Here is a 57,671-nt window from a genome sequence, read left to right as displayed (position 1 = left end):
ATATCGAGATCATCGATATTAAAAATATCACCGAATCGTATAAGCGTATGCTTAAAGGCGATGTACGTTACCGGTTTGTGATAGATATGTCAACCCTGTAGGTATTTCTGTAATTGATAAAAGCCGGCTAACCTACAGGTTAGCCGCCTTTTATATCATAAAAGCGGCGGATATCCCCAGAGCTATCCGCTTTCATATACACGAGTAGGGAGTGCATTCTCCATTTACGGCAGCGTGGTGAAGTCGTAAAAGGGTAGTGCTTCGTAATCGTCTATAAAGGCCATATGGTCCTTAAGTACTTCAAAAGCATTCGGGTACTTCTTATCGTCGATGGTAACAATTACCAATCCATCCATAGTATATTTACCATATTTGGCTTTAGCTACATCCAGGTCAGGAAATTCAACAGCGGCCATCCAATGCGGATCGAGGTATTTGATGGCACTTAAGGTATCCATCTGAAACTCCTTATCGTTTGAGACAATGATCCAATAAGGCGACTTACCATCAGCTGCCGGTTTCGCCAACTCAAGTGCAGGTTGTTTATCCGCACTAACCATTGCCCAGGCCCGCTTTTGCGCCAGGCCGGTAAAAGGTATGCTTAACAAAGCAAATATCGCGAGTATTAATGTGTTCTTTTTCATAGTGTTACGTTGCAAGTGTATTAGCTAATACAAATTACAAGCCAATAGTTCTGATACAACGGTACCTTATAGTAAATAGTGCCCCCGGATAACGTTAAGCCACGTTTATTACATTTAAATGTTGTATCGTTAACAGTACGCATTTTGCCTGCTACCTGTTACATTCTGGCAGGTATTGTTCAATATGTATTAATAGTCACAAATCTGTTACACTGTTACTAAATATGCCTTATGATATTTAACTCAAAGGTTATTTTCTTAATATTATATTTTGCTGGGGTATTTAATATCAGCTATCGTGAATAACTATTGACCAAACATTAACAAAATGAACAAGACTTTTAAATGTGCATTATTAGCGCAATCTGTGCTGGTAATGGCCCTTACGGCTAACGCGCAAACGGCTGCGCAGCCTAAACTGGTTGAGAAGGTAACCAGGAAGGGGACCGAACTGGTTATACCTTACGAGAAGTATGTGCTTCCGAACGGGTTAACCGTAATTTTGGCCGAAGATCACTCAGACCCCCTGGTACATGTTGATGTAACTTACCATGTTGGGTCGGCCCGCGAGGAGATCGGTAAATCGGGCTTCGCCCACTTTTTTGAACACATGATGTTCCAGGGAAGCGACCATGTTGCAAATGGCGACCACTTTAAGATCATCACCGAATCCGGTGGTACGCTTAACGGGTCGACCAACCGCGATCGTACCAACTATTACGAAACCGTACCGGCAAATCAGCTGGAAAAAATGCTTTGGCTGGAAAGCGACCGTATGGGCTTTTTGCTTGATGCCGTTACCCAGCAAAAATTTGAAGTGCAGCGTGCTACCGTAAAGAACGAGCGCGGCCAGAACTATGATAACCGCCCTTATGGCCTTGCCGGCGAGTATACATCAAAAAACCTGTATCCTTATGGTCATCCGTACTCGTGGTTAACAATTGGCTATATCGAAGAACTAAACAAAGTAGGGGTAAACGATCTGAAAAATTTCTTTTTAAGATGGTATGGCCCCAATAATGCTACCATCACCATTGGCGGCGACCTGAACCCTAAACAAACCCTGGCATTGGTAAGCAAGTATTTTGGCAGCATTCCACGTGGCCCGGTGGTAAAAAACGCATCGTTCCCGGCGCCGGTTTTAACTGCCGACAGGTATGTATCGTACACCGATAATTACGCCAAACTTCCGCTGTTGTCTATTACTTACCCGGGTGTTAAGATATATGATAAGGACATGTCGGCTTTAGATGCTTTGTCAGAGATCATTGGCCAGGGTCGTAATTCTATCTTCTACAAAAACTTTGTAAAAACCCGCAAGGCGGCGCAGGCATCCATGAACTCATCTAACACAGAACTGGCGGGCGAGATAAGCATGCGCGTTATCCCATTCCCGGGGCAAACTTTAGCCGATGCTAAGAAACTGATAGACGAGTCGTTAGCCGAGTTTGAAAAAACCGGTGTAACCGATGATGCCCTTGTACGCTTTAAGGCAAGCGCCGAAGCAAATGCCATTAATGGTTTATCAAGTGTTAGCGGTAAGGTATCTGAACTGGCGCAGGCACAGTATTTAACGGGCAACCCTAACCAGATAGGCCGCGAACTGGCGGATATACAGGCCGTTACCAAAGAAGATGTAATGCGCGTTTACAACAAGTATATTAAAGGTAAACCGGCAGTTATATTAAGCGTATTGCCAAAGGGTGGCACTGTTGCTCCTGTAGCACCTGATAATTATACCGTAAGCACGGCAGGCTATAAGGCGCCCGATTATGGCTACAATGGGCTAACCTACAAAAAGCCTGCTGATAACTTTGACCGCGCCGCTAAACCGGGCATTGGGGCAAATCCGGCTATTAAAGTTCCGGCTATTTGGATGGCTACCACGCCAAACGGTATTAAAATGATTGGCACTCAAAATAAAGAGATACCAACCGTTTCCATATCTATGTCTGTCAAAGGTGGTGGTTTGTATGCTATAAACAATCCCGAAAAGGCAGGTTTGGCAGGTATTGTAGCCCGTATGATGAACGAGGAAACCAAAAATTACACCGCCGAACAATTCAATTCGGAATTAGATAAACTGGGCAGCAACATCAGCGTGTTTGCGGGCAGCGAAGCCATGTATATTAACGTTTCTTCGCTGACAAAAAATTTGCCTAAAACAATGACCCTGCTGCAGGAGAGATTGTTTAACCCTAAATTTACACAAGACGCTTTAGACCGGATAAAAAAGCAAACCATTGAGGGGCTTAAACAAGCCAAAACACAGCCTGCGGGTGTGGCATCAACTGTTTACAGTAAAATACTTTACGGAACAGATAATGTACGCACCTACTCAACAACCGGTAACGAAGAAACAGTGGCGGGCATTACCCTGCAGGATGTTCAGGATTATTACGATAAGTATTTCACGCCGTCGCAAACGGAAATTGTTGTTGTGGGCGACGTTAACCAAGGCACCGCAAGAGGTAACCTGGCGTTCCTGAACGCATGGGCAGATAAGAAAGTAACGATACCTACCCCGGCCGAAGGAAAATCGTTTGATAAAACAACGCTTTACCTGGTTGATATACCGGGCGCGGCGCAATCAGAGATCCGGATTGGTTACCTTGACAAGCTGAACTATGACGCTATCGGCGATTATTATAAATTGGGGATAGCTAACTATATTTTAGGCGGCGCGTTCAACAGCCACATTAATCTTAACCTGCGCGAGAAAAAAGGCTGGACCTACGGCGCCCGTTCGGGCTTTAGCTCCGGCAGGTACGGCGGCGATTTCACTGCTTCGGCAGGCGTGCTGGCAACCGCCACCGATAGTTCGGTGTATGAATTTATCAAAGAGATACGCGACTATCAAAAAACAGGTATCACACCTGATGAGTTGAAATTTACGCAAACATCAATAGGCCAGAGTGACGCACGCAAGTACGAAACCAACGGGCAAAAAGCGGCGTTCCTGTCGCGCATACAGGAGTACGACCTGAAGCCTACTTATGTTGATGAGCAAAATAAAATTTTATCAACCATTACCCCGGCCGAGCTTAACGCGCTATCGGCTAAATACCTGAATACCGATAACATGGTTATTTTGGTTGTGGGCGATAAAGCAAGAATATTGCCGGGATTACAAAAACTGGGCTATCCAATTGTTGAACTGGACAGTGATGGTAAACCGAAAATGTAATTGTGTAATATCATAAAGTAAAAGCCCTCTCAAATTAAATGAGAGGGCTTTTTATTTTTTTACTGTATTGAATATTGTTTAGTAATTTTTAATGAACAGTACATGCGCGTTTTTATACGCAGGTTTATTTAGCTGGAGTTTTAATTTTTTAAAGCTTTGCGTTGGCCCTTCGGATGCAAACATATTTACCAACCAAGCAGGGATGCTTCCGCCTGGATCGAGCTGGATGGTGTATTCTACTTTTACCTCATTCTTATTCAACGGAAAGATCAGCCATTTACTTATAGAGCTTTTTACCCGTACTATGCCATCTTTTACAGGCAACATGGCCGGTTCAACGGGGCCATCCATGGTTACTACTTTTGTGTCAGGGTTTTGGGTGGTGATGAGGTGCGCAATAAAATCGCGGTTTTGAGCAGGCCATGGCAAGCTTATTTCCGAGTAATAATAGAGGTCGGCAGGCGATACCTGTTTAACCAGGTGGATAGATTTAGTATGATATACCCATTCGGTACGTGTCTTCAAGTCCATCAAGGCAGCCACCATTTGCATTAAGGTGGATTGAAAGTTACATTCTATCCGCAATGCCTTTATCTTGGAGTTTGGAACCGGGCTTGTATATATCTTGATGCCATCATTTTCGCTCTTAAGCGTCCAGTTGGATTGGGCAAAAGATCTGGTGAACGCGAAGCACAGCAGCAGTACAATAAACAATAACCGTTTCAGCATAAAAAATCAGGGGATATACCCGCCAAAAATAATAAGCAGATAAATATTATGTGTCATACATTCAACACAAAACTAAATTATGCGCTGGCTACCAGTTTGCTAAGGCTACGGTAAACATATTCGTTATAAATATGCCGGCGTGCAAACCTCCCTGGCGAATCGGCATTTACCAGTTTAATATAAACTGCGCGCGGCACGTCAAAATATTCGTAAGCGTTACCGTCTGCAAACTCTACCCGCAACACCTGCGATTTGTACTCAAAATCGGTAATGGCTGATGTAGTGGTAGTAAGCGTATATTCGGCGAACGATTGGTTACGGGTTTCGGGGGCTATACTTACCAAAAAATGGTAGGCTTCAATAATGGTCTTGCTTTTTTCTTCGGCGTTAAGTTTGCTTTCTTCGCTATCCTGAAATTTATCAGGGTGCCATGCTTTCATCAGGCTTCGGTAAGTACTTTTTAATTCCTGCAACTCGGCAGCTTCGGTAACACCTAAAAGTTTTCGGTAATCGACAATTTTTTTCATTCTGTTTATCCTATTGTTATTGTCTCAGAAAACCTGTTCAAAGAAAATAATTTTGCAAAGGTAAGTTTAATTACCAACGTGTAGGCCCATTATAATAAATAAAACGCTATAGCGGCGCCATTGGCCGCTGTAAAGCTGCAGTTATCCACCGTCAAACACGGCGGTTAACCGGGCAAAGGTGGATTATATATAGCCGGGTTAGCTATCAATCCGGTTAACATCGCGTTCTTTAAAATCCGGCGCATGAATGCTTAGTTATCAGCTAACAGGAAGCGTAAACCAAAAAGTACTGCCCTTGCCTGCTTCGCTGTTAACGCCAATTTTACCATTGTGACGTTCTATTATTTCGGCAGATATGTACAGCCCCAGGCCCAGCCCGGAGTATTGCAGCCCGGTAGAGTCTACCCGGTAATAGCGCTCGAACAGGTGCGGGATTTTATCATAGGCGATACCTTCACCAAAATCCTGCACGGATATCTTAACCGACCGGCGTTGCCTTCTTACATCGATAATTATTTTGTAAGAAAGGGGTGCATACTTAATGGCGTTGTTCACCAGGTTAATAACAACCTGCTCTATTTTGCTCCTGTCAGCAAAAAGCTCAACGTCAGTGTCGCCCGTCAGTTCAAGCGAATGGTCGCCGTTTAAGAGTATGTGGTCGCAGCTTTCGCTGATCATTTCATCTGCTTTAAAGTGGGTTTTATTAAGCGCCAGCTGGCCCGCTGTTATTTTTGATACATTCAGCAGGCTTTCTATAAGATGGTGCATCTTTGTTAAACTGGTGTTGGCCTTTTCAATAAAAACCGACACTTTTTCGGGGTTGCTGTTGTTTTTGATAAGCTTATCCAGTATCTGTATAGATGCCTTTAACGATGTCATGGGGGTTTTAAGTTCGTGGCTCGCCACACTTATAAAATCGTCTTTTTGTTGCTGCAGGCGTTTAAATTCAGTAATATCCAGTACCGTGCCCAGCATGCGTTTGGGTTTATCGTCGTTATCGTAATAAACCTTGGCTTGCGATCGTATCCAGTGCACTGAGTCGTCAGGATGTATAACTCTTGCTTCATAAAACAGGTAGCCACTTTTCAGCGCTGCCTCATGGGCCCGTATGCGCAGTTCCTGGTCTTCAACATGAAAGGTGCCGGCCAGTTTTTTTCTTGATACAGCGGTGGTAAATCCAAATATGCTGTTAAACCTGTCTGACGTTACCAGCGTATCGGTATTCATATCCAGGTCAAAGGTGCCAATTTCGGCAGCCTCAATAGCCAGTCTGCCGCGTTCTTCAACATCTTCAATGTTTCGGCGTGCCACTACCTTATCGGTAACCTCAATAGCAATAATCATAATGGTATTTATAGTGCCGTCGAAGTGCAGCACGGGCTCGTAAACAAAATCGATAAATACTATTTCCGGCTCACCGTTGCGTATCAGGAACACCTCATGCTCCCGTGCCGAAAACGCCACGCCCGAACTAATAACATTGTTCATGATTGGGGCATACAACTGGGCGGCTTCGGGTATGGCTTCCCAAATAGAGTGGTTTTCCATGTCTTTCCGGCGTTTACCCACCAGTTTCAGGTACGAATCGTTCACCACCTCTATCATTAAATCTTCAGCCCGGATAATGCATATCCCAACGGGTGCCTGCCTTACCAGGTTATAAAGGGTCATTTCGCTTTCTTCCACAGCTTGCCTGGCCCGCTCTAATTCCGTTACATCTGTGTTAAAGGCTGCAACACCATAAACCTTGCCCTCGGCATCAAACATGGGCTGGTAGGTAAACTTATAATAGAAGGTTTGCATCTTGCCGCCTACTAAAAGATCTGCCCGTTCAGCATCGCTATGAAACGGCTTGCCGGTACGATACACACCTTGCAGGTAACCCAAAAATGGTTGGTCTTCAAGTTCGGGTAACGCTTCAAAAAAAGGTTTCCCAATTACCGAGGCATCCCTGTCCCACGCCTTTAAAGTTGCATTGTTAGCTACCGAGATGATCATGTTGTTACCCGTGCACACATATACCGGAAAGGGCGATATTTCAACAATGTCTCTAAATAGGCTTTCTGTTGGCTCCAAGTGATTAAAGTGTTGTACTAATTAAATAATTTACCTTCGTCAAAAATAAAAAACTTTACCACAGGTAAACTATAACAGGTGCGTTAAAATTCTTCTATTATTAGATATTAGATTTATTGTTTAAGGAAGCGCATAAACATAAATAATATTATTTTTTAAAACATTTTTCAGCGAAACGCTTTATAGTTAAATGTTATTTTGCAGCACTTGCTGATGATAACTAAAACCTTTATCAAAGCATAATACATTGAAATTTTTGCCGCGCCTTTTTATAGTAGTATTTTTAATGTTCTGGTTTGCGGCGCCTGCCAGCCTGTTTGCCCAAACCGCCCAGGATGCCGAGAGGCTAATTGTAGATACCGTGCCCAAGCCTAAGCCCAGGCGGGCAAAAGTGCCTTTTTTTGGTACTGTGCCACCAGAGACCAAACGTTTTGGGCGCGCTGCGGCCGAGTGGGGGCTGGCACAGGCAATCCCTTTTAGTTATGGTAAGTTTATAGCCCACGCCCCGTACTCAAATGTTACCGGCGCTACTATCTGGCGTAACTTAAACCCCGGCAGCTGGCAATGGGATAAGGATATTTTTCGTACTAACCAGTTTGGGCATCCGTACCAGGGCAGTTTATATTTCAGCGCGTTTCGCAGTAACGGGTATAGCTTCTGGCAATCGGCGCCGGCTGCTGTCGCGGGCAGTTACTTTTGGGAAACCTTTGGCGAAAATGAACACCCGTCGCCTAACGATTTTGTAAACACCAGCTTTGGCGGAATTGTGCTGGGCGAGATGAGTTACCGCCTCTCTAACAAAATAGTGAATAACCGCCACCGCGGTTTCGGACGCCAAATGGAAGAGATAGCAGCGTTTTTAACCAACCCTATGAACGGTCTTAACCGCTTGCTTGATGGTAAATGGGGCAAGGTTTACGGTAACCCGCGCGATAGGGATTCCACCCAGGTATCAGGGGAATTTGACCTGGGCGCACGTACGTTTAACAGCATCACCGGTACGGTTGGCGGCCATGCTAAGATCGGTATATTCGGCCGGGCTAAATTGATATATGGTAACCGTTATAAAGATTACAGCACCCCGTTCAGTAATATCTATATCAATATTGAAGCAGGTAAAGATGATAGCTCGGTGGTAAACCTGGTTAGTGTGTACGGATCTTTGGCGGGGTGGGAAATACGATCTAACCGTGACCTTAAACATTTAGCGATACTAAGTGCCAACTATGATTATATCAGTAACGAAGCTTTTTTTTACGGCGCGCAGAGCGTAAAGCTAAACCTGTTTTCGCGCTACGACGCGGCAAAAAAAATAAAATTTAATACTAATGTGGGCACAGGCCCGGTGTTATTGGCTGCTGTGCCTAACACCTACAACTCTAATGGCCGTAATTACGACTATACATCGGGCTTTAGCGTAAACGGCGGCGCGGGAATAAATGTAAATGAAAAGTTTTTTGCGGGTTTTGATTACCGCGGGGGGTGGCTTTTTACCGTTAATGGTAATAAATCGCACTATTTTCTGCATACCGCCACCACAGAGCTGCGCTATGCCTGGTCAAAAAAACTATCGCTGGCGGCCGAGTCGGGGTATTTCTTCCTGCGGGGGAAATATGATGAACATCCTGATGTGAACAAACGCTATCCTTATGTGCGTGTATCCACCCGATACAGCGTAGACTTTTAAGTTTACAGCGGTATAGTTATAAGCAATTTGTAGCTTAGTGATTCTAATTGAATCGTTATGAAAAGGATGTTAGTGCTTGCCTTAGTATGTGTTTTTGCTTATGGGGTAAATGCCCAAAACGCTCAATATAACAAAGCGCTGGCCGATTCGCTTGGCGCTGATGAGTACGGCATGAAGATGTATGTACTGGTAATACTTAAAACCGGCGAGAACAAGACCACCGATAAAATCATCATTGATAGCTTATTTAAAGGGCACATGGCTAATATTGGCCGCCTGGCTGCGAACGGTAAATTGGTAGTTGCCGGGCCAATTGGTAAAAACGATAAAAACTACCGGGGCATATTTATTTTTAACGCCAAAACCGTTGATGAAGCCAAACAACTGGTAGCGACAGATCCTGCCGTTAACAGCAAGCTACTTGATGCCGAATTTTATCCCTGGTATGGATCGGCAGCCTTACCGGTTTACCTGGAAACTCATAAAAGGGTAGAGAAGAATAGTCATTAAGCCGCATAGCGCCAGGCGGCGGGTTATATCGTGTAATGTTCAATAACGTCATCCGGCACTTTAACGCCGCGTCCGGTAGCCATATCTATCATCACATAATCAAAATAGCCATCGCAGCAAACCTTTTTGGTAGCTTTGTTGGTTAGGGTGAAAGCAACCCGGCAGCCTTTATCGTTTATAGTTTCGATGCCTGTTTTTACAATGAAGTGATCGCCCATGGTAAGCGCGCGTTTATAATCAACATGCGCGGTGCGTACCACCCAGCCAAAACCGCGCTCCATAAATTTTTCCATAGCCATACCGTAGCAGCGTTCCATCTGGTCGTAACGGGCGGCAAGCACATAATCAAAATACTTGCTGTTGTGTACATGCTGAAACATGTCTATATCATCGGGGCGTACACGCAGTTCGGTCTCGAAAGTTGAGTAGGGCATGGTTTGAAGTTAGAAGTCAAAAGTAAAAAGTTAAAATCGGAATTGTTGTTTTAATACTCTTTTTACTTTTATGATGAGATGCCGAAACAAGTTCAGCATGACACGAGTTCATTTTATCTGCACATCTGCACATCTGCACATCTGCACATCTGCACATCTGCACATCTGCACATCTGCACATTCCTATACCATCGTTTTCTTCCATTTACCTTTCTTAAACAGTATATAGGCTGCTATAGTTAACCCAATTTCGGCAATTGGGATTGCAATAAATACACCGGTTGGGCCCATTTCAAAATATTTTGCCAATAAATAAGCAAACGGTATCTGAAACAGCCAAAAGGTGAAGAAATTTATTTTGGTGGGTGTCCAGGTATCGCCGGCACCGTTAAAAGCACTTGTTAAAACCATGCCCATACCAAAAATAATAAAGCCCCCGCTTAAAATTTGCAGCGACCGGGTAGCCACCTTCTTTACCACATCATCATTTGTGAAGAACGAAGAAAAGAATTGCCCGCATGTTAAAAACAACACGCTAACGATTCCCAGAAAAACTACCGTGTATTTTATGGTTTGGAACACCGATTGTTCGGCCCTGTCTACCCGGCCTGCGCCAAGGTTTTGGCCAACCAGCGTGGCGGCCGCGTTGCTAAGCCCCCAGGCAGGCAGCAAAAAGAACATCATTAACCGTAACGACGTTTGGTAGCCCGCCGAGCCCTGGTCGCCGCCGGTGGTGGCAACCAGCTGCGCCAAAAATATCCAGCTGCAGCTCGCGATAACAAATTGTAAAATACCCGGGGCGGCCACTTTTACAATAGCTTTAATTTGGTGCCAGTCGGGGATAAAATAATTCAGGCGTACCCTTAAAGCATTTTTATTATTGAACAAGTTATAAACCTGGTACAATACACCCAGGCTGCGGCCAATAGTGGTGGCAATAGCCGCACCGGTTAAGCCAAACGCGGGAATAGGGCCAAGGCCCCTGATAAACACAGGGCACAATATGATGTTGGCTATATTGGCTATCCACAGGCTGCGCATGGCAATGGCCGCGTTACCGGCGCCCCTGAAAATGCCGTTTATTAAAAATAATAATACGATAATGATACTGCCGGCCATCATGATACGCACGAACGGCGTGCCATGATCGGCTGTTTCGGCTGACGCGCCCATCAAAAGCAGCAGATCGCGGGCGTGTAACCATCCAAAAATACTGATCACTAAATTTGCAGCTACCGCTATAACAATAGTTTGCATCCCCGCTTTTGACGCCGCCTCGGGGTTTTTTTCGCCAATGCGTCGGGCTACAACAGCTGTGGCAGCCATGCTTAACCCTATTGCTAACGAGTATATTACGGTCAGCACAGATTCGGTCAACCCAACGGTTTGGATAGCGTGGCTGCTGTTTTTAAGATGCCCCACAAAATACAGATCGACCAAAGCGAATACCGACTCCATAGCCATTTCAAGCATCATGGGTATGGCTAACAACACTATGGCCCTTTTTATGCTGATAGTGGTAAGGTCCACCTGCTCGCCTTTTAATGATTGTTTTAAAACGCTTAAAAATGATATTACTTTGCCCCGGGGCTTTACGGTTTGCGACATGTTATAGGTTAAATTAACTGGTGCTTTGCTAAATATACACTCTTTACGGTTTTATATGATAAAATGTAACTTTACAAATCTATACTGAAATATATCTACCTGTGCTGTGCATAAATGACATAATAAGGGGTATATTGCGACAAATAACAGTTAAAGTCAAAAATCCGAAGTAGAAGCGTTTGAAATCTTTGACCAAAGACTTTAAACTACCGACTTTAATACTTACCTTTGCACACAATTAATTAAGTATTCACGCTTTAGTATTATTCACGTAATGTATTTAAGTAAAGAAGCAAAGGCAGAGATCTTTGCAAAACACGGTAAAAGCGCAACCGACACAGGTTCGACCGAAGCACAGGTAGCATTATTTACCACACGTATCGCACACTTAACCGGGCACCTGAAAAAGAACAAACACGATTTTTCGACCCAGTTATCACTGCAAAAATTAGTAGGTAAACGCCGCGGATTGCTGGCATACCTATACAAAAAAGACATTGAAAGATATCGTGCTATTATCAAAGCTTTACAGCTTAGGGATATTATCAAATAACTTTTCTTATTTTTTTAAAAAAAGCCGTCCGCATATGCAGGGTGGCTTTTTTACTTTTGAAACAATATACACACACATAAAAAACCGGTGCGCTCCCAAAAGATGAAAAGCGCACTACAACACAAAAAAGATGAGTTTAAATGTAATTAAAAAGGTTATTGATTTAGGTGACGGCCGCACCATTGAGATCGAAACCGGTAAACTGGCCAAACAAGCCGATGGCTCGGTAGTAATTAAAATGGGCGACACCATGTTATTGGCTACAGTGGTGTCATCGCCCGAAGCAAAAGAAGGAGTTGATTTTTTACCACTTTCTGTTGACTATCAGGAAAAATATGCTGCTACCGGCCGTATTCCCGGTGGATTTTTACGTCGCGAGGCGCGTTTGTCAGACTACGAGGTATTGATCTCGCGTTTGGTTGACCGTGCACTGCGCCCGATGTTCCCTGAAGACTATCATGCTGATACACAAGTGATGATATCATTGATATCTGCTGATAAAGATATCATGCCTGATTGCCTTGCTGGTTTAGCTGCATCAGCGGCTTTATCGGTTTCTGATATCCCTTTTAACGGGCCGATATCTGAAGTGCGTGTCGCTAAAATTGACGGACAGTTGGTTATCAACCCAACTTTAAGCCAATTGCAAAATGCAACCTTAGAATTTATTGTTGCCGGCAGCGAGCACGATATAAACATGGTTGAAGGCGAAAGCGCCGAGATACAGGAAGAAGAATTGGTTGAGGCTATAAAATTTGCCCACACTGCTATTAAAGTACAATGTTTAATTCAAAAAGAATTAACCGTTGAAGTTGGCAAAACCCAGAAACGCGTTTACAACCACGAGCACAGCAACGAGGAGTTGAAAAAAGCCATCTACGCTGCTACTTACGATAAAGTTTACGCTACCGCGGCCGAAGCATCTGCAAAAGATGAGCGTGCTGCTAAATTCAAAACCATCCGCGATGAGTATATCGAAACTTTAGGCGAGATTGACGATATCACCAAATCTCTTGCTAAAAAATACTACCACGATGTTGAGTACGACGCTATACGTAACCTGGTATTAGACGAAGGCAAACGTTTAGATGGCCGCACCACTACCCAGATACGCCCGATATGGAGCGAAATTGGCTACCTGCCATCTGCCCACGGTTCGGCAGTATTTACACGCGGCGAAACGCAATCGTTAACTACCGTAACATTAGGTGCTAAAGACGATGAGCAAATGATAGACGGCGCGTTCATCAACGGTTATCAAAAATTCTTGTTACACTACAATTTCCCCGGTTTTTCAACCGGCGAAGTCCGTCCTAACAGGGGTGCAGGCCGTCGCGAGATCGGCCACGGTAACCTGGCAATGCGTTCTTTAAAACGTGTTTTACCGGCCGAAGACCAGAATCCTTACACTATCCGTGTTGTATCTGATATTTTAGAGTCAAACGGTTCATCATCAATGGCTACCGTTTGTGCGGGCACACTGGCCTTGATGGATGCCGGTGTTAAAATTACAGCGCCGGTATCTGGTATCGCTATGGGACTAATCACTAATGAAATGGGTACAAAATATGCTATCCTTTCTGACATTCTTGGTGATGAAGACCACTTGGGCGATATGGACTTTAAGGTAACCGGTACCTCAAAGGGTATTGTTGCGGTACAAATGGACCTGAAAATAAATGGTCTTTCATACGAGGTGTTAACCAACGCGTTAAACCAGGCTAAAGAAGGCAGGTTACACATCTTAGGCGAAATGGCTAAAACCATCAGCGCGCCGCGTGAGGATTACAAACCACATGCACCGCGTATCGTAATGATAAAAATTGATAAAGAATTTATCGGCGCCGTTATTGGGCCCGGCGGTAAAATCATCCAGGAAATGCAGCGCGAAACCGGTGCTACCATTTCTATCGAGGAAAAAGACAACCAAGGCTTTGTACAGGTATTTGCCGATAACAAAGCGGCTATTGATGCAGCCTTAAGCCGCATTCGCGCTATTGCTTCTAAACCCGAAGTTGGCGAGATATACGAAGGCAAAGTAAAATCAATTATGCCGTTTGGTGCATTTGTTGAAATTATGCCCGGCAAAGATGGTTTATTACACATATCTGAAATTGACCACCGCAGAATTGAGACCATGGACGGTATCTTTAATGTAGGCGACGAAGTGCGTGTTAAACTGCTTGATGTTGACAAACAAGGCAAATTGAAGCTTTCGCGTAAAGCTTTACTGCCCCGCCCCGAAAATAACAAGCCGGCCGAAAATAAATAACCGGCCTACCAAAGTAAAACCCTCTAATTAGAGGGTTTTACTTTTTAACAAAAAAAGTTTTTTTAATTAAAACCAAACGTAAGTCTTAGTTGTTAATTTTAGTTAAGTATAGTTATATCAGCGGACATAAAGCCGATCCCTTTATTGCAAATGACATCTACTACTAACGATCCTTTAGACTTTCTCAATAATTCACCCGGGGTGCAAAGCGGTGCGCAAACCGATCTGATCCAGAAATTATTGTACGAAATTATAAGGGTAAAAGAGTTAATTACTTATTACGATTCCATCCCTAATGGTGCAGGGCAGCTCGGCTCGTCTATTTTAACAGAGCTTGTTACCGAAGCTTATAACTCTTTGGTTAACTACGATACCATTTTAATGAAAAAATATTACGATCTGTTACTCAACTGTGATTGATACCTGAATTTTCAGCAGTAAAAAATCGCACAATATAATACCTTATTTCCAATGCAAAACAGGTCTGTTGGGTGATATTTACACTAAAACTTTCTCGCGCAGCTCCTGCGAAATTTCTTCCGTTACTTTTATAATATCAGCCGCTTCCTGTGTGTTATTGATAACGATCTTGTCGCACACATCCCGGTAGGGCAGCAAATACTCTTTATAAGCCGGTACCACGTGATTTATCCATTTATAGTAGGCGTCTTCGTTAGAGTAGCCGCGTTCGTGCAGGTCGCGCTTTAGGCGGCGCTGCAGGGCTACTTCTTCGTCGGCCTCAATAAATATGGTCATATCAAGTATGTCCTTAATTCTGCCGAAGTGCATAATAAAAAGGCCCTCCACAATAATAATAGGTGCCGGCTTTATTTCAAGCATTTTAGGGATAACATCCGGGTTGTTAAAGGTATATTCCTGTTTAATGAACGACTCGTTGTTCAATAACTTAAAAATGTCGCTCTCAAAATGGTCGTAGTCAATGGTAGAAGGGAGGTCGAAGTTATACTCCTTGTTCTCCTCCTTGGTCATAGTATGCCCCACCGGGAAATAATAATCATCCTGCGATACCAGACACACTTCGTCATCTCTAAAGTGTTCCAAAAAGCATTTTAAAAAGAAAGTTTTGCCCGAGCCACTCCCTCCGGCAACACCAATAACATAAGGTTTATTCATTAGGTGTACCGTAGCTGATGTTTACTTGAAAACGTTTATCCAGTGCGCCTAATGCTTCGGCCACATTTTTGGTCATTACAATGATAGCGTCGCGGGTCGACTGGCTGTCGGTAAACCGGCCGACAACCTTCGCAAAAGTAGTTCGGTTATTCATAGGGTTGGTAATACGCATAACTGTGCCAATAGGGGCAGTACGGTGCAGTATCAGTTTCTTATTAGGATCAAGGCTGGTGTCATCTATCCAGGTAGCTACGCCTTTTTCATTTTTTTCGAACAGGCCATAACGGTTTGTAGGAATATGCCGGTCCAGGCTGTCGGGGCTAACATAGGTCGAATCGCGCTTAGCTGTATCGGCATTTGCCTCTGCAGCCGGGCGCGGCGGGGTAGCGGCAACCCCGTTAGGTACCAATATAACCTGGCCAGTAGATAAGCTGTTTGATTTAAGCTTGTTTAAAGCGGTTAAGGCTTCAACCGTTGTGTTAAACCGTTTGGCAATAGCGTACAGCGTTTCGTGTGCCGAAACCTTATATTGCTGGGACGTTGCGCCGGCAGTATTATTTTTTTCGGTATCAGGCGCAGCTTTCTGATCTGCGCTTTGAGGCTGCTGCTGTTTGTTTTGTTGTGTTTTTACAGACCCCTGGTTATCGGGTTTAACTGGCGTTACCGGCGGTTGAACCACGGGCGTAGGCTCTACAATAGATCTATCAGTAGGTACCTTTATAACATGGCCAATTTGTAAAGGGGCGTTGTTATTAAATTTTTGAATGATTTTGGGGCTAACGCCATAACGGCGACCTATAGAATAATAATTGTCTTTTGGGTCCAGTTTATGCAGTATCACTTTTTTGCCGTTAAGGTTTTCTACCCCAATAGAATCAGGAAGGGCAGTTGCATATAATGCAGAAGTTAAGCCGAGCAAAATAGTAGATAACAGTAGTATTTTAAATTTCATAATAAATTCTTATTCAATAATTTATAGTTTTAAAACCTTTATTTCGGTGCGGTTTTTAATATAAATTAAAGCGCTTTTATGTAATACAAACGCCTCTGGTTGTAATTTTTGTATACCCTGGTTCAATAAATCGTGGTAAACTATGTTACCACCGTTCATGATATACAGATGCTGTTGCAAAGCCCCGTTTTTTAAAGTGTGCAAAGATACAATTCTGTAACTATTATGGTTTAGGAAATGCACCATGTTTCCGTAAGGTTCTTCGGGTAAAACATCCGTAAGTACCTGCTCGGCGGGCACCATATCGGGTATGACGATAAAATTCTCAAAAGGTTTATCCAGGTTTGCATCATAAGTGCTAATGGTTTTACCCGTGGCCACATCAGCCACAAATAATTTTTTTGGCTGAAGAGCGGTATTGTATACCGCCGGGCCGTTTACGGTTAAATGGTCGAACGCGAGGCTGTAATTACTCCACACTTCTTTCGGGGCAGTTGCGTCAACAGCAATAATAGCGCTATGCTCGGGGCTTGTTTCGTGTTTATAGTAGTGCAGTAACATCACTCCCTTATAAAGGGCCTCGATGCCCGTGAGCCACCGCTCGGGGAGCGTAAACGAATCAAAATATACCGTGCCGGTTAAAAGACTTATAGAAGTAAAGCTGGTTTGCTTATCGTTAGTATTGCGCACCTCGATGCCCATTATATCCATTTCCCCGTCAATTTGCAGCCGCCAAACTGTGCCGTTAAAGTTGTGGGATATGAATGGTTGTAGCATTGTCATTTGAGTGTGCAAATATGGGCATTAATATTAAAAGTGCTTAAATTTGATAAACAAAGCCCGCGAGCGGCTGTTATCACCAAAAAACTCACATATCATGGACGCTGAAAAAATTAGCCTCGAAGAAAAAAAAGTAAAACCGGTTGTTGATCACCTGAACGACCTGCTGGCAAATTACCATATTCATTATCAAAAATTACGCGGCTGCCACTGGAATGTTAAGGGCAAAAGCTTTTTTACCCTGCACGTAAAATTTGAGGAGCTGTACACCGAAGCCCTCACTACTATTGACGAGCTGGCCGAGCGCATACTTACCCTGGGTAAACCACCATACAGTACGTTTAAGGACTATATTGGTACATCAACTTTAAAAGAAGTTAATACAATTGGTATGAAAGATACCGATATGGTTAAGGCTTTAATAGAGGATATGGCCACCCTGATAGAAATGGAGCGCCAGATACTGGATATAACCGCCGATGCCGGTGATGACGGCACCAACGACATGATCAATCGTTTTATGCAGTTTAAAGAAAAGAATACCTGGATGCTGCGGTCTTTTGTGAATGAAGATTGAGGGCGAGGTTAGGCCTCACTTAAATCTAAAAACAAAAAAGCGATGAGTAGCCTCATCGCTTTTTTTATGCCTGCAAACTGCAAACTTTTTACTGCAAACTTAGAACCGGTAACCCAGTGTCAAATATGCATTATCATTGCTGTTCTTTAACATAGCCGCCGGGCTTGCGCTGCCAATATCATAAGGGAATATATTTTGATTGCCGCTTGAGTGAGCATAGGTAGCATCTACATAATAACTACCAAAACGCAGGCCAACACCGCCGCTTACCGTTTTTATGTCGCTGCCGTTGTCTTTACGGGCATCGCCCTGAATGCCGTAACCGCCGCGCAGCATAAAAAAGTTTGTAAGGCGCGCTTCGGCGCCTACATGCGCGTTAATGGCAGATTTATACAGGCTTTTTATATCGCCGTTATCAATAAAATCTGCATTATAGTCAGAACTGCTGCTCAGGTGGGCGCTGCTGTAATCAACGTATTCCACATCGCCGGTAATAAAGCCAAAATGCTTGATAAATACTGCTGCGCCGCCTGCCAATCTTAGCGGGGTGCGCATGTTATAGTTTAGCGTGTAATCGCCCGATTGGTTATTGTTTTGCGCGCTGTTACCGATCTTGGAACTGAGCCCTTCGTAATAAACATCGTCGATATTGTAAAAGGTAGGGGAGGTGAACACCGCGCCTAAACGCACCGCTTCGGTAGGTTTGTAAATAACACCCAGCCTGGCGCTAAACCCGGTTCCTTTTGTAATTTGGTTTTGCGAGTAAGCCGAAGAAAAATCGCGGTTAACGGGCGCGCCGCTTTCAAGTACCGACACGGTACCGTCTTCATAAAAAGTACCGAACGATTTGTAGTTGACATCTGTAAAACTAAGGCCTAAACCTAAGTAAAATTTATTGCTGTAATTGGCGCCGAAGGAAAGGTCGACGCCCGATTGACCGCCGCTGCGATTAATGATGGCTTCCTGCGCGGTTGAGCCCACATTGTTAGCCCTGTACTCGGCGGTGGTTGGGGTTAAAGCATACTGGTCTATTAACTGATGATCATACGCCCAGCCGGGCAATGTACCCTCACCGATGCCAAACTCGTTTGCCTGCGATGCAAAATAAGTGTTAATGGAGTTTGATCCGTTTGCGCCGCTGTAGTGGATATTTTGGTTGAAATCGTTGGTGCGGTTAAAGGCCACGCCATAATTTACGCTTAGCCACCCTTTATTTTTATCGGCACCGGCAGGTTTGGTTAACTGGTTATAAATGACCAACCCAGCATGGTTTAAATTACCGGTGTTACGCGAAGCGCTACCAGTTTGCCCCAGGTAGGTGGAGTTTGATTTGGCTCCATCATACTCGGGCGTAATGCTAAACTCCGATCTTGTAAAAAAGCCTAAGCCAGCCGGGTTACCGGTTATGTTGCTCAGGTCGCCGCCAACTGCGGTACCGGCATTCCCTACTGCCTTTATGCGCGAGGTAGATCCCGTTGTAGTTTGCGAGAACCGGATGGCATCCTGCGAATACTGGGCAAAGCTATTTTGGGTAAATGCTACTATAGCAATTACACTTAGTATATATTTTATTTTCATAAACTTTAGGTGTTTTATAATTAGTTCCTTACCGGCCTGCCGCCGCCACCGCCACCGCCGCTGCTGCCCGAGCTGGAACCGCCACCACTGCTTCGGCCGCCACCACTGCTATTGCTTGAAGGTGAAGAACGATCTACGCTTGGCTGATAAGTTGGCACATCGTTACGTACGCCGCGGGTAGCACGCGTATCGCCATATACCGGCCTGCCGCTTGTTTGTCCACTGTTGCCCCCGCGCGAGCCCCTGTTTGGAATATAACCAATACCAGTGTTTCGATCGCCATAAGCGGTACGGTGTGTATTGCCGTATGAACTGCCCGGGCTGCCATTACCCCTGTATGGGCGCGCGTTGCCCCGGTTATATGCAGAGTAGACGCCCCAGTAACCTCCACCATAGCCTATACCGGTGCCCCAGTAAGAGTAAGGTGAATAGTAGCCCCCGTAACCCCATGGTGAATAACCCCATGGATAACCATAGCCTCCCCAGCCGTAACCAATGCCCAGTCCCCAGCCGCCAAGGCCGTAGCCTATACCAAAGTTGTAACCGTAGCCACCGTAGTAGTATGGGTTAACACCACCCCAGCCCCAGCCGCCGCCAAAGTAAGGTGAGCCGTAGCCATAGCCGTAATAGCCGGCATCATAATATCCAAACGGGGAGTAATAACTGAAACGGTTTATGCGCGAGGCATAATCATCATAATAGAAATAATCATCCTCATCGCTGTACTGGTCGTTGGCCTCCTGGTTGTACTCTTCATTTCTGGTGATATAAACAGGTTCTTCGGCAGCCGAAGCATGCGAAAAATACACGTCGTCGTCGTTCTTAGAGGTGGATGCGGTTTTGTTAACGGAGCAGGAACTCAGCGCTACCGCGCCAATCAAAATAATTCCTTTAATAAGGTCCCTTTTCATTTTGTTTGTAAGGATGTAAAGTTCAAGGTCAAATAAACGTATAAATTTATAAATTTGGGCGTTATTAATTTTAATAACAAAGTCAATTTCTATTCCAAAGATCAATATATGAGCAAAGGTGTTATTAGTAAAGACGAAGATTATTCGCAATGGTTTAACGACTTAATAATTAAATCTGACATGGCCGAATATTCGCCTGTCAGGGGGTGTATGATCATTAAACCTTATGGGTATTCTATCTGGGAAAAAATACAGGCGGTGCTCGATAAAATGTTTAAAGAAACCGGTCACCAAAACGCTTACTTTCCGTTGCTTATACCAAAATCTTTTTTCTCTAAAGAGGCCAGCCACGTGGAAGGCTTCGCTAAAGAATGCGCTGTGGTTACTCACTACAGGCTAAAGAACGATGGCGATGGTAATATTGTTGTGGATGAAGAAGCAAAATTAGAGGAAGAATTAATTATCCGTCCAACATCCGAAACCATCATCTGGAACACCTACCGCGGCTGGATACAAAGCTACCGCGACCTGCCCATACTGGTTAACCAATGGGCCAACGTAATGCGCTGGGAAATGCGAACCCGTTTGTTTTTACGCACCAGCGAATTTTTATGGCAGGAAGGCCACACCGCCCACGCAACATCTGAAGAAGCTGTAGCAGAAACAGAACAGATGCTGGATGTTTATGCCGACTTTGCCGAAAACTGGATGGCATTGCCGGTGGTAAAAGGCCGCAAAACGCCAAACGAACGCTTTGCAGGCGCTTTAGATACTTATTGTATTGAAGCCTTAATGCAGGATGGTAAGGCCTTGCAGGCAGGAACATCGCATTTTTTAGGGCAAAATTTTGCTAAGGCGTTTGATGTAAAGTTCACCACTAAAGATAACGTGCAGGATTTTGTGTGGGCAACCTCGTGGGGTGTATCAACCCGTTTAATAGGGGCGCTGATCATGGCCCACTCTGATGACGCGGGTTTGGTACTGCCGCCAAAACTGGCGCCTATACAGGTTGTTGTAGTTCCTATTTACAAGCACGCCGAAGAATTGGAAAATATCACCACATATGTGAACGCTTTAACAAAAGAGCTTAGGGCTAAAGATATCAGCGTAAAATTTGATAAGCGAGATACCCATCGCCCGGGCGCAAAATTTGCCGAGTACGAATTGAAAGGTGTGCCTTTGCGCGTTGCTATTGGCAGCCGAGATATGCAGAACGGTACTGTTGAACTTGCCCGTCGGGATACCAAAACCAAGGAAACGGTAAACCAGGAAGGCCTTGCGGCACACATTGAAGCGCTGCTGGAGGAAATACAGGCAAACATTTATAAAAAAGCGGCTGACTTCCGTGCCGAAAACACCACCGAGGTAGACACCTACGATGAGTTTAAACGCATGCTTGACGAACAGCCGGGCTTTATATCGGCCCACTGGGATGGCACCGCCGAAACGGAACAAAAAATAAAAGATGAAACTAAGGCTACAATCCGTTGTATACCTTTGAACAATAAGCAGGAACAAGGCAAATGCATCCTGACGGGTAAACCGTCGACACAGCGGGTGTTATTTGCAAGGGCATATTAGCCCCCCAGCCCCCTGAAGGGGGAGCTTTTGAAAAGCATGGGCTGTTAGAAACATAAATATAAACCTGATACTAACGTAAAAGTGGTGTCGCAAAACCAAAATTCCCCCTTCAGGGGGTTAGGGGGTATGAAATTCGGAACAAAAGCAATACACGCAGGGCAGGAGCCCGACCCAACTACCGGCGCTATCATGACGCCGATATACCAGACATCAACCTATTGGCAAAAATCGCCGGGCGATAACAAGGGGTATGAGTACTCGCGCGGTACAAACCCAACCCGTAAGGCGCTGGAGGATTGCCTGGCAGCTTTAGAGAACGCTAAGTACGGCCTTGCTTTTTCGAGCGGTATGGGCGCTACCGATGCGGTAATGAAACTGCTTGCACCCGGCGACGAGGTAATTACCGGTAACGACCTTTACGGAGGGTCGTACCGTATCTTTACCAAGATATACGCTAACTACGGTATCAAGTTCCATTTTCTGGACCTGAGCAACCCGGACATTATCAATCAGTATGTTAACGATAAAACCAAACTGATCTGGATAGAAACGCCAACCAACCCAACCATGCAGGTGGTGGATATCGAAGCGGTTGGTAAGATATCGAAAGCCAATAATTTACTGTTTGTAGTAGACAATACTTTTGCCTCACCCTATCTTCAAAACCCTATCGATTTGGGTGCCGATTTGGTAATGCACTCGGTCACCAAATACATTGGCGGCCACAGCGACGTAGTGATGGGTGCCCTGATGCTGAACGACGAAGAGCTTTACAAAAGGCTTTGGTTTATTTACAACGCCTGCGGCGCTACACCCGGCCCTATGGATAGCTTTTTGGTGCTGCGCGGCATAAAAACGCTGCACCTGCGTATGAAGGCGCATTGCGAGAACGGCCGCCAGGTTGCCGAGTTTTTAAAAGGCCACCCGCGTGTAGAGAAAATTTATTGGCCGGGTTTCCCAGATTCAAAAAATCATGACATAGCCAAAAAGCAAATGCGCGATTTTGGCGGGATGATCTCTATCGTGTTAAAGGACGCCACGCTTGAGGATACCTACCGTATTGCAGGCTCTTTTAAAGTATTCTCTTTAGCAGAATCGTTAGGCGGGGTAGAATCACTGATCAACCACCCCGTAAGCATGACCCACGGAAGCATCCCCAAATCCGAGCGCGAAAAGGCCGGTGTAGTAGATAACCTGCTGCGTCTGAGCGTAGGAGTAGAGGATATAGAAGATCTGTTAGAAGATTTGAAACAGGCGTTGGCTTAATTAGTATCAGGTAGTTAGTATCAAGTAGCAAGATTTTTTGATTGCTTTACAATCTTGATACTAACTACTTGATACTCGATACTTAAAAATGAACGATAACCTCAAAGCCTTCCTCGACCAAAAAGTTACCCAATACAACCGCCCCGAGTTTATCGCCAATGATCCGGTGAGCATCCCGCATATGTTCAGTAAAAAGCAGGATATCGAGATCATGGGCTTTTGGGCAGCTACACTGGCATGGGGGCAACGGGTAACCATCATCAATAAATGTAAGGAATTGATAACCCTGATGGACGGCGCGCCATATGATTTTATCATCAACCACCAGGAACCCGACCTAAAGAAACTGATGCACTTTAAACACCGCACCTTTAACGACATTGATACGCTGTATTTTATAGCATTTTTTAGATGGCATTACACAAACCACCAGTCATTAGAGGATGCGTTCATCCCTGCTGACGGTGATTACACCCCCTTCAGGGGGCTGGGGGGCTTCCGCTCTTACTTTTTTTCCCTGCCAGATTTTCCGCATCGAACCAAAAAGCATGTGTCGTCGCCCTCGCAAAAGTCTACCTGCAAGCGGTTAAACATGTTTTTACGGTGGATGGTACGGAAAGATAATAGCGGAGTTGATTTCGGTATCTGGAACAAAATTAAACCGGCTGACCTGGTATGCCCCTGCGACCTGCACGTAGACCGTGTAGCCCGCCACCTTAAACTCATCACCCGCAAACAAACCGACTGGCAAACTGCGGTTGAGCTTACCGAAAACCTGCGCCAACTTGACCCCTTAGACCCTGTAAAGTACGATTTCGCCTTGTTTGGGCTGGGCATTGAACAGCGCTGGGGGGTAGAGGGAATACTGCCTGACTTTTAAAAGCTATCCTGTATAAGTTGTTTATCAATAACCGCACCGGCCTTGTTGCCATCGGCAATGGCCTAGCAACCGACCTGAACATATTGGCGTTATCTCCTGCGGCAAATATACCCTCAACCGTAGTTGCCTGGAAAAGGTCCACCTTAATAAAGCCTGCTTCTGTTATCTCGCAATTTAACAATTGCGGTATGCTACAATGTTGTTTTATTGCAGGGCGTGCGTAAATAGCATTTAAACTATACATAGAGCCATCGGTTAGTTCAAGGCCGCTTAGTATACCGTGTTTATGATTGAGCGCTTTTATTTCGTTTTCGTAAATATGGATGTTGTGCTTTTGTAATTTTTGCGTTTGCTGTGCTGTTAGCTGCGACGGGCCGTTGGTAAACAGCGTTAGGTTGTTTGTGCGTGTGCTTATCATCTTAGCATACTCGTAAGCCATATCGCCATTGGCAATAATGCCGGTTGGCTGGCTGCGTACTTCGTAACCGTGGCAATAAGGGCAATGCAAAACAGATATACCCCAACATTCGGCAAAGCCAGGTATATCAGGCATTATATCAACTACACCTGTGGCAAACAAAAGCTTTTTAGAAGTAAAGCTTTTACCGTCGCCGGTTATTACAGAAAATGTGCCGTTCCGATAAACCTGGGTAACAGTGCCATTTTCCATCTTTACGGTCGGGTATTTCAGCACCTGCTGCCGTGCCTTGCTTGTTATTTGAGCAGGCGTGTCCCCATCGTGTGTAATTAAATTATGCGAATGCGGGGTTTGCCTGTTACAGGGTTGGGAGCTGTCAATTATCAGCACGTTTCTTAAAGACCTACCTAAAGACATGGCTGCCGAAAGGCCTGCATAGCTGCCGCCAATTATAATTACATCAAAATTCATAAACAAAGGTAACAAGCCCATTGTTAAATGCAACTTAATTGCATTTGAAATTTTATTTAATACAATTCAATGACGATATTAGTCCAAAATAAGAAAGTGGTGACCCCTTCAGAAGAAATACAACTATCTCAGTTCCTAACCGGAAAAAGCGAACATACACTGATGCTGTTCGATCATTTTGTAGCGCAGTTTAAAACCGTAGGCGATATCACTGTGCACCCTGCAAAAACGATGATCGGTATAGCTAACGACCACAAACGCATAGCCTGGGTTACGCAGTTGGGCAAAAACTTTATCCATGTGGTATTTCCGTTCAAACAAGAATACCCCGATAACCTGTGCTTTCAGAAGATCGCGCAGGTGCCAGGCCAGCAGCAGTTTAATCACCACTTTAGGATGCTGAACTTGGACGATGTGAACGAAGAGGTGCTTGGGTTTATGAAACTGGCTTACCGCGAGGAGTGAGCTATAGGTTACTATCGTATATCGGTATGCCGCTTTCGTAAAAATCGGTAGACCGGCTTATGTTCTTTCTTGCCTCGTATGAAGCCATTTCTTTTTTAAGGATAAAATAAATAAGTACCGACCATATAAAGGGAAGCAGCAAAGCGAGGTAAGTATTAAGTTGCTTTTGCTTTTTTGTGAACACCGGCGCCTTAACAACTTTTAATATAGCCCATGCCGCTAAAAGGAAATGAACAAAAAGAAATGTAATAATCAAAATTTGCCCGCCGGTCATAATTTTATGCTTCTTCCTTAAAATAAACCTTATAATAATTCATCGCTTTATCATCGTCAAAACCCTTCTCGATCAGCTTATTATCACCATGTATATAGATATGGAAGTTCTTATCCAGCTTTAAAACACTTTTGTAAATGCGGGCCTGCTTTTTTACGGCATTGCCTGATATTTCGAAACTGTCGGCAATTTTGGTATCAAACTCCTCTTCGTACTGGTTCTTAAAGTTTTTAAAAGAGGTAATGGCTTCGGGATTGCTTATTACCTCTTCGCTGAACTCGTCCAGGTCAAAGGTTTCCTTCTCTTTAAAGTATTTCATCGAGCGGTTAAGCAGGTCTATCTTATCAGCCTTGCTCATTTCAAACTCGTCGTCCAGCTTTTGGGTAACAAAGTTTTTGTAGATGCCCAGGGTGTTGCTGGTTTGGTTAAAGCTGTCGTTACGGATCTTGAGTTGCAAAAATTCATCCTTCCAGTAAACAGCTGCGTCCTGCCCGCCGCTAACCTTGTCAACCACTACCACTTTGTAGCCGTTCTCTTTTTCGATATTGAATAGCAGCACACCTTTATCCAGCTTATTGATATTGATAGCATCCTGCTCGTAATCGACTGCAAAACCCCCGTTGTCGGGGTAAACTTTTAAGTAGGTCTCCTTATTTTCTGATTTAAAAATGCCGATGGCATCCAGCAAATCGCCCTCTATCTGTACGTTGTTAAAATATACCACGTAAAGTTCACCGCCTTTGATGTTAGGGTGGGTACTAACCTTGTATAAGTGTTTGGCGATCTGTTCGCTCATTTCATGGAACTTTTCCTTGTCCTCAAATACTTTTGTAGCAAAATTGTGTACCTCGTTAAGGGCCAGGTCGCCGCTGCTGTGCATCAGGTGGTAAACCTCGTTAGCTTTTTCAAAGGGCTTTAAAAAATACTGGATGAGCAGGGTAGGGATGATCTCATCCTTTAGTTCGAGCGAGTTTTCAGACAACGCGTACATTTCACCGGCCGATTGGTTGCCAACATGATGTACCGAAATAGTATCCAGCGAAGCTTCAAAAAAAGTTACCATAATGTGGCTAAATTAAGATTTTTAGTTCATGGTAATTTGCGACTTTTGTGTCAACCCGGATTTATTAAATCAAAGAGCCTGGAAAAGCAATTTTAGCGCTCAAAAAACCGCTAAAAAAGTCCAAAAAATTCAGGAAAATTTGGGGAAAATTAAGTTAGATAACGATCAAATGATCCAACAAGAAGATACCATAGTAGCGTTGGCAACCCCGAATGGTGCAGGGGCAATAGGCGTGATCCGTCTTTCGGGGCCGGATGCCATCACCATCGCACAAAAGGTTTGGAAGGGTAAGGACCTCACTAAACAGGCATCGCATACGCTGCATTTCGGGCGTATTGTTGACGGCGATATGGAGCTTGATGAGGTGGTGGCTTCGTTATTTGTAGCGCCGCGATCTTACACCCGCGAGAATGTGGTAGAGATATCCTGCCACGGCTCAAATTACATCATCGAATCCATTATCAGGCTACTGATAAAGAATGGTGCACGCGCCGCAAAGGCGGGCGAATTTACACTAAGAGCGTTCCTGAATGGCCAGCTCGACCTTTCGCAGGCCGAAGCCGTCGCCGATCTGATCGCATCAAACTCTAAAGCATCGCAGCAGGTTGCCTTACAGCAGTTGCGGGGTGGTTTTAGTAACCAGCTGCAGCAACTGCGCGACCAGTTGGTGCAATTTGCATCGCTGATAGAACTGGAGCTTGATTTTGCCGAAGAGGATGTAGAGTTTGCCAACCGCGACCAGCTAAAAAAACTTACGCACGATATTACACGGATTATTGGCAGTTTGATACAATCGTTCGAATTGGGTAACGCGATAAAGAACGGCGTAAACACGGTTATAGCCGGCCGGCCTAACGCTGGGAAATCAACCTTGTTAAATGCTTTGCTGAACGAGGAACGTGCCATAGTAAGCCATATCCCGGGCACCACGCGCGATACTATCGAAGAGCTTTTAAATATAAAAGGCATAAACTTCCGCCTGATAGATACCGCCGGTATCCGCGAGGCCACCGATGCCATCGAGCAGATAGGGGTGCAGCGTACGATGGAAAAGATACGTCAGAGTGCTTTGCTGATATATGTTTACGATGCCGGGGAGATAAGCCTTGCCGACCTGAACGCCGATATAGAAAGCCTGCAAAAGCCCGGCATTACCATGCTGATAGTAGCCAACAAAGCCGACCTGCTCAACGCCGAACAAATATCGGCCCTGCCGCATACTGATAAGGCCATTATCATATCTGCCAAAGAAAAGCAGCACATTGATGAGTTGAAGCATAAGATATACAATGCCGCGGTAAAAGAACAATTGACGGGCCACGAAACACTGGTAACCAACATACGACACCTGGAAGCCCTGCAAAAAACCGAAGAAGCCTTATTGCGGGTACTTAACGGTATAGATAACGTTACCTCCGACTTCCTGTCGATGGACATCAAACAAGCCCTGCACTATCTCGGTGAAATAACGGGCGCTGTTACAACGGACGATTTATTGGAGAATATATTTAGTAAATTCTGTATCGGTAAGTAGCCCCAATCATACCGGTGCTTTAATGACCATCATTCGCTTCGTAAACTTTTGGTTGGGTTGGCAAGCGCTGCTTTTATAGCTTGATAGCCTATTGTGACTAAGGCAATAAGCGTAGCTGTAATACCGGCAATGGCAAGCACCCACCACTGTATGTGAATACGGAACGCAAAATCGAGCAGCCACCTGTTCATAGCGTACCAGGCTACAGGGAGCGCGATAACTGAAGCAATAATAACAAGCTTTAAAAAATCTTTAGAAAGCTCCACAACAATTTGCTGTATGCTGGCGCCTAATACTTTACGCACACCTATCTCTTTAACCCGCTGCGAAATGGTAAAGGCAGATAAGCCAAATAACCCCAGGCAAGCGATAAATATGGCTATACACGAGAAAATAGTAAACAATTTGCCCTGCTGCTGCTCGGCCGTGTACAGTTTTTGAAAGCGCTCATCCAGAAACGTATAGTCAAAAGGGGTTTCCGGCTGGTATTTTTTCCATGTTTGTTCAATGTTACTCAGCGCTGCATTAATGTTACGCCCATCGATTTTAATGGCTACACGCCCGTAGTTGCTATTAGCGAAAGCGGGCATACGCATAATCATTGGCACAATGCTCTGGTGCAACGATTCGAAATGGAAATCGTTTACCACCCCGATAATTTTGCCTTTAACGCCGCCATAGCTAATGTCTTTGCCAATTGCGTTTTCAGCGCTTTTCCAGCCAAGCGCACTTACCGCTGCCTGATTTAAAATATAGTTTGTAGTGTCAGTAGGGTAGTCGCGGCTAAAGTTGCGGCCGGCTGCAATCTTGATACCGTAGGTAGGTATAAAGCCATAGTCGGTATTCACATATTTTACGTCGGCATTCGTGCTTTTTTGGGTGTTACCGTCAAAAACAGAGATGCCCTGATCATCAAGTAAGCGGCCGGAGGGAAGGCGCGACGAACGGCTGATAGAACTTATCAGAGGCGAGCGCATCAAATCTGCCTTAAAACTCTCAAATTGCTCTGCCGGTACACCACTTCCTAATGTCACTATATGATCTTTGTTTAATCCGAGCGATTTACCCTGCATAAATTGCAGCTGCTGAAATACAACAATAGTAGCTACAATAAGCACGATAGATATTGAAAATTGGGTAATTACCAGTACTTTACGGAACGACAGGCCGCTGTTCCCTACCTTCATGATCCCTTTAAGCACTTTTGACGGGTTGAACGACGACATAAAGATAGCGGGATAAATGCCGCTGAGTATCCCTATTACAAAAGGCACAATAAGCACCGGCGCCAGTATAGTAGGCTGTAGGATGGTATGTATGGATAACCCTAATTCCGATGCCTTGTTGATCGCTGGGATGGATAAGGCCGTGATAACGAATGCTAAAGTGAGCGATACATACGTTATCAGGACCGATTCCCCTAAAAATTGACTGATTATTTGCTTTTGCTGTGCGCCAATTACTTTTCTAATACCAATTTCTTTGGCTCTTAAGGTCGAACGGGCGGTTGAAAGGTTCATGTAGTTAATGCAGGCTATCAGCAAAATAAACAAGGCAATGGCCGAAAATATATAGACACGCTTAATATCGCCGTTCTGATCTATCTCGCTATCCAGATGAGAATATAGGTGGATATCAGCCAGCCGCTGCAAAAACAGCTTTGTACCTTCCGATGGTTTGTTGGTGCCGTCGTGTGGCATGTATTTGTCTAAGAATGCAGGGAAGCGGGCCGTCATGCCGGCTACATTGTATTTGGGGGGTAATAGCAGGTAAGTGTAAAAAGAGTTATTTCCCCAGTTGGTTTCCAACCCCTTTCGGCCGTAAACAGCGGTATCATTTAAAGTATTAAACGACATCAGCATTTTAGGGCGCAGGTGCGAGTTAGCCGGAAATGCCTTGTAAACGCCGGTCACTTTAAAATTAAACTGGTTGGCAAACCTTATCTCTTTATTTATCGGGTTTTCGTTACCGAAATATTTATGGGCCCGTTCTTCGGTTAGCATAACGCTGTAAGGCTCCGTAAGGGCTGTTTTCGGGTTGCCTGCAATGGTTTTAACCGTGAAAAAGTTAAAGAAGTTTTCATCGGCGAAAGCCGATTCCTTTTCGTTAAATAACTTGTCTTTATAACGTAGGGTGACGCCGCTATTCGGGTAAACCCGGGTTACCTGCTTTATATCAGGGAATTCGTTTTTTAATAGCGGGCCGAAGGGCGGGGCCACCGAGCCCAGGTGCAAATTAACAACACCGTCGGTATTGTTAAAGCTGCGGGTAACGCGGTAAATATCCGCTACGTTGATATTGAACTTATCGTAGCTCAGCTCATTAATTATGTAGCAAAGTATTAGCAGGCAACAGGTTAACCCAATGGTTAAGCCCGATATATTGATAAAGGCAATAAATTTATGCCTGCCGAAATTGCGAAAGGCGCTGCGCAGATAATTTTTGATCATGGCGGTAAGCGGTTTTAATACGATAAGTACTGTTAAAATGCATGCCTGTTATGTAAATAACTGATTGTTAATAAATTAAAATAAAATCGCATCGCTTACACTGTTCGGAGACGAAACGGGAGTGTTCGGTAATGATACAGTTTTGAAGCGCAATTATGCACATATGCTATGAACCCGTCAAGCGTGTAAACACCTAAAAATTCCCGAATTTTCTTGAAAAAATTATACTTTTTTCCGGCTGATTAATGAGTAAATTAGTACAACCAAACTTTAATCGCATGACTACTTCGCAAAAGGACGAACTGATCAGTGAGCTGCTGGCAAACCGCATATCGTTACCAAACTTTATATCCCTGAGGGCGGAAGTTGATGAGCGCGACCTGTCAAACATCATCCAGCGTATCTACGACCTTAATGATGAACAGGTAAAAAAAATTGCCGCTTTAGCCCCGCTAATGGCTAAAGTTGATGCCATTAAAAATCAACAGCGTAATGGCAAATTCATCGCCAAAATAAAAAACGGGTTTCGAGGGAAACCGGGAAATAAGGTTATCCTTGTTGAGGGCGATTCGTGGTTCAATTATCCCATACTGCTCAGTGATGTGATAGACTGGATAGGGATGGAAAGCAATATGGCAGTTTACAGCCTGGCTTCGGGCGGCGACTGGCTGCTGAACATGCTTAGCGCCAGGAAATACGTAGAACAACTTTCGACCATGCATCCCGACGTATTTATTTTAAGCGGCGGCGGTAACGACCTGGTGGGCAGCAACCGCATAGCTGCAATGGTAGATCCATCCGGTAAAATGAATGAGCTTAGCCATAGCGAGTGGGCGCAACGCCTGATGAAGCCCGGCGGCGCCCCGATTAATATGGACCGGTTTGAAAACGGGATAGCCTACCTGTCGAAAGATTTTTTCGCCTTGCTAATGTTCTTTCAGCTGCAGTATTATAACATCTTTAACGGCATCCTTACTTCAGGGTCGGGAGATGCTAAGAAGGGAAAATTCCCCGGTATTAAAATAATTACCCAGGGTTATGATTATGCACAACCCAACCGAAAGCCCGGCTTTGGTATAAAACCCTGGCGGTGGTATAAACCATTTGCGCGCATGTTTTTGGGGCACGGCAGCTGGCTAAAAACCCCGCTTGATCTGCGGGGCATAAGCGACGAAAATGTACAGCGCGATGTGGTTTATGCCATGATCTATCTTTTTAATGAAATGATGATAGAAACCGGCGAACTTTTCAAAAATATCGCTGGCTATGATTGTGTGTTTCATATCGATTCGCGCGGGAGCGTAGGGGATGACGGCTGGACGGATGAACTGCACCCTTTGCCGGCGAAATTTCGTAACACTGGCAGGGCCTTTATTAATTGCATTAATGGTTTGCCGCCAACCAGCGGTTTGGTTTATAAAGTATAATCTTTAAGCGTATGAAACTCATTCTGTGGATAATATTTATCGCCCTGCTGGCTGTTACAGGGTATCAAAACTACCTGATCGGCGCCAGCGGTTACGATGTTTTCTCGCTCGAATTCGCGGGCAAAACGCATGGGTTGGTTATTATGGGCAATTGGCTCAATTGTTTTTATGGCGATAGCAACTTACTGGAAATTGCCCGGCAAAATACGCATTGGGATTTCTTTTTTATTGCAAGCTACGTAACGCTGTTGATCACCCTGTCTAACTGGCAAATGCAGCGCGAGAACTGGCTGCCGCTTAACGAGTTGCTGAGGTTTAACTTCCTGCTTGTAGTAGCGGCGGGCGGTCTGGATGTTGTCGAAAATGTTAGGCTGTTGCACAACTTTCATCATGTTAATGATGCAGCATCCTATTGGGGTACCTACTGGCTGGCCGGTTTCAAGTTTATATTTATTGGGGTAGCGCTGCTGGTATTTATGATATCATTTATAAAAAGCCTGATCATAAAATGGGCTTTTTGATACTTATTTGTGCTTTGCGGCCCAATCTTTCAGCTGTGTGATGGCATCATATAATACGCCTGCCTCGCCCCTGAAATCACCGGAGCCTTTTGGCTGACCGGTTTGCACATCGTACCATTCATAAAAGCCCTTATGCTGTATCGCGCGGTCTACCATCGGTTTCAGATCTTCATAAGCTTCGGGTGCCATATTGTACGGTAACAGCGCCGATGTGATGCGGCCGCCAAACCAGGTCCAGTCGCCGGCGTTTTGGTATAGATATGGCTTCATGTTCGGAAATTCTTTTTCGGGGTAGGGTGGGTAAACCGTAATGCCTATGGTGGCAAACTTTTCTTTCGCCGCGGCCTCGCGCATTTGCCTGTTTATCGCTTTTACCTCGGCTGGCGTGTTGAACCCGGCCATAATAGCGCATATCGATCCGCCGGTATATAAAATGTTTTTTTCATCAAAACCCTTGCTGAACGGGCTGCCGTTAAGATAAATGTGCGGAATATATTTTTGACCAGCCGCCGACCACAAATGTTTGCGCACATTTGTTTTTATCCTGCCGGCTATGGCTGCCCAGTCTGTAGCGGTTTTATATTGCTTTGGCTTTATAGCTAAAAAATCGTGCAGGGCAATCACATACATGGCATTATCGTATATATCAATGGCCCATTTTGTTTTTTTGTTGATGGCCACACCCCAGCCTGTTTCGGGTTGCACGTCGCCCCAGTCAATAGTTGTTGCGCCGGTAACCAGGCCATATTTTGCCGACCAGCGGTCTTTTAATACATATTTCAGCGCATCTTCCATACGGGCAGTTACCGTTTTACCGTCTATTTTTTCCTGCAGGATGGATGTATCGCCGGTTACATCGATGTATTTACGTACAGCCTGGATCAGCGACGACTCCTGGTCTGTTTCCACAGTGTTTTTATGGCCCGCCCAGGTTGGCAGCAGTTCAGAGTATCTGTACGCGTAGCCACCGTGTGCTTTCGAGGTATCAACCAATCCGTCAACGATATTGCCGTCTGTGCCCTGTATCTTAAAAAATAGCAACAGCATTTGTTTTACGGTTTCTTTAGGATGCACTTTAAGCGAACCCTTTATAAAGGTGTTAAAATCCCGTATCCAAACCTCGTTATAAGAAGTTCCGGCCGAAAAGCCGTTCAGCAAAACAAGCGCCCGGCTTTGTGTTGTATCAAGCTTGCTGTTGCCAAGTATTTCGGCAGCAATTACTTTATTATTGGTTTGCTGTGCATACAAACTGCCGTAACCCGCGGAAGTTAGCAAACAGAGGGTTAATAAATATCGTATCATATGAATATAATAACGGTGATTGGTTATGCCGAAATTACATTATATGTTGATATGTGCAAACATAATATCAACATTTATTTACGCCGATAGCTTAGGTATTGGTGATAACTTTAGCCCGAAATAGCCAGCAAATAATCTATATGCTGCTGCGATGCTGAAAGCGAGTGTTGGTTATTATAGGGTTTACCTGCTAAACGTACTTGCTGGCTTTGCGATATTCCCTGCAACCCCACGGTTTTATAGCCAAATGATGTGTCCTCTGGTTCTAAAAGCCGATAGGCGTCTTCAGAAATAAGCATGTCGTTATTAAGTTCTTTGGTTTTTGCTTGTAAACGGGCGGCGATATTAACGGGCAAGCCCATTACCGAGAGGGCGGCCGGCTTGTCAAGTCCAAATTCGCCGACAAACACTTTCCCCGTATGCAGGCCTACGCCTATTTCGAGCGGGCCGCCTTCAAAAGGGCCGCCATGCGCCCTGTTAAAAAGGTTAACCGTTTCAAACATCATCCTGGCGGCATGGTACGCGTTGTTTGCCGCCTCGCGTATGTTAGTTTGCAGGCCAAAAACAGCGTATAGGTTATCACCGGCAATTTCTACAACCTTGCCCTGAAAGTTTTTGATGATCTGGTTAAAGGCAGTGAACAAGCGTCGCACCACTTGTATAACCGAGTGGCCCGGCTGTGATTCCATCAGCCCGGTAAAATTGCGGATATCAAGAAATAAAATAGCCAGTTCTTTTTCGGTATCAGGTGAGGTATTATTGATAGAAAGGCAGTCGCCGTTTATGGTTAAGTAGTCGTTTTTCATATGCGTATTGTTGTGTATATACCTATGTAGACGCGAAGCTCACCAAAACATTTTAAATAAAATACGAATAATTGATTCGTGATGCGGGGGTGACGGGATTTAGAAACTTGGATGACATTAAGTGGATAACGTTAAGGCCATTTTTACAACAGCCTGTTTATTTGCGCGGCTTACGGGCAAAGCATGCTCCCGGATATGAACATGGCCGGAACTGATAGCAGTAATGTGCGCCACACCCGCCAGGTACGATTTATGTATCCTGATAAATTGTTGCGGCGGCAGGCTGCCCCAGATGGCTTTTAAACTGGAGTAAACGATGTATTTGCCCGATGTAGTTACTATGGTAACATAGTTAAGCATAGCCTCGATAAACAGGATATCGTTTACCAATATCTTTTGAAAGCGCTGGTTGCATTTTACGTACAAAAAACCTGGCCGTGCCTGAATTGACCGGATGGTGTCTGAGCCGCCAACCCTGTCAAATGCTTTTTCGCATGCTTTCAAAAAACGTCCGAAGGTTACTGGCTTCATCAGGTAATCGGTCACCTCCAGCTCAAAACCCTCAATGGCATACTCCGGGAAAGCGGTGATGAAAATGACCTGTTGAAAAACGTCATTATTTTTTAAGAAGTCGATACCGGTTATCCCCGGCATTTTAATATCAAGGAAGATAAGGTCTACGGGATCTGAGTGTAAAACCTGCATAGCAGCGGCGGTGTTTCGTACGCTGCCAACCAGTTTTAAAAAAGGTATGCGGCTTACATAGCTTTCAATTTGCCGGCGGGCAAGCGGCTCGTCATCCACTATTAAACAGTTAAGCATTACGTTAATTTTAAGGTTAGTTTAACGGTGTAAACTCCGTTGTCAATTTCCTGCGTAAGCATATGATTGTTGCCGTATATCAGTTGTAGCCGTTTGCGCACATTTATAAGGCCTATACCTTTGTTTGAACGGTCAGTCTCGCTTTGGCTTTCAACATCAAACGTATTGCTGCAACAGAATAGCAGTTCGTTATTTTGAAGGCTGACATCCGCTTTGATAAAGTTATCCCGGCCATCATGGTCAGATACGTATTTAAAGGCGTTCTCAACAAATGGAATAAGCAGCAGAGGGGCTATCCGCAAGCCATCGTAATTGCCCGAAACGGAAAGGCGCGCGCTGCAATTATCCTTACGGATGCTTTGCAGGTTAAAATAGTTTTTCAGGTAGGCCAGTTCTTTATTCAACTCAATCGCATCGGTATTACATTCATAGAGTTGGTAACGGAGCATATCCGAGAGCGATATCAACGTGCTCCTGGCTTCAGCCGTATCAAGCTCCATTTGCGCGTGCAGGTTGTTTAACGAGTTGAAAAGGAAATGAGGGTTGATCTGCGCTTTCAGGTACGAGAGTTCTGCTGTCGATTTTTCCTTTTCCATTAAAACCAGTCGCCTGCTCACGTCCTGACGGTCTTTTATGATCTTAACAGAACAACCGGCAAGCACGCCAACCAGGGCGATAAAGAAACGATTGTACTGCAGGTCTTCGTAGTTCCACGTAAAATCAAAATGGATGGGCACAAGCTGCTCGCGCAAAAACAACAGCATTATAAACGAGTAGATGCCCGATAGCACGGCAATAAGCACGGTAGAGAGCAATACCAGCTTAACCACGCTTTTACGCCGTAAATAATCGGGCATAATATACAGGTAAACGATATAGAATGCCGAAGCTACCAGCGCCACATCCACTCCTGTAAAATACAACCTGTTCATCCGGTTATCCACGTAGAAATACATGATCCTGTTCCACATCAGGAAGAACACCGCCCAAAAGACAAGATGGAGCAACGTTTTGCGCATAAGGCAATTTATGCAAATCAAACTCAACCAAATAATTTTTATATCAACGGTTGTATTTGCCGGACGAACGACAGCCGGGTACCCACTTATATAATATTTTGTGCACTTGGTATAATAAAGACAGTGCAACAGCGGTTTGTTGCCGATAATTGAACAAAAACCGCGATGAAAAAGTTAATAGTGCTTATCCTTTCCTTGTCTGTGCTGACGGGCAACGCCCAGAACACCGATAGTACCGATAAACTGGCCGCCACGTACTTTAAGGAGGCTGAACGCGCCGCTTACCATCAACAGATATGGAAAGCTGATGTTTATGGCCCAACGATGTTCGTAGACCCGCAGTCGCGGATAACTTATGCAAATGAGCCCGATAGTGCAGGGATATTAAAACCACAGGACGATATTTTTAAAGGCGTTTTGCCAAAGGAGGTGATGATAGCCAATACATCCATCCACTGGCAGGGCAAAGATTGGTCGGTAATATTATGGCCGTTGCCCCACGGCCGCGATGAGCGGGTAAACCTGGTATTGCATGAGTGCTTTCATCGCATCCAAACCAAACTTGGTTTTCCTGAACGCAGCCCAACGGTCAATCACCTTAGCAGCCTTTACGGGCGTGTATACTTTTTGCTGGAGCTGAATGCGTTAAAGGCGGCTTTGGGTAAGCCTGTAAGCCAACGCCGGGCCGACCTTGCCAACGCCCTGCTATTCAGAAAGAAGCGGCAGGAACTTTTCGCCGCTACCTTTGCAAACGAACGGATACTGGAGATGAGCGAGGGCCTTGCAGAATATACCGGGATGATACTGGGACGGCAAAAAGATAATATCAGACAACACCTGTACCATCAAATTGATACGGCCGGTAACCGCAGGTCGTTGATACGCTCGTCTGCCTATATCACCGGTGCGGTATATGGTTACCTGCTGTATGAGAAACACCCCCGATGGACACTGGAGATCGACTCTAATTCAGACCTTCCGGTTTTGCTGGCGAAGTATTATCACCTTAACTTGCCAAAACGCGGCTGGAGCGGTGGTTTGGAAGGATTGGGTAAAAAATATAATGCAGACGCCGTTCTCCGGTCGAAAAAGTTAAAGGAAGATATGCGCCTGCAAGTCGTTAACCAGTATCTTGATATTTTTATTCGCCGGCCGGTGCTCACTATAAACCTTATGAAAATGAATATCGTTTTTAACCCAAACACGGTGTTCGACCTGGGCGATCATGGTACAGTTTATCCCACGTCCGAAATTAATGATGTATGGGGTAAGCTAACTGTTACAACAGGCGGTATGCTGATGAAAAACTGGCAGATAGTCACCCTTCCCGCAGGCGGCATCAGCATAAACGGCCAGGCCATTGAAGGCAAAGGCTGGACCATTACGCTTAACCCGGGATGGAAGATACTTAAAACCGATGAGTTACACTACCGGCTTACCCAATAGCTATTTAGCCGGGGTGATAATAATATTGCGGTAGTCAATAGGGCCGTGGTCGCCTTGTATCAATAGCGGTCCGGGCTCACCTTCTCTGCTGTCTATAGCGCCGCCGGTTATACCGGGTATTTCCTGCCTGCATATTACCATGGTGCCGTTTGCAACAATAGTTACCAGGCGGCCTACTAAGGTAATATCGTATGATTGCCACTCGCCGGGGTTTTTGGCCATCATTTTATTTGGAGGAAGGAAACCATAAACCGAACTGAACTGGTTGTTTATCGGCTCGGGCTCGCCGCTTTTGGTATCAATAACCTGAACCTCGTAACGGCCGCGCAGGTAAACGCCGCTGTTGCTTCCCTGCTTGTAGCGGAACTCGATATGCAGTTTAAAATCGCTGAATTTCCTATCGGTGATCAGGTTGGCGCCCGAGTGGGTGCTTCGTAAAATGCCATTTTCTACCGTCCACTGGTTTTTGCCATCGGTATGCCAGCCTTTGGTGTCTTTGCCGTTAAATAACCTGATGGGTTTCCCCCAAACAGGCGCTTTGGCCCTGATCATCAATGGTGCGCGTACGCCTGTAAAGTTGTACGATTTTCCGTCGGTATAAACCATGGTGCCTTTCAGGGCATCGCCGCTTACCTCAAATTCAAAATCCATATTGCGGCTTCCTTCTTCCCATTGCGGTGGTATAGAAAAGCTGTATTTGCCGCTATTCGTCATAACCTGTGCAATAGGCCGTGCACTGCCGAAAGCATAAGTAAAGCGCCCGATCAGCGTATGTGTACCCGATTTTTGCACCTCTAACCACGATGGCAGGGTTTTGCCGTCTTTCTCTATCGTGATATCCCAGCGGCCAATAACGGCGGGATCTTTATCTATCGGCGCCGAAGCCTTAACCCCAGAAAAAACGATAAGTGCCATTATTATTTGTACGCCAAAAAAACGCAAGATGCGATTGTTATTTAAAACCGGTAAATTTTTCATATACTGCTAATGAGATGCTAAATCTACAAACTAAATTAACAATACGAAAAACATAAACAACCATGCTTCTGAATGATCGGGGATTTAAGCTTATGGCATTTGATAAATAATGCTATAATTGCTTTTTTTAGCGCAGCCGGTGCCGCGTTAAGATTATAGATATTTTTATGGGGCGATTGCTTACCTTTGCTGGGTACGATGGAAAACATGGTTAAAATATTTGTTGGCGGTTTCCCGCTGGAAATGACGGAATTAGAACTCGTTCAGATTGTTGCGCCGTATGGCGACGTTTGCACCATCAAGATAGTGCGTGATAAAAAGACGAAAATATGCAAGGGGTACGCTTTTTTAGAAGTGGCAGACCGGCACGGGGCCGAACAAATAATAGCGGCGCTGAACGGCACTATGCTTGGCGGCCGGCAGTTGTCTATCAGTATTAAGGAAGATGAACCGGTTGTGGTAAAACCCCGGATTTATACCAGGCTAAGGCGCCCCGACGAACCGGTTAAAGCCAGGCGGCCCCGCCGTGTTTAAAGCTTTGCTTAAACCGTACCTGGCAGCGAGAGCTATTTTACACTGTTGAGAAAGATACTATTTATATTGTGTGGATGCTTTGCCGCGTTTTCGGCGCGGGCGCAAACCGTTTTGACAGTTGATGAAAAGGGATTTAAGCCCGGTAGTTTTTTGTATTAGCACACTCTTTTCTGTTTGTTAGGTTTACGGGAAAGGCCGTTCAGCGCGCTTGTTATTGATATTTTTTACCGGCTGCAGTAAGCAATTACACTTTAAGCGTATGTAACGTTATCGATAATGCCGAATGGCATTGTAAGCATATTTTTTGAACTATCCTCCGCGTTATTAGTTGATCACTATATTTCAGCTTGACAATTTTACGACAAACCTTCTTGTTTTTCTATTCAAAAACGGGTTTTTTTACGAAAACGTTATCGTAACCAATTACCCTGTCTACTCAAACGTTTTCGTAGAAATATAGTCGCGGTTTACATAAACTTAGGTCAATTACGTCGTATAATTGAGCTTAATGTACCTGGCCAACCAATTACAGGCACCAATTACCAATATAAACTAAGCCAATTATGAAAGTGATGCCCTTCAGCAGCTTGCTAAAAATCGTCTTTAATTTTTTTAAGAGGGGAGGGCCGGTATGTTCAAATTTCAACAGATCATCCATTAAAAATATACTAAGCGCGTTGACATTGCTGGTTGTGTTAAACGGCGGTGCACCAATAATTACTAATTAACCAACTTAATTCCGGAGGATTTCACGATGAGATAATCGCTTTTATTGCAGACGTATTTGCATAAGCATTTGAGCAAACCAGGTTTGCATTTTGCGCGGATTCCGGCAGCCATGCCGCCTAATCAATTAATCACAATAATCATAAATTATGAAAAAAAGAATTACTCTAATTTTTGCTTTCCTTATAGCAATGCTAACCGTGTCCTTTGCTCAGGATGTTACGGTGAAAGGCGTTGTTAAAGACAGCCAGGGATTGCCTTTGCCGGGTGTGACCGTACGAAACAAAACAACGGGTGCCGGCACCGTAACTGATGTTAACGGCAGCTACACTATCACCGCTGCCGGCAACGCAACGCTTACCTATAGTTTTATGGGCTACACCACTCAGGAGCAACAGGTTGACGGCCGAGCCTTAATTAACATTACGCTGGCCGATAACAATAAACAGCTTGCCGAAGTTGTGGTTATAGGTTATGGTACACGTGCGGTTAAAGATGTTACCGGGGCCATTACCAGCGTTAAGGCAGATAAGTTTGAAAACGATAACCCTACCAGCGTAGCCGATGTATTGCGTGGCGCCGTACCGGGGATATCTGTGGCGCTTAACACATCTGCTAAAGGCGCGGGCGCCGGCGATTTTCAGGTGCGCGGTAAAGCCAGCTTATCCGGTAACGTAAGCCCGCTGATAGTATTAGATGGCGTTATTTACTTTGGCGACCTGGCCGACATCAACCCGAACGATATAGACAGGGTTGACGTATTGCGCGATCCAAGCGCTTTGGCGGTTTACGGTGCGCAGTCTGCGGGCGGTGTAGTTGCCGTAACAACAAAAAAAGGTAAAAAGGGCGCTTCGGTAGTTACGCTTAATGCCAACGTGGGTGTTGCGCAGTTGCTTCAAAACCAGCCATATCACCAGGGCGAGGATTTTCTTCACTGGCGATCAGACGTGCAGCGAAGCGCCAATACCTCTAAACCATATTACTATTACAGCGATCCGCGCGATTTGCCCGAAGGTGTTACATTAGACCAATTTTTGTCGGGTGCTACCGGCGACCCTGTTGATGTTTATTTACAGCGCCTGGGCCTGTTTGCCAATGAAATTGCCAATTACAAGGCCGGCAAGGTTACCGATTGGTCTAAACTGATCTTCAGAAACGGCTTAAGGCAGGATTATACCGCCAGCCTGTCGGGCCGGAGCGAAACGGTTAGCTATTATTTTTCGGGCAACTTCACCAATAACGAAAACCTGATACAGGGGGGTGATTACAACAACACCCGTTTCCGCGTAAACCTGGAGGGTAAGGCAGCCAAATTTTTAACGGTAGGTGTAAACGCGCAATTTTCTATGCGCGATGAAAGCCACTCGGCCAACCCTTTCGGCCTTTCGGGATACGACCTTAACCAGGCCGATTGGGGGCAGATCATCAACTCGTCCCCTTATGGCGATGTATATAAGCCCGACGGCACATTAACGCGTATAGACACCGACGATAGCGGCTTAAACCAACGTAACCCTTTTTTAGGTAATAAGTACAACAGTAATGTTTACAGGCAAAACGTACTTTTTTCGACATTATTTACGAGGGTCGACCTTCCATTCGGGTTTAAATACACCCTTAATTTTTCGCCGCAGATAGAAGCCTATCGTAACTTTTTTGCCAGGCCGGGCGCAAACCCCAACGAAATTGCGGTGAATGGCCTTACCGGTACGGCTTATCGCTCGATGGAAGAACGTTACAGGTATAATATCGATAATATCCTAACCTGGAACAAAACATTTGGTATACATACCTTTGATGCTACCTTTCTGTTAAATAAAGAGAAGTACCAAACCTGGTACACGCGTACAAACAACTCGCAATTTAGCCCCAGCGATGTTTTGGGCTATCATAATATTGGCGCGGGTACCCTGCCGGTTGAAAGCAGCGATGATCGTGTTTACAATGCCGACGGTTTGATGGGGCGTATCAATTACACCTTATCAGGTAAATACAACTTCACCTTCACCGCCCGCCGCGACGGCTTTTCGCCGTTTGGTTTAACACAGCCACGCCAAAATTATTTTGATGGCGCCGTAGCGTGGACCTTTAGCGACGAGAAGTTCTTTAAAACCGATTTCTTTAAGTGGTTAAACTATGGTAAGCTGCGCTTCGGCTACGGCTCTAACGGTAACCGTTTGGCAAGCGGCACGGCCGATCCAAGCCTGGCCCTGGCAATTATCAACGGCGCTAAATATCCAACCGTATCTAACGGAAGCGTCACCAATAACAACAGCATCCTGGTAGCATCCATGCAAAATAACCTGCTTACCTGGGAGCGTACAACCGGCCCTAACTTAGGTTTAGATTTTGCTGTCCTTAATAATCGCCTTAGCGGTTCGGTAGATGTTTACAACCGTAAAACCACGGGCTTAATTGTTAAACGTACTTTGCCACAGATAATGGGCTATACTGTCCCTGACGTGTATACAAACATTGGCGAGGTAAACAACAAGGGTATCGAAGTTTTACTGGAAGGTAAGATCATGCAGCACAAAAACTTTAACTGGAGTGCAACCGGTACCTTTTATTTAAACCGTAACAAACTGGTTCACCTGTATGGTTCGTCAACAACAACCGATGCCGCGGGCAATACAATTACCATTCCCGAAAAAGACGATATAGGTAACGGCTGGTTTATTGGCCACGATATTGATGCCGTATGGGATTATAACGTAAAAGGCGTATGGCAAACCGATGAGCTTGACGAAGCCAAGAAATATGGCGCTGTACCCGGCGATTTTAAGCTGGAAGACCGCACCGGCGATTTCAAGTTTACCAATGACGATAAGGTCTTTAAAGGTTCAACAGCTCCAAAGTTCAGCTGGTCGTTACGTAACGATTTCAATTTCCTGAAAAACTTCGATTTCTCGTTTATGCTGGTATCAAGCATAGGGCAATTAAGGCAGTTTAACAATGCTGTTAACAACCCGGGCAGCGTGGGCAACGGCCGTATGAATGCTTACGACCTGCCATACTGGACCCCCGATAACCCCATAAACGACTACGCCAGGTTAAACTCAGGTTCGTCAGGTACTACCATTAATATATGGCGCAAAGCGTCTTTCATCAGGCTGCAAACCGTATCGTTAGGTTACACCTTTAGCCCCGCTTTAATAAAACGCCTGGGGATGTCGAGCGCCAAACTGTTTGTGAATGCTACAAACGCCGCCGTTATCTCTGACTGGCCGCTTTGGGATCCGCAGAATAACGGCCCAACACCACGGTTTCTGGCAGCAGGATTTAACGTCACTTTTTAAAGTATAAAGCAACTTGAATATGAAAAAGATAAATAAAAATATAATAGCCGCGCTGGCAATAGGAGCTGTATTTGCAGCCGGAGGATGTACAAAGCGCAGCGACCTTTTCCCTGAGGCGCCATCTAAATATACACCGGGCAATACGTTAACCACACCGGCCGCCTTCCGCTCGTTATTGCTCAACTTAAACTTAAGTGTCAGGTTCGAATTTTTTGGCGACTCGGCGCCAATGTTAACCGAATCTATTTTTACAGATGCGGCTGTTGAGGGCACTACCGATAAAACCACACCGGCGCAGGACCTTAACATCAGGATCACACCTACCGCTAACCTAAATAGCGACGACTATAACAAAATAGGCCGCTACTGGCAGGTTTGGTGGCAGGGTGTGCACGATGCCAACGTTATTATTACCAGGATCAACGATATCCAATGGCCATCTGACGATGATAAGAATAAAGTGTTGGCGGGAGCATATTTTCACAGAGCGTACAGGTATTACCGTCTGGTGCACGAGTTTGGCGATGTTCCGTTGCTGTTAAAAGAAGAAACCATTGTAAATACGTCGTATGTAAGCACCCAGCGTATGGTTATCCTGAAAAAGATGAAGGAAGACCTTGAGTTTGCTGTAACTAAACTTACAGATGACGGCGCCAAGGGCGAACCTTCAAAAGGCGCGGCGGCACACCTTTTAACTAAAATTAACCTGGCACTTGGTTTATTTGACGACGCCATAGCATCAGCAAATATCGCTATTAACGGCCCTTATGCTTTGATGACCAACCGGTTTGGTATTGTTGCCGGCGATGCTACCAAAAATGTTGTATGGGATTTGCACCGCCCCGAGAATAAATCGATAGCGGCAAATACCGAAGCGCTTTATGTAGTAATAGACCGCGAAAACCTGGAAGGCGCCACCAACCTGGGCTCGCAGCTAATGCGTAACTGTGTACCCATGTGGCACAACGGAACCATACTTACACCCGGCGCCTTAAAACCGGGTATCTCTGATAAGGTAACAGAAGAGTTTCCGCTTACCTTATGGTATGGCCGCGGTATTGGCCGCCTGCGTGGTACGCCTTATGCTACCAAGTACATTTGGACAGACAATACCGATTACCGCCATGCCAAAGGCATGTGGATGGATATGACCGACCTGGTTTATAATCACCCGGGCCTAAAAACCTCCGACCCCGCATGGTACGGCAAACATTTGGAGCAATATACTGCCGCAAACGTAAACCAGCGTTTCCTGAACGGTGCCAAGGATACTATCCGCGCATGGTTTGGCTGGCCGCACTACAAAGTGTTTATCGGGTCGGGGACAACAGCCTCTGATAAATGGTGGAGCCCGCCACGCGGTACTAATACCGACTGGTATGTATTCCGTTTAGCCGAAACTTACTTGCTGCGTGCCGAAGCTTACTGGTGGAAAGGCCAAAACGCCCTGGCAATGGCTGATATAAACAAGGTTCGTGCACGTGCCAACGCCGAATTGCTTACAGATCCAAGTAAGGTTAACATCGGCACTATACTTGACGAACGAGCCCGCGAACTTTTCTGGGAAGAGCCGCGTAAGGACGAACTTACCCGCATGGCCTATATATTTGCCCAAACAGGCAAGGCAGCCTACAATGGCAAAACTTATAACATAGCCAGTTTCTCTACCGATAACTTCTTTTACGACCGGATAATGGAGAAAAACGATTTTTATAAGAACCCAAATGTTGTTACAAACTCGGGTAACCATTTTACCATATCGCCATATCACGTGTTGTGGCCCATACCACAAAGCGATATCGATTTGAACATCAACGGGCATATCAATCAAAATAAAGGGTATTCCGGTTCAGAAAACAACGTTCCGCCGCTTGATAAAGTGGTAGAGTAATCAATTCCCTAAACCTTATTAAGCCGGGCTTACCACACTAAGCCCGGCTTTTGCATAAACCGTTCCTGCTGTTGGTACTAACGATCAATTAATTCATAAATTAGCCTGCCTTAAAAGGGGCGGGCTTTTTAATTACCTGATGAAAAAAATATTACTCACCTGTTTTTTAACCTTTGCAGTAATTGGCGGATATGCACAAACCGCCCCCCGTAAGCTTTCGTTAAGCGTTACTACGGGTTATGGCCAGCAGGACCTAAAATGGTCTATCGCCGGTAATTTAGCGGGTCAAAACCCTAACATCTACTCAGAACTGCAATGGAAAAAAGTTGGAGGCGTATTGTTAACCGCGACGGGAGAATGGAATGTATGGAAGCAGTTTATGCTTACCGCCGGTTACGCTAATGTATTTACCACATCCGGTGCGGTTAGGGATAACGATTATAATGGCGATAACCGCACCAACATGGTTTACGATGATCTTTTTGATGCCGATAAAGGCTACCTGCGCGATTGGAGTATAGGTGCAGGATATGTGCTGCTCAACAAGAGCAGATTTGCCTTAAATGGTTATGCAGGTTATAATGCAAGCACCCAATCGCTGTATATATTAGATCGTACAGGTAATATTTCTGATCTGAACAGTACTTACAAGGCAAGCTGGAAGGGCGTGTTTGTAAGAGCAACAGGTTTTTTGACTATTAGCAGTAAGTTAAACGTAAATGCCGCCTTACAATATAACCAGGCTAACTACAGTGCAGCTGCCGACTGGAATTTGATACAAACCTTTCAACACCCGGTTAGTTACCGCCATGCGGCAAACGGTTTTGGTATAGATGGGGATTTGAAACTGGTTTACAAGTTGTGTGATAAACTGGCCATACAGGCCGGCGGAGGTTATTACAACTGGCAAACAGGTAACGGTATCGATGAATTGTTTTTAAGCGCAGGCGGCAGTAACAAAACACAATTAAATAAAGCAGAACGAGAGGGCTACCGCTTATCGGCAGGGGTGACGATCCGGTGGTAGGCCTGTAATATAGCGGCCTTAGGTTTGCGGGAATTTTTTTAAGATTACTAAAAAATGATAACGAGTAACGGCTAATCATTTAAGTTTGCCTGCTCAGTACTACCACATGGCACACATTTTAGACAACCCTATTTACAACGCACTCAAAACAGGAAACAAAAAACTTTCAGCAGACGGATCCCGGGCAGTTCATTTTCGACGTGATGTAGCGCCGTTTGCCGGGATGGAGAATAATAGCTCAGCCGATTTTAAGGCACTTAGTGCGTTTGATCCGCAGGTAAGCCCCTTGGTAATATTTACACCCGTAAAATTAAATATTCCTGGGAAATTTGAGGTTATACACGAGTTTGAAATGCAGCAAATGGTATATAAAGGGGGCATGCCGATAGCCGCCGCACCCCAACCGGTAACTGAGTTGGATGAAAGCCACATACCCCAAATGTTGGAACTGACAGAACTTACCAAACCCGGGCCATTTTTGGAGCGTACTATCGAGTTTGGAAACTACACCGGTATTTTTGAAGATGGAAAGCTGGTATCAATGGCAGGGCAGCGCCTCCAGCCATCCCCCTACATCGAACTTAGCGCTGTATGCACCCATCCCGATTACCTGGGCAGGGGGTACGCCGGCACATTATTGAATGAGCAGGTGAAAAAGGTTTTACAAGTAAGAGGTACGCCGTTTTTGCATGTGTTGGCAAGTAATAAAGCGGCCATAAGCGTATACGAGCGGGTAGGCTTTGAAACCCGCAGCCCCATGTTTGGATATGTACTTAATATTAAAAAATAACGCTTCTATATTCCTGAGTAATCGGTAGGTACCAACATGGTCGATGTTATTTTTGATACCAGTAAGGCATCGGCATATTCCGGTACGGCGCTTATTTTTTTCCATTCAGGGTCGCCGCCAAAAGCTTTCCAGTGAGCCGCTTTATCTTCCATATCTTTAAAAGTAACCATGTAGGTTAGGTTGGGCCTGTCGTTGCCAATAATCGTTTCGCCAAAAAACACCGGTTTAAAGCCCAGGCGCTTAAAAATATCTATTTCGCCTTTATCGTTAAACATTTCAATTTTCTTTTTACCGGCGGCTTCGCTGGCGCTTTTATACTGGCGCAATTCAAAAATACGTTTCTCACGCGCAGGGATCTGTTTTGACGGCATATGCTTGAACGCTTTCAGCATCGATGTTTCCAGGTGCTCAAAGGCAGGGTTATCGGCAGGGGCATTCAAATAAGCAGCGCCGCGTGCCCAATAATCTTTGTTATCTTCCAAAAAATAATACAGCCCTTCGGCGTGTACATACGTGTTAAAGGGAATCAGCACGTAAAGCTTTGTTTGGCCTGCCGGATTCAGCTCGGTAAAAACGCCTACGGTCTCGTATCTTTTCTGTTGCATCATCGGCACAAAAACCTCCCGGTAAAAGTCTTCCGTTATTTTTTGCTGGCGCTCGTCTTTAAAGGTATAAACCCTTAGCTCATAGTGTTCTATGTACGGTATCTTGTCCTTTAAGGGTTTTGACTGTGCCACGGCGGCTACAGGGGCGATTGCCGCAGCCGCGCCACTTATTAACGAGCCTTTTACGAATGAGCGTCTTTTCATTATTTAAAAATTGATGTGCCTAATATAGGGATATTATTTATTCAAAATCATCGTCATCGTCCTCTTCCTCGGGCACATAATTATTTATAGCCTGGCCAATGGCATCAACCTCGGCATTATTATTAAACATCGGTGTTTCAGTCTCCGGATGTAACATAAGCCAAACGTTGTCGGTATCTTTTTCAATTTTACCAAACTCGTTACCGGCTTTAAATATGGTGTAAACGTTATCTTCTTCGGGGAAAACAGAGTAAACTATTCCATTTACCAATATGTCAAACGGGTCTTGCATGTTGCTGTGTTAATTAATAAAGGCGCAATTTACTATTTTACCAATACAGGTTTAACGGCGCTTAAAAGTTTACCCGTCAGTTGCTTTTTTAAGCACATACTTGTTTACATTTGCGGCCACAATTGCAGCAACCCGGGCATTATAAACTTTGGCCGGTTTTTAGCAGTGTATAAAACATGAAAAGAGTTGTTATTACAGGCATGGGGGTTTTATCGCCGGCCGGAAATGATCTTAAAAGCTTTTGGGCGAATATTGTAAACGGCCGCAGTAATGCTGCTGACATAACCCGTTTTAACGCCGAAAATTTTAAAACCCATTTTGCCGCCGAGATTAAGGATTTTAACCCTGCCGACCATCTGGACCGTAACGAAATAAAACGCAGCGACCTTTACACGCAATATGCGCTGATAGCTGCCAGGGAAGCAATCGAAGATTCGGGTTTTGAGTTGGATAAGATGTCGCCGTTTGACGTGGGGGTTGTTTTAGGATCAGCACAGGGCGGGTTCGAAACCTTTGAACAGCAAGTAAGGGAATATGCTGCAAATGGCTTTATGCCGCACTTTAACCCATTTTTTATACCAAAAACGCTGATCAACATGGCCGCGGGTATCATATCCATTAAATATGGTTTTATGGGCGTGAATTTCTCGGCCGTTTCGGCCTGTGCTTCTTCCAATACAGCTATTATGGACGCGCTGAATTACATTCGCTGGGGAAAGGCCAAAATTATTATAACCGGCGGAGCAGATGCTCCCATCAGCGAGGCTTCTATAGGTGGGTACAACGCTTTAAAAGCGCTTTCAACCCGTAACCAGTCGCCCGAAACTGCTTCGCGGCCGTTTGATGTGGAGCGCGACGGATTTGTAATGGGTGAGGGGGCAGGTGTTTTGGTTTTTGAAGAATACGAGCATGCGGTTGCCCGCGGCGCGCACATCTACGCCGAAATTGCCGGTGCTGCCATGACATCTGACGCTTATCACATCACTGCCACACACCCCGAAGGCAAAGGCGCCATACAAGGAATGAAACTGGCCTTACAGGACGGCGGTTTAAATGCCGATGACGTAACTTACGTGAACGCCCACGCCACCTCAACATCAGTAGGCGACCTGAGCGAAGCCACAGCCATAAACGCGGTTTTTGGTAATAATAAAGATCTGTCGGTGAGCGCAACCAAATCCATGACAGGTCACTTACTGGGCGCGGCGGGTGCTGTAGAATCTATCATTGCTATAAAAACCATTACAGACGGTATCATTCCGCCCACCATCAACACGCATACTATCGACCCCGCAGTACCCGATAATTTGCACATTGTGATAAAGGATGCCATCAACAAAAAAGTTAATGCTTCGTTAAGCAACACGTTTGGCTTTGGCGGGCATAATGGTATCGCCGTTTTTAAAAAGGTGTAAGGAAATCCTTGGGAAAAAAAATGCAGTAATATGAACTATGCTGATAACGATATCATCGATAACGAAGCCATACACAACTTTGAGTTTTTTGTTGATGGTCATCGTTCATTTATCGATTACAAAACCAGGGATAACAGGATATACCTCATACACACGGAAGTGCCTGAAGAACTGGAGGGCCGTGGTATTGCAGGGGTTATGGTAGAAAAGGTGCTGACCTACATTGAGCAAAGAGATATGAAACTGGTGCCTTTATGCGCTTATGTCAAGGCGTTTTTAAAGCGCCACCCCGAGTGGAACAGGCTTTTGGCTTAATTACAACAATAAAACATCTATACGGTGAGCGTGCACCATGTTTACCTCTACCGACCATGCAAACACGGTAAATTGACCATCTTGTGATGCCACAAGGGCTACCGCGTCATGCTGATCGTTAACAAATTGTGCCGCGGCCAAATGGCGGGAGCCGCCATTTTGGGCGGGGTGTATCTTTATAGCCTTGCCGCCGGCTACGGGTTCGGTCATCACAATTTCGCCTACCGGTGTGCTTTTTACCGAGCGTGCAGCTTTGGCGCCGAAAGCCAGCAGATCATACTTATCGGTTATGATAGTAGCACCGTCAACAGCGGTAAAACCGCCTATCAGGTCAATAGCTTCCAGTAACGATTCCTGCCATTCCAGTTTTTTTTGTTCGTGCTCGGTCAGTTTCAGCAATTCGGCAATAGCGCTGTAAGGCGGTTTCACAGGATATTTAACGGGCTGCACAATCGAATCTTTCCATGCCGTTGTACCTGCGGGTACAATAAGCACCAGGCCGCCCCGCTTGTGCAGGCGCATGGATGCCGCCAACTGCACCAACACGTTAAATGATTCGCCCATGTATGTTGGCAGGGGCATGTTTTCAAGTGAAGTGATCAGTGCCGGGCAATCAGCCACCCCCATAGTTGCCTCGTCCAAAACTTTGATCTGGTCGCCCTGTAAAACGGCTACGTTCACAAATTTGCCAAACCCGTCAACGCGGCGGTGCTTTATTACCAGCAGGCCCGGTTCTACTACTTCTAAAACAAAACATATCGCCGGTATGCTGTGTGTAGTGCCCCAAATAAAAAGGTCGTCGCCATCGGGCCAAACCCCTAAGTGTATGCCTGGCTGTTCAACCGCGGGGGCAAGCTTAATAAGATTCTGGGTGGTAAGCCTAAGCTTTTGCCCAAATATTAATGGTTTTTGCGATTGTGATGGCTGCAGCAATGCCAGCGAGATGATAGGCGACCGCCCTTCCTCGCGGCGCATGCTGGCCCAAAACGCCGAGTCTATTACCGCCTCAATAATATGCGCCTGGGGCGCCGTTGCGATATTGGTATCCTGTAAACTTTGCGCCGCTAACTGGTGCTTTTTAAAGTGGGCCTCAATTTCGGGTGCAACCATTCGGGCCGGCAGGTAGGTGGGTTCTGATAGCATACGTACAAGCGTTTTTCAATACAATTATAGTTAATATCCGCGGGCATTAGTGTTATGGTTTTGTAAGTTGTTGCGGTGCGGTCCGGCAGGCTCACCATCACGGTAATTGGATGTTGAAAATTATCCTCGCTAAAGCTTTTAGTATTAGCCTTAAATGTTTTACTTTGTAAGGTATGCCGGTTTTTATAGCGTCATTGAATTCGGGGAGTAACGGCAATTGCTATTACGTTGGTAACCAGCACGAAGCAGTACTGGTTGACGCCGGCATATCCTGCCGAGAGACTGAAAAGCGCATGGCCCGCCTGGGGCTTTCCATTCAAAAAGTTAAAGCCATTTTCATTTCGCACGAACATAGCGACCATATTAAGGGCCTGGCTGTATTGGCGAAGAAATACCGCCTGCCCGTTTATGTTACCGATGGCACGGTACATCATTGCGGCGATGTGCCTAAAGAGCTTTGCATCAGCCTTCGATCGTACCAGCCGGTTAGGGTGGGCAGCCTGGAGGTAATGCCCTTTCCCAAACATCATGACGCTGCCGAACCGCACAGCTTTATGATAAGCGATGGCAATACCCGCATAGGCGTATTTACCGATATCGGCGCCCCATGCGAGCATTTGATCCGCCATTTTGCGCAATGCCATGCGGTGTTCCTGGAAGCTAATTACGACGAGGATATGATGGAGCAGGGCAGGTACCCCTTCTTTTTAAAGCGGCGCATCCGCGGGGGTAAGGGGCACTTATCAAATAAACAAGCGTTGGATGTGTTCAGGGAACATAAGCCCCCGTACATGAGCCATGTTTTGCTGGCACATTTGTCAAAGGATAACAACTGCCCCGTATTGGCGCAGCAAATGTTTGCAGCCCATGCCGGCGACACACATGTAAGCGTTGCTTCGCGCTACGAGGAAAGCCCTGTTTTTGTAATAGATCCCCTGCCCGTTGCAGCCGGCGAAAGTAACATACTTAACCAAATCACCGGGCAATTTCAGTTCGCTATAAGCTGAAAAGCAAGTGTTCACGTTCGGCGCACGTGAACACCGTGAACATTCATGAACATTTGATAATCAGCGTGTTGCAAATTTGGATATTTTGGTACCAGCTAAAGAGAAACTTTATAGTAATAGATGTAATTGACTGGTAAACAGCGATCAATAAAATAAACCGACGTTCACGGAAATTTTGAAGAAATGAACATGGAAAATAGCCCCATACATGCTTGAAATTATTTACCAGGACGAACATCTTATAGCCATAAACAAGCCTCATGGTTTGCTGGTACATCGCTCATCAATAGCTGCAGATGCCGAAGAGTTTGCGTTGCAGTTGCTGCGCGACCAGACCGGCAGAAAGGTAAACCCCGTGCACAGGATAGACAGGAAGACAGGCGGGGTGTTGCTATTCGCGTTTGATAAGCCTGCCGAGATAGCCATGCAGCAGGCGTTTATGGAAAATCGGGTGAAAAAGAAATACCTGGCGATATTGCGGGGTTATACCCCGGATGCCGCAGAGATAGACTATCCCTTGCGTAAAGAGAACGGCACGCTACAGGATGCATTGACCCGTTATGTTACCCTGAACAGGGCCGAACTGGATGTACCGTTTGGCGCGCACCCCACCTCGAGATACTCAATCATAGAAGCATCGCCGGAAACAGGGCGCATGCACCAGCTGCGTAAACACTTCGCGCATATATTTCACCCCATTATTGGCGACCGCACGCATGGCTGTAATAAGCAAAATAAATTTTTTAAAGAGACCTGGGAGATGGAAACCATGCTGCTGCACGCGCGGCAATTAACGTTTGATCATCCGGTTACGGGGCAAGAAATAACTATACAGGCATCCGTGCAAAACGAATTTAAACGCGTAATGCAGCTAATGGGCTGGGCGGATAACTAATAAACTATATTTATATTTGCAGTATGAGCAATAACGATATCATGAAAAAGCTTCGCGTGGCTTTACAGCTGCGTGATGATGAGATCATCGAGATATTAAAACTGGCCAACTTCCGGACCACCAAAACCGAATTGAGCGCCATCTTCCGCAGTGAAGATCACCCAAATTTTCAGCCCTGTAAAGATCAGCTATTGCGCAATTTTTTGAACGGACTGGTATTACACCTGCGCGGGCCAAAGCCTGAGAAGCATAGTTCTAAGTCTTAAGTTGAAAGTTGAAAGTTGAAAGTTCAAAGTTGAAGGTAGGAAAATCATACCACGACTTAGAACTAAAGACTTTAGACTCCAGATTTTAGACTCCAGACTCAATTCTTCTCTATTAAACGGTATTTTCCGCTTTTTATAAGTTCCTGTTGCTGTTTGCTAAACGCTTCCCGGCCGCCAAAATCCTGTACCCAGTATTTATTATATTCGGCCACGCCAACTTCCTTAAAGCCGGGGTTCATCAGGTTACGGCAATGGCCCTCGCTTTTAAACCAGCCTGCCATTACCTCGGGTATGCTGTTTTGCCCAAAGGCAATATTTTCGCCGATCATAAAGCTTTTCCAGCCTTTAAAAACATACCCGGCAGTAATAATACGGGTGTTCATGGTGCGGCCATCCTTACTTTCGTGGCTAAAGTAATTTTGCCTGGCCATATCCTGCGCGTGGCCTTTGGCGGCTTCTTCCAGGTCATTGTTCCAAACCATGGGCGGCGCCGGGGGGAAATAAGTATCGCCACATTTGCAGCCCTTAGCGCGGGTTTGATTGATCAGATCTAAAAATTCCTGTTTAAATAATGAATGTTCGTCAGTACGGCTTATTAATATAAACGAACTGAGTGCCATAGCTGATAACGCGATAAAAATACCTGATACATATTTCTTCATAACGCTGATTTTGACAGTATTAACGCACTATGGTTTAAATACATATAACCCTATGTCAATTTTATGAAGATACGCGAGGGGAGGTTATAACGATGCCAGTTTTTTGGCAGAAACTGCCTTTGAAGATTTTTTAACAACAATATTTGCCTTTTTCTTTTTGGTTGCGGCGGGCTTAGTATCTTTTACAGGGCTGTTATCAAAAGTAATGGTAACAGCTTTCAATTCGTCATCACGCTGCAACTGCGCTGCTATTTCTGAGGCCCTTTTTTCGGCTATATCCCCTTTTTCATAATCCTTTAAGCGATTGTACAGGTAGGCGTAGTTTTGCTGCACAACGGCTTCTAAAGCAGGCATTTTGTTAACAGTGCTCCATTTTAACGCTTCGTTTAGGTCGCGCATAGCCATTTTGTATTCCTTCAGTTCCATTTTTATGGCTGATAACCTTACCAGCGAACTTACGATGTTGGCGATATCTTTTTTCTGACGCGAAATTTTGTTTGATTGAAGTGTGAACCACTTTGCCTCGCTGTATTTTTTTTGCGCTACGTAAACCCTGGCAAGGTCGTCAAAACTCGACCGTATGCCGGTGGTATCTTCATAATAACTATAATTGTGCAGGGCCAGCAGGGTGTAGTGTATGGCCTCGGTTTGGTAGTAGGCCTTTAAATTGCGATTGGGTTGTTTATCAAACTTTAAATATTCTGTCGCAATTTGGGTATAGATGGCCCCCTTAAGCGTATCGTTGGTAGTAAGCTGCAGTTTTTGTTTAAGGCTATCTATGTAATTGCGGTTATCATCGCCAATGTGAGCGTGAGCGGCAAATGTTGTAGCGGCTAATATAAATGTGAAAAGTATAACAAGTTTTTTCATCTGGTTGCAGATATCAAATAAGTCATATTACCTATTCAAATCTTATGCCCGTAATTATTAATACTTTATCGCGGGGGCTTGCAAGTTACAACAAATGCCATTAATAGCCATAATAATATTGATTTATAGCTACTTACGCTTATGCGCATGGATTTTAATTACAATAAAGCCCATCAACTGCTAAAAAAAGCAGTATATAATAGTGTACACAATAAGTAAATGTTACAGTTATTGTATCACGCCTTCGTAGCGGCTTAAAAAGCGGTTAAAATTACCTGATGCCGCTTGCATCCAGTTGAAAAGCATTATACCCAGCGAGGCGCAAACAATACCCGCCAGCACGTCGAGCACGTAATGGTGGCTGGCATAAACGGCGGTAAACCAAATACCCAGCATTACCACGCCAAAAAACCAGTTAACAAGGCCCAGCTTGTTTTTAATGCCATAATAAAGTACAATAACCGGGTAGGATGAGTGCAGTGACGGCATTGCTGCAAAAACGTTTGATCCCTTTGAGTAGATGGATTTAAAGAGGTTGATATTAAAAAACCTGTCGAAACGCGCCAGGCCTGCTGTATTACCCTGCGTTAGGGGGTGGAAAGTGAAGCCATGAAACTGAATATACCAGGGTGGCGCGGCGGGATAGGCGTAATAAACAATAAAACCCAGCATATTAACCAGTACAAACGTTAACGAAAAGTACAGGAACTGCCGTTTATTTTTGAAGAACAGGAACGCCGCGAACGCGAGAGGAACGGGGATCCAGCACAGATAGAACAGACCGGCAGCTACATCAACAATGTTGGTGCTTTTAAGGCGCAGATATTCGTTTGGGGTAAGGGTGCTGCCGTTCAGCGTTATACCAAAAAGGCTTTTTTCGGCATGGTAAAGGCTGCCTATGGCTACATCATTATAATTATAATTGGGGAACGCCTTCATATAATCGAAAATGATCCAATAAACGATGAAGATAGAAAAGCCAAGTATAAACTTGCGGGTAGTTGCCGTGGCATAAAACAATATGTTAAATATGCCCATCAAAATAAGCTGATCGGTTTTAAAGCCAACCAGAAAGTATGATAAAATTAAGTATGCGATGGATATGCCGGTAACAATGCTGATGTTTTTTGCATTGATCCGCATGTCATCGCCAATAGCGTTAGCCATTCTGCTTTTTAATGAAATCTGAATTGAATATCTTGTCCCAAAGCGGAGAGCTTACGCCATAGCCTTTGGTGGGGTCCTGGTAATGATGAAGCATGTGGTGCTGCTTTATTGTTTTCCAGAATTTGCCCTTGAAGTTGAAATGATGAATGGCGTAGTGCGATATATCATAAATAAGGTAACCAAGTATAAAGCCGGGGAAAAAGCCGAATATATAATTAGCAGGCAACAAGGCGTTAAATAAAAAGTAAAAACCTGTTGCCAGTGGTATGCTTGCCGATGGCGGCATCACCAGGCGCTTGGCATCGCTGGGGTAGTCATGATGTACGCCGTGAAATATAAAGTGCAGGCGCAGCGCCCATTGTTGTTTTGGTACAAAATGGAAAACAAAGCGATGCATTACATACTCGGTAAGCGTCCACACAAAAAGGCCTGCTAAAAAAAGCCAGATGTAATTTACAAGGCCAATTTGTTTATCGTAAGCAAAATAGCTGGTAACTAAAATAACAGGTAAAAAAATTATAATAGGCACAAAATAGTGCACTTTTGATAAGCTTTCTAAAAAACTGCTCTTAAACATCCTCACAGATTCCTGTGAATTTGAAACAAAATTTTTCGCCATAACACTTAAGGTTTAAAACGTTCGGTGACCTCTTTTCCTGTACCAGGGTCTGTGCCCTTCATTTCTACAAAAATAACATTTGGTAACCAAAAAGTCCCCCCATCAATCTGAATAAATATTTTTTGAAGCAATACCTGCTTTTGGGCTATTGTTGCGAAGATATGATATTTTCCGTCGGCACCCTTCATTAAAGTAAGCGGAATTTTTTTGTATGACACTAATCTGATATCATACCTGTCGTTACCCAGTGCTTTAGAAATTATTCCGTAAGCAAATTTGCGTTGCATATAGGTAAACTCAGCTGGTTCGCCGTGGCCTTCGGCATACCTTAACCAGTAGCCGTGTACGGGCGCATTTTCATCAGGCTTACCGGTTTTTTGATCGATATTGAGATCGTATGACAGGGCGTTGATATTGGGCGACCGCTGGATATAGAACAAGCGGAGCGGATTTGGCGGAGGTACCGGATAAACCAGCTTTTTTAACGTATCGGTAGGGGATATAAGCGGGGAGTTGACACTGGGTGAGGCGGCCACTGCCTGCAGCGCGCCGGTGAGCATAAAGTATATAATAAAAAGCTTTATGCTGTTTTTTATCATTCCCCTCTTTCAGCCAATGCCTTGCGGGCGTTTACCAGCCTTTTAGCCGCCGTTAAATTAGTTAGTACGGCCAATATCGCTATAGGAAAAGTAAAGATAGACATGGTTTCGAATACGTGGAACCTGAAGCCGGGGATATATAATTTATAATCGCCGCCCAGGTATGATGATGCCACGCCGCACGCAATAGCACATAAGCCGATGGTTACTACACGCTCGGGGCGTTGCATCAGGCCGCCTTTTGACTCCACCCCCAAGCCTTCCGCACGGGCGCGAACATAACTTACCATCATTGAGCCGATAAGCGCTATAAAGGCAAATATCGAGCTTAGAAAGTAATGGTGAGCAACAAGGTAATAGCAAATCCCCAGGAACATGATCAACTCGCTGTAGCGGTCTAATACCGAATCGTATAAGGCACCGAAAATAGATTTCATGTTACCCAGGCGGGCTACCTGCCCAT

The 57,671-nt window shown here is 45.0% G+C and carries 55 protein-coding genes (2 of these 55 running past the window's edge); 26 read left to right on the top strand and 29 right to left on the bottom strand.

Annotated features, from left to right (window positions below):
- Positions 1-101, top strand: partial view of an NAD(P)-dependent alcohol dehydrogenase gene (locus tag GWR56_RS18755; RefSeq protein WP_162432732.1) — the end only. It extends 943 nt beyond the left edge of the window; the window shows 101 of its 1,044 coding nt (coding positions 944-1,044); the start codon falls outside the window, past its left edge; it ends in the stop codon at positions 99-101.
- Between the two features lie 123 nt (positions 102-224).
- Here the strand turns inward: GWR56_RS18755 and GWR56_RS18750 are convergent, their stop codons facing one another.
- On the bottom strand, positions 225-644 hold the full coding sequence (locus GWR56_RS18750; protein ID WP_162432731.1) for a hypothetical protein: 420 nt from the start codon (positions 642-644) through the stop codon (positions 225-227).
- Positions 645-972: 328 nt separating this feature from the next.
- On the opposite strand from GWR56_RS18750, the gene GWR56_RS18745 reads away from it, so the two are divergent.
- A complete protein-coding gene (locus tag GWR56_RS18745; RefSeq protein WP_162432730.1) occupies positions 973-3,831 on the top strand; it encodes a pitrilysin family protein in 2,859 nt (952 codons plus the stop codon).
- A gap of 78 nt (positions 3,832-3,909) precedes the next feature.
- On the opposite strand, the gene GWR56_RS18740 is transcribed toward GWR56_RS18745, so the two are convergent.
- The 3 genes from GWR56_RS18740 to GWR56_RS18730 form a co-directional block, all read right to left on the bottom strand.
- Positions 3,910-4,560, bottom strand: a complete 651-nt coding sequence (locus GWR56_RS18740) for an START domain-containing protein (RefSeq protein WP_162432729.1) — start codon at positions 4,558-4,560, stop codon at positions 3,910-3,912.
- Positions 4,561-4,637: 77 nt separating this feature from the next.
- A complete protein-coding gene (locus GWR56_RS18735) occupies positions 4,638-5,087 on the bottom strand; it encodes a KTSC domain-containing protein (RefSeq protein ID WP_162432728.1) in 450 nt (149 codons plus the stop codon).
- 258 nt (positions 5,088-5,345) lie between these two features.
- Positions 5,346-7,163 carry an ATP-binding protein gene (locus tag GWR56_RS18730; RefSeq protein ID WP_162432727.1) on the bottom strand — a complete coding sequence of 606 codons (1,818 nt, stop codon included), beginning with the start codon at positions 7,161-7,163 and terminating at the stop codon, positions 5,346-5,348.
- Between the two features lie 247 nt (positions 7,164-7,410).
- Between GWR56_RS18730 and GWR56_RS18725 the strand changes: the two genes are divergently transcribed.
- Together GWR56_RS18725 and GWR56_RS18720 are read left to right on the top strand one after the other, a co-directional pair.
- Positions 7,411-8,850 carry a DUF3943 domain-containing protein gene (locus tag GWR56_RS18725; protein ID WP_162432726.1) on the top strand — a complete coding sequence of 480 codons (1,440 nt, stop codon included), beginning with the start codon at positions 7,411-7,413 and terminating at the stop codon, positions 8,848-8,850.
- Positions 8,851-8,907: 57 nt separating this feature from the next.
- The gene (locus GWR56_RS18720) at positions 8,908-9,360 is read left to right on the top strand and encodes a YciI family protein (protein WP_162432725.1); all 453 of its coding nucleotides are present in this window, start codon (positions 8,908-8,910) and stop codon (positions 9,358-9,360) included.
- Between the two features lie 23 nt (positions 9,361-9,383).
- Here GWR56_RS18720 and GWR56_RS18715 read toward each other — a convergent pair whose 3' ends face one another.
- Both GWR56_RS18715 and GWR56_RS18710 read right to left on the bottom strand, forming a co-directional pair.
- A complete protein-coding gene (locus GWR56_RS18715) occupies positions 9,384-9,794 on the bottom strand; it encodes a thioesterase family protein (protein WP_162432724.1) in 411 nt (136 codons plus the stop codon).
- 183 nt (positions 9,795-9,977) lie between these two features.
- Positions 9,978-11,402, bottom strand: coding sequence for an MATE family efflux transporter (locus GWR56_RS18710; protein WP_162432723.1), 1,425 nt, complete (start codon positions 11,400-11,402; stop codon positions 9,978-9,980).
- A gap of 274 nt (positions 11,403-11,676) precedes the next feature.
- Between GWR56_RS18710 and rpsO the strand changes: the two genes are divergently transcribed.
- The 3 genes from rpsO (at position 11,677) to GWR56_RS18695 (ending at position 14,647) form a co-directional block, all read left to right on the top strand.
- Positions 11,677-11,955, top strand: a complete 279-nt coding sequence (gene rpsO, locus GWR56_RS18705; protein ID WP_162432722.1) for a 30S ribosomal protein S15 — start codon at positions 11,677-11,679, stop codon at positions 11,953-11,955.
- A gap of 130 nt (positions 11,956-12,085) precedes the next feature.
- Positions 12,086-14,227, top strand: coding sequence for a polyribonucleotide nucleotidyltransferase (pnp, locus tag GWR56_RS18700; RefSeq protein ID WP_162432721.1), 2,142 nt, complete (start codon positions 12,086-12,088; stop codon positions 14,225-14,227).
- A gap of 150 nt (positions 14,228-14,377) precedes the next feature.
- Positions 14,378-14,647 (top strand): hypothetical protein, encoded by a 270-nt coding sequence (locus GWR56_RS18695; RefSeq protein ID WP_162432720.1) that lies wholly within the window; start codon positions 14,378-14,380, stop codon positions 14,645-14,647.
- A 78-nt stretch (positions 14,648-14,725) separates the two neighbouring features.
- On the opposite strand, the gene GWR56_RS18690 is transcribed toward GWR56_RS18695, so the two are convergent.
- Genes GWR56_RS18690 through GWR56_RS18680 form a run of 3 tightly spaced genes read right to left on the bottom strand, consistent with a single transcriptional unit; the run spans position 14,726 to position 17,090 of the window.
- Positions 14,726-15,361: a uridine kinase gene (locus GWR56_RS18690; protein WP_162432719.1), complete on the bottom strand. Its 636-nt coding sequence runs from the start codon at positions 15,359-15,361 to the stop codon at positions 14,726-14,728.
- A complete protein-coding gene (locus tag GWR56_RS18685) occupies positions 15,354-16,313 on the bottom strand; it encodes a LysM peptidoglycan-binding domain-containing protein (protein ID WP_162432718.1) in 960 nt (319 codons plus the stop codon). Before GWR56_RS18685 ends, GWR56_RS18690 begins: the two co-directional genes overlap by 8 nt.
- A gap of 21 nt (positions 16,314-16,334) precedes the next feature.
- Positions 16,335-17,090 (bottom strand): DUF4905 domain-containing protein, encoded by a 756-nt coding sequence (locus GWR56_RS18680; protein WP_162432717.1) that lies wholly within the window; start codon positions 17,088-17,090, stop codon positions 16,335-16,337.
- Positions 17,091-17,190: 100 nt separating this feature from the next.
- On the opposite strand from GWR56_RS18680, the gene GWR56_RS18675 reads away from it, so the two are divergent.
- The gene (locus GWR56_RS18675; RefSeq protein ID WP_162432716.1) at positions 17,191-17,670 is read left to right on the top strand and encodes a Dps family protein; all 480 of its coding nucleotides are present in this window, start codon (positions 17,191-17,193) and stop codon (positions 17,668-17,670) included.
- A gap of 99 nt (positions 17,671-17,769) precedes the next feature.
- On the opposite strand, the gene GWR56_RS18670 is transcribed toward GWR56_RS18675, so the two are convergent.
- Positions 17,770-19,248 (bottom strand): hypothetical protein, encoded by a 1,479-nt coding sequence (locus GWR56_RS18670; protein ID WP_162432715.1) that lies wholly within the window; start codon positions 19,246-19,248, stop codon positions 17,770-17,772.
- Positions 19,249-19,268: 20 nt separating this feature from the next.
- Positions 19,269-20,159 carry a hypothetical protein gene (locus GWR56_RS18665; RefSeq protein ID WP_162432714.1) on the bottom strand — a complete coding sequence of 297 codons (891 nt, stop codon included), beginning with the start codon at positions 20,157-20,159 and terminating at the stop codon, positions 19,269-19,271.
- A gap of 108 nt (positions 20,160-20,267) precedes the next feature.
- On the opposite strand from GWR56_RS18665, the gene proS reads away from it, so the two are divergent.
- The 3 genes from proS (at position 20,268) to GWR56_RS18650 (ending at position 23,886) form a co-directional block, all read left to right on the top strand.
- Positions 20,268-21,740, top strand: coding sequence for a proline--tRNA ligase (gene proS / locus GWR56_RS18660; protein ID WP_162432713.1), 1,473 nt, complete (start codon positions 20,268-20,270; stop codon positions 21,738-21,740).
- Positions 21,741-21,866: 126 nt separating this feature from the next.
- A complete protein-coding gene (locus GWR56_RS18655; protein WP_162432712.1) occupies positions 21,867-23,006 on the top strand; it encodes a cystathionine gamma-synthase in 1,140 nt (379 codons plus the stop codon).
- An 88-nt stretch (positions 23,007-23,094) separates the two neighbouring features.
- Entirely contained in the window at positions 23,095-23,886 is a 792-nt protein-coding gene (locus GWR56_RS18650; RefSeq protein WP_162432711.1) for a TIGR02757 family protein, read from the top strand.
- Here GWR56_RS18650 and GWR56_RS18645 read toward each other — a convergent pair.
- Positions 23,771-24,775 (bottom strand): NAD(P)/FAD-dependent oxidoreductase, encoded by a 1,005-nt coding sequence (locus GWR56_RS18645; protein ID WP_238395266.1) that lies wholly within the window; start codon positions 24,773-24,775, stop codon positions 23,771-23,773. The genes GWR56_RS18650 and GWR56_RS18645 overlap by 116 nt on opposite strands.
- A gap of 69 nt (positions 24,776-24,844) precedes the next feature.
- Here GWR56_RS18645 and GWR56_RS18640 point away from each other — a divergent pair, with 69 nt between their 5' ends.
- Positions 24,845-25,240 carry a DUF5655 domain-containing protein gene (locus tag GWR56_RS18640; protein WP_162432710.1) on the top strand — a complete coding sequence of 132 codons (396 nt, stop codon included), beginning with the start codon at positions 24,845-24,847 and terminating at the stop codon, positions 25,238-25,240.
- A gap of 1 nt (position 25,241) precedes the next feature.
- Here the strand turns inward: GWR56_RS18640 and GWR56_RS18635 are convergent, their stop codons facing one another.
- Both GWR56_RS18635 and GWR56_RS18630 read right to left on the bottom strand, forming a co-directional pair.
- Positions 25,242-25,514, bottom strand: a complete 273-nt coding sequence (locus GWR56_RS18635) for a hypothetical protein (RefSeq protein WP_162432709.1) — start codon at positions 25,512-25,514, stop codon at positions 25,242-25,244.
- A gap of 4 nt (positions 25,515-25,518) precedes the next feature.
- The gene (locus tag GWR56_RS18630; RefSeq protein WP_162432708.1) at positions 25,519-26,577 is read right to left on the bottom strand and encodes a nucleoid-associated protein; all 1,059 of its coding nucleotides are present in this window, start codon (positions 26,575-26,577) and stop codon (positions 25,519-25,521) included.
- A 169-nt stretch (positions 26,578-26,746) separates the two neighbouring features.
- Here GWR56_RS18630 and mnmE point away from each other — a divergent pair, with 169 nt between their 5' ends.
- The gene (mnmE, locus tag GWR56_RS18625) at positions 26,747-28,111 is read left to right on the top strand and encodes a tRNA uridine-5-carboxymethylaminomethyl(34) synthesis GTPase MnmE (RefSeq protein ID WP_162432707.1); all 1,365 of its coding nucleotides are present in this window, start codon (positions 26,747-26,749) and stop codon (positions 28,109-28,111) included.
- A gap of 29 nt (positions 28,112-28,140) precedes the next feature.
- Here mnmE and GWR56_RS18620 read toward each other — a convergent pair whose 3' ends face one another.
- A complete protein-coding gene (locus GWR56_RS18620; protein WP_162432706.1) occupies positions 28,141-30,561 on the bottom strand; it encodes an ABC transporter permease in 2,421 nt (806 codons plus the stop codon).
- Between the two features lie 278 nt (positions 30,562-30,839).
- On the opposite strand from GWR56_RS18620, the gene GWR56_RS18615 reads away from it, so the two are divergent.
- Together GWR56_RS18615 and GWR56_RS18610 are read left to right on the top strand one after the other, a co-directional pair.
- Complete coding sequence (locus GWR56_RS18615) at positions 30,840-31,988, top strand: hypothetical protein (RefSeq protein ID WP_162432705.1); 1,149 nt, start codon at positions 30,840-30,842, stop codon at positions 31,986-31,988.
- 11 nt (positions 31,989-31,999) lie between these two features.
- Positions 32,000-32,509 (top strand): hypothetical protein, encoded by a 510-nt coding sequence (locus GWR56_RS18610; protein ID WP_162432704.1) that lies wholly within the window; start codon positions 32,000-32,002, stop codon positions 32,507-32,509.
- Positions 32,510-32,512: 3 nt separating this feature from the next.
- Here the strand turns inward: GWR56_RS18610 and GWR56_RS18605 are convergent, their stop codons facing one another.
- From GWR56_RS18605 to GWR56_RS18590, 4 genes are all read right to left on the bottom strand, one after another.
- On the bottom strand, positions 32,513-33,811 hold the full coding sequence (locus GWR56_RS18605) for a hypothetical protein (protein WP_162432703.1): 1,299 nt from the start codon (positions 33,809-33,811) through the stop codon (positions 32,513-32,515).
- Positions 33,812-33,921: 110 nt separating this feature from the next.
- Complete coding sequence (locus GWR56_RS18600; protein WP_162432702.1) at positions 33,922-34,617, bottom strand: adenylate/guanylate cyclase domain-containing protein; 696 nt, start codon at positions 34,615-34,617, stop codon at positions 33,922-33,924.
- 117 nt (positions 34,618-34,734) lie between these two features.
- A complete protein-coding gene (locus GWR56_RS18595) occupies positions 34,735-35,439 on the bottom strand; it encodes a LytTR family DNA-binding domain-containing protein (protein WP_162432701.1) in 705 nt (234 codons plus the stop codon).
- Complete coding sequence (locus GWR56_RS18590) at positions 35,439-36,458, bottom strand: sensor histidine kinase (protein WP_162432700.1); 1,020 nt, start codon at positions 36,456-36,458, stop codon at positions 35,439-35,441. The genes GWR56_RS18595 and GWR56_RS18590 overlap by 1 nt, the downstream gene beginning before the upstream one ends.
- Before the next feature lie 165 nt (positions 36,459-36,623).
- Between GWR56_RS18590 and GWR56_RS18585 the strand changes: the two genes are divergently transcribed.
- Positions 36,624-37,904, top strand: coding sequence for a hypothetical protein (locus tag GWR56_RS18585; RefSeq protein WP_162432699.1), 1,281 nt, complete (start codon positions 36,624-36,626; stop codon positions 37,902-37,904).
- Here GWR56_RS18585 and GWR56_RS18580 read toward each other — a convergent pair whose 3' ends face one another.
- Complete coding sequence (locus GWR56_RS18580) at positions 37,905-38,819, bottom strand: DUF1080 domain-containing protein (RefSeq protein ID WP_202925345.1); 915 nt, start codon at positions 38,817-38,819, stop codon at positions 37,905-37,907.
- A 270-nt stretch (positions 38,820-39,089) separates the two neighbouring features.
- Between GWR56_RS18580 and GWR56_RS18575 the strand changes: the two genes are divergently transcribed.
- The 5 genes from GWR56_RS18575 (at position 39,090) to GWR56_RS18555 (ending at position 47,149) form a co-directional block, all read left to right on the top strand.
- Positions 39,090-39,416, top strand: coding sequence for an RNA-binding protein (locus GWR56_RS18575; RefSeq protein ID WP_162432697.1), 327 nt, complete (start codon positions 39,090-39,092; stop codon positions 39,414-39,416).
- A gap of 875 nt (positions 39,417-40,291) precedes the next feature.
- On the top strand, positions 40,292-43,441 hold the full coding sequence (locus tag GWR56_RS18570; protein ID WP_162432696.1) for a SusC/RagA family TonB-linked outer membrane protein: 3,150 nt from the start codon (positions 40,292-40,294) through the stop codon (positions 43,439-43,441).
- Between the two features lie 19 nt (positions 43,442-43,460).
- On the top strand, positions 43,461-45,332 hold the full coding sequence (locus tag GWR56_RS18565; RefSeq protein ID WP_162432695.1) for a RagB/SusD family nutrient uptake outer membrane protein: 1,872 nt from the start codon (positions 43,461-43,463) through the stop codon (positions 45,330-45,332).
- A 139-nt stretch (positions 45,333-45,471) separates the two neighbouring features.
- Complete coding sequence (locus tag GWR56_RS18560; RefSeq protein WP_162432694.1) at positions 45,472-46,359, top strand: hypothetical protein; 888 nt, start codon at positions 45,472-45,474, stop codon at positions 46,357-46,359.
- Positions 46,360-46,465: 106 nt separating this feature from the next.
- Entirely contained in the window at positions 46,466-47,149 is a 684-nt protein-coding gene (locus GWR56_RS18555) for a GNAT family N-acetyltransferase (protein WP_162432693.1), read from the top strand.
- Positions 47,150-47,154: 5 nt separating this feature from the next.
- Here GWR56_RS18555 and GWR56_RS18550 read toward each other — a convergent pair whose 3' ends face one another.
- Both GWR56_RS18550 and GWR56_RS18545 read right to left on the bottom strand, forming a co-directional pair.
- Positions 47,155-47,958 carry an NIPSNAP family protein gene (locus tag GWR56_RS18550; protein ID WP_162432692.1) on the bottom strand — a complete coding sequence of 268 codons (804 nt, stop codon included), beginning with the start codon at positions 47,956-47,958 and terminating at the stop codon, positions 47,155-47,157.
- Positions 47,959-47,995: 37 nt separating this feature from the next.
- On the bottom strand, positions 47,996-48,250 hold the full coding sequence (locus tag GWR56_RS18545) for a hypothetical protein (protein WP_162432691.1): 255 nt from the start codon (positions 48,248-48,250) through the stop codon (positions 47,996-47,998).
- A 176-nt stretch (positions 48,251-48,426) separates the two neighbouring features.
- On the opposite strand from GWR56_RS18545, the gene fabF reads away from it, so the two are divergent.
- Entirely contained in the window at positions 48,427-49,665 is a 1,239-nt protein-coding gene (fabF, locus tag GWR56_RS18540) for a beta-ketoacyl-ACP synthase II (protein WP_162432690.1), read from the top strand.
- Positions 49,666-49,695: 30 nt separating this feature from the next.
- Positions 49,696-49,980: a GNAT family N-acetyltransferase gene (locus GWR56_RS18535; RefSeq protein WP_162432689.1), complete on the top strand. Its 285-nt coding sequence runs from the start codon at positions 49,696-49,698 to the stop codon at positions 49,978-49,980.
- On the opposite strand, the gene GWR56_RS18530 is transcribed toward GWR56_RS18535, so the two are convergent.
- On the bottom strand, positions 49,981-51,123 hold the full coding sequence (locus GWR56_RS18530; protein WP_162432688.1) for a putative sensor domain DACNV-containing protein: 1,143 nt from the start codon (positions 51,121-51,123) through the stop codon (positions 49,981-49,983). It abuts the gene before it with no gap.
- 173 nt (positions 51,124-51,296) lie between these two features.
- Here GWR56_RS18530 and GWR56_RS18525 point away from each other — a divergent pair, with 173 nt between their 5' ends.
- The 3 genes from GWR56_RS18525 to GWR56_RS18515 all read left to right on the top strand — a co-directional run bounded on the left by GWR56_RS18525 (position 51,297) and on the right by GWR56_RS18515 (position 53,291).
- Complete coding sequence (locus tag GWR56_RS18525; RefSeq protein WP_162432687.1) at positions 51,297-52,130, top strand: MBL fold metallo-hydrolase; 834 nt, start codon at positions 51,297-51,299, stop codon at positions 52,128-52,130.
- A 208-nt stretch (positions 52,131-52,338) separates the two neighbouring features.
- Positions 52,339-53,025, top strand: a complete 687-nt coding sequence (locus GWR56_RS18520) for a pseudouridine synthase (RefSeq protein ID WP_162432686.1) — start codon at positions 52,339-52,341, stop codon at positions 53,023-53,025.
- Between the two features lie 23 nt (positions 53,026-53,048).
- On the top strand, positions 53,049-53,291 hold the full coding sequence (locus GWR56_RS18515) for a DUF1456 family protein (RefSeq protein WP_162432685.1): 243 nt from the start codon (positions 53,049-53,051) through the stop codon (positions 53,289-53,291).
- A 98-nt stretch (positions 53,292-53,389) separates the two neighbouring features.
- Here the strand turns inward: GWR56_RS18515 and GWR56_RS18510 are convergent, their stop codons facing one another.
- The 6 genes from GWR56_RS18510 to GWR56_RS18485 form a co-directional block, all read right to left on the bottom strand.
- Positions 53,390-53,953: a CAP domain-containing protein gene (locus GWR56_RS18510; RefSeq protein WP_162432684.1), complete on the bottom strand. Its 564-nt coding sequence runs from the start codon at positions 53,951-53,953 to the stop codon at positions 53,390-53,392.
- 84 nt (positions 53,954-54,037) lie between these two features.
- Positions 54,038-54,823 carry a hypothetical protein gene (locus GWR56_RS18505; protein WP_162432683.1) on the bottom strand — a complete coding sequence of 262 codons (786 nt, stop codon included), beginning with the start codon at positions 54,821-54,823 and terminating at the stop codon, positions 54,038-54,040.
- A gap of 228 nt (positions 54,824-55,051) precedes the next feature.
- Entirely contained in the window at positions 55,052-55,990 is a 939-nt protein-coding gene (locus GWR56_RS18500) for a phosphatase PAP2 family protein (RefSeq protein WP_162432682.1), read from the bottom strand.
- Complete coding sequence (locus GWR56_RS18495; protein WP_162432681.1) at positions 55,983-56,609, bottom strand: sterol desaturase family protein; 627 nt, start codon at positions 56,607-56,609, stop codon at positions 55,983-55,985. Before GWR56_RS18495 ends, GWR56_RS18500 begins: the two co-directional genes overlap by 8 nt.
- 5 nt (positions 56,610-56,614) lie before the next feature.
- Positions 56,615-57,208: a DUF4833 domain-containing protein gene (locus GWR56_RS18490; RefSeq protein ID WP_162432680.1), complete on the bottom strand. Its 594-nt coding sequence runs from the start codon at positions 57,206-57,208 to the stop codon at positions 56,615-56,617.
- A protein-coding gene (locus tag GWR56_RS18485) for a CDP-alcohol phosphatidyltransferase family protein (protein WP_162432679.1) crosses the window boundary here: on the bottom strand, positions 57,205-57,671 show its 3' portion. It continues 247 nt past the right edge of the window; only the last 467 of its 714 coding nucleotides appear in the window; its start codon lies off the right edge, out of view; the stop codon is at positions 57,205-57,207. The genes GWR56_RS18490 and GWR56_RS18485 overlap by 4 nt, the downstream gene beginning before the upstream one ends.

This window comes from Mucilaginibacter sp. 14171R-50 (assembly GCF_010093045.1).
Taxonomy (GTDB): domain Bacteria; phylum Bacteroidota; class Bacteroidia; order Sphingobacteriales; family Sphingobacteriaceae; genus Mucilaginibacter.
This window is presented reverse-complemented; position numbering and strand designations above follow the sequence as displayed.

Bases quoted from the DNA above. Each gene is read 5' to 3' on its own strand.
- GWR56_RS18595 (WP_162432701.1), bottom strand. From the start codon at position 35,439: ATGCTTAACTGTTTAATAGTGGATGACGAGCCGCTTGCCCGCCGGCAA.
- GWR56_RS18510 (WP_162432684.1), bottom strand. From the start codon at position 53,953: ATGAAGAAATATGTATCAGGTATTTTTATCGCGTTATCAGCTATGGCA.
- GWR56_RS18575 (WP_162432697.1), top strand. From the start codon at position 39,090: ATGGTTAAAATATTTGTTGGCGGTTTCCCGCTGGAAATGACGGAATTA.
- GWR56_RS18560 (WP_162432694.1), top strand. From the start codon at position 45,472: ATGAAAAAAATATTACTCACCTGTTTTTTAACCTTTGCAGTAATTGGC.
- GWR56_RS18745 (WP_162432730.1), top strand. From the start codon at position 973: ATGAACAAGACTTTTAAATGTGCATTATTAGCGCAATCTGTGCTGGTA.
- GWR56_RS18635 (WP_162432709.1), bottom strand. From the start codon at position 25,514: ATGACCGGCGGGCAAATTTTGATTATTACATTTCTTTTTGTTCATTTC.
- GWR56_RS18645 (WP_238395266.1), bottom strand. From the start codon at position 24,775: ATGAATTTTGATGTAATTATAATTGGCGGCAGCTATGCAGGCCTTTCG.
- GWR56_RS18525 (WP_162432687.1), top strand. From the start codon at position 51,297: ATGCCGGTTTTTATAGCGTCATTGAATTCGGGGAGTAACGGCAATTGC.
- GWR56_RS18640 (WP_162432710.1), top strand. From the start codon at position 24,845: ATGACGATATTAGTCCAAAATAAGAAAGTGGTGACCCCTTCAGAAGAA.
- fabF (WP_162432690.1), top strand. From the start codon at position 48,427: ATGAAAAGAGTTGTTATTACAGGCATGGGGGTTTTATCGCCGGCCGGA.
- GWR56_RS18720 (WP_162432725.1), top strand. From the start codon at position 8,908: ATGAAAAGGATGTTAGTGCTTGCCTTAGTATGTGTTTTTGCTTATGGG.
- GWR56_RS18565 (WP_162432695.1), top strand. From the start codon at position 43,461: ATGAAAAAGATAAATAAAAATATAATAGCCGCGCTGGCAATAGGAGCT.
- GWR56_RS18710 (WP_162432723.1), bottom strand. From the start codon at position 11,402: ATGTCGCAAACCGTAAAGCCCCGGGGCAAAGTAATATCATTTTTAAGC.
- GWR56_RS18545 (WP_162432691.1), bottom strand. From the start codon at position 48,250: ATGCAAGACCCGTTTGACATATTGGTAAATGGAATAGTTTACTCTGTT.
- GWR56_RS18590 (WP_162432700.1), bottom strand. From the start codon at position 36,458: ATGCGCAAAACGTTGCTCCATCTTGTCTTTTGGGCGGTGTTCTTCCTG.
- GWR56_RS18535 (WP_162432689.1), top strand. From the start codon at position 49,696: ATGAACTATGCTGATAACGATATCATCGATAACGAAGCCATACACAAC.
- GWR56_RS18490 (WP_162432680.1), bottom strand. From the start codon at position 57,208: ATGATAAAAAACAGCATAAAGCTTTTTATTATATACTTTATGCTCACC.
- GWR56_RS18715 (WP_162432724.1), bottom strand. From the start codon at position 9,794: ATGCCCTACTCAACTTTCGAGACCGAACTGCGTGTACGCCCCGATGAT.
- GWR56_RS18515 (WP_162432685.1), top strand. From the start codon at position 53,049: ATGAGCAATAACGATATCATGAAAAAGCTTCGCGTGGCTTTACAGCTG.
- GWR56_RS18500 (WP_162432682.1), bottom strand. From the start codon at position 55,990: ATGGCTAACGCTATTGGCGATGACATGCGGATCAATGCAAAAAACATC.
- GWR56_RS18740 (WP_162432729.1), bottom strand. From the start codon at position 4,560: ATGCTGAAACGGTTATTGTTTATTGTACTGCTGCTGTGCTTCGCGTTC.
- GWR56_RS18585 (WP_162432699.1), top strand. From the start codon at position 36,624: ATGAAAAAGTTAATAGTGCTTATCCTTTCCTTGTCTGTGCTGACGGGC.
- GWR56_RS18495 (WP_162432681.1), bottom strand. From the start codon at position 56,609: ATGGCGAAAAATTTTGTTTCAAATTCACAGGAATCTGTGAGGATGTTT.
- pnp (WP_162432721.1), top strand. From the start codon at position 12,086: ATGAGTTTAAATGTAATTAAAAAGGTTATTGATTTAGGTGACGGCCGC.
- rpsO (WP_162432722.1), top strand. From the start codon at position 11,677: ATGTATTTAAGTAAAGAAGCAAAGGCAGAGATCTTTGCAAAACACGGT.
- GWR56_RS18550 (WP_162432692.1), bottom strand. From the start codon at position 47,958: ATGAAAAGACGCTCATTCGTAAAAGGCTCGTTAATAAGTGGCGCGGCT.
- GWR56_RS18520 (WP_162432686.1), top strand. From the start codon at position 52,339: ATGCTTGAAATTATTTACCAGGACGAACATCTTATAGCCATAAACAAG.
- GWR56_RS18670 (WP_162432715.1), bottom strand. From the start codon at position 19,248: ATGAAAATAAAATATATACTAAGTGTAATTGCTATAGTAGCATTTACC.
- mnmE (WP_162432707.1), top strand. From the start codon at position 26,747: ATGATCCAACAAGAAGATACCATAGTAGCGTTGGCAACCCCGAATGGT.
- GWR56_RS18580 (WP_202925345.1), bottom strand. From the start codon at position 38,819: ATGGCACTTATCGTTTTTTCTGGGGTTAAGGCTTCGGCGCCGATAGAT.
- GWR56_RS18685 (WP_162432718.1), bottom strand. From the start codon at position 16,313: ATGAAATTTAAAATACTACTGTTATCTACTATTTTGCTCGGCTTAACT.
- GWR56_RS18620 (WP_162432706.1), bottom strand. From the start codon at position 30,561: ATGATCAAAAATTATCTGCGCAGCGCCTTTCGCAATTTCGGCAGGCAT.
- GWR56_RS18615 (WP_162432705.1), top strand. From the start codon at position 30,840: ATGACTACTTCGCAAAAGGACGAACTGATCAGTGAGCTGCTGGCAAAC.
- GWR56_RS18530 (WP_162432688.1), bottom strand. From the start codon at position 51,123: ATGCTATCAGAACCCACCTACCTGCCGGCCCGAATGGTTGCACCCGAA.
- GWR56_RS18665 (WP_162432714.1), bottom strand. From the start codon at position 20,159: ATGAAAAGGGACCTTATTAAAGGAATTATTTTGATTGGCGCGGTAGCG.
- GWR56_RS18605 (WP_162432703.1), bottom strand. From the start codon at position 33,811: ATGATACGATATTTATTAACCCTCTGTTTGCTAACTTCCGCGGGTTAC.
- GWR56_RS18555 (WP_162432693.1), top strand. From the start codon at position 46,466: ATGGCACACATTTTAGACAACCCTATTTACAACGCACTCAAAACAGGA.
- GWR56_RS18570 (WP_162432696.1), top strand. From the start codon at position 40,292: ATGAAAAAAAGAATTACTCTAATTTTTGCTTTCCTTATAGCAATGCTA.
- GWR56_RS18690 (WP_162432719.1), bottom strand. From the start codon at position 15,361: ATGAATAAACCTTATGTTATTGGTGTTGCCGGAGGGAGTGGCTCGGGC.
- GWR56_RS18680 (WP_162432717.1), bottom strand. From the start codon at position 17,090: ATGCTACAACCATTCATATCCCACAACTTTAACGGCACAGTTTGGCGG.
- GWR56_RS18610 (WP_162432704.1), top strand. From the start codon at position 32,000: ATGAAACTCATTCTGTGGATAATATTTATCGCCCTGCTGGCTGTTACA.
- proS (WP_162432713.1), top strand. From the start codon at position 20,268: ATGAGCAAAGGTGTTATTAGTAAAGACGAAGATTATTCGCAATGGTTT.
- GWR56_RS18650 (WP_162432711.1), top strand. From the start codon at position 23,095: ATGAACGATAACCTCAAAGCCTTCCTCGACCAAAAAGTTACCCAATAC.
- GWR56_RS18695 (WP_162432720.1), top strand. From the start codon at position 14,378: ATGACATCTACTACTAACGATCCTTTAGACTTTCTCAATAATTCACCC.
- GWR56_RS18505 (WP_162432683.1), bottom strand. From the start codon at position 54,823: ATGAAAAAACTTGTTATACTTTTCACATTTATATTAGCCGCTACAACA.
- GWR56_RS18630 (WP_162432708.1), bottom strand. From the start codon at position 26,577: ATGGTAACTTTTTTTGAAGCTTCGCTGGATACTATTTCGGTACATCAT.
- GWR56_RS18735 (WP_162432728.1), bottom strand. From the start codon at position 5,087: ATGAAAAAAATTGTCGATTACCGAAAACTTTTAGGTGTTACCGAAGCT.
- GWR56_RS18600 (WP_162432702.1), bottom strand. From the start codon at position 34,617: ATGAAAAACGACTACTTAACCATAAACGGCGACTGCCTTTCTATCAAT.
- GWR56_RS18750 (WP_162432731.1), bottom strand. From the start codon at position 644: ATGAAAAAGAACACATTAATACTCGCGATATTTGCTTTGTTAAGCATA.
- GWR56_RS18655 (WP_162432712.1), top strand. From the start codon at position 21,867: ATGAAATTCGGAACAAAAGCAATACACGCAGGGCAGGAGCCCGACCCA.
- GWR56_RS18675 (WP_162432716.1), top strand. From the start codon at position 17,191: ATGGACGCTGAAAAAATTAGCCTCGAAGAAAAAAAAGTAAAACCGGTT.